Below are 42,215 nucleotides of genomic sequence, written 5' to 3'. Positions count from 1 at the left end.
GCATGGGCGACGTGCTCACGCTCATCGAGAAGGCGGAGCAGGCCGTCACGCAGGAAGACGCGGAGAAGCTGGAACGGAAGCTCCGCGCGAACGAGTTCACCCTCGAGGATTTTCGCGAGCAGCTGCGGACCATTCGCAAGATGGGGCCCCTCGAGCACATCATCGGGCTCATCCCCGGGATGGGCAGCGTGAAGGAGCTGTCGAAGCAGCGCGAGGAGATCGACGACCGGCAGGTCCTGCGCATCGAGGCCATCATCGGGTCGATGACGGCGCAGGAGCGCCGGCGGCACGACATCATCAACGGCAGCCGCCGCAAGCGGATCGCGCGCGGCAGCGGGACGAGCGTCGAGGAGGTCAACCGCCTCCTGAAGCAGTTCGTGCAGATGAAGAAGATGCTCAAGATGATGGGCGGCCTGACGGGTCTGGGCAAGAAGGGGCGGCCGAACATGAAGGCGCTCCGATCGATGATGAAGTAACAGGTGTAGCCGCCGGCCTTCAGGCCGGCGGAAGAAGAGGACGAGAATGTTGGTCATTCGCATGCGTCGGGCCGGATCCAAGAAGCGGCCCTTCTTCCGCGTGGTCGTCACCGAGAAGACGAGCCCGCGCGACGGCAGCTTCGTGGAGGTGCTCGGCGACTACAACCCGCGCACGAGGCCCGAGCGGCTGAACATCAACCGCGAGCGGCTCGAGTACTGGCTGAAGCAGGGCGCGAAGGCGTCCGACAGCCTGCGCACGCTGGTGGCGCGGATCCCCGCGCAGCCGGCCGCGGCGGCGACGGAACAGGCGGCGTCATGAGCCGCGCGCGCGACGTCGTCGAGGTCGTCGCGCGGGCGCTTGCCGATCACCCGGGCGACGTGAAGGTGACCGAGACGGATCACCGCGGTCAGCTCCTCGTGGAGCTGTTCATGGCGCCGGGGGATCTCGGGCGCGTCATCGGGCGGCAGGGACGCACGGCGGCGGCCATTCGCGCGCTCGCCGCGGCCGCGGCGGAACTGGAGGACCGGCGCGTGAATGTCGAGTTCAGAGACTGACTTTCGGTCGTTGGTCCTTGTCGGGCGCGTCGCGCGCGCCCACGGGAACAAGGGCCAGGTGATCGTCAATCCGGACACCGATTTTCCGGAGGAACGGTTCCAGCCGGGACGGACCGTCTTCGTGTCCGGCGCGGCCGGCGCGCCGAAACCGCTCGCCATCAGGAGCGTGCGGTTTCACCAGGGACGGCCCGTGCTCGGGTTCGAAGGGGTGGCGACGATGGACGACGCCGAGGCGCTGGCGGGCGCCGAGTTGCGCGTGCCCGAGTCCGAGCTGGTGGCGCTCCCTGAAGGGGCGTTCTATCGCCACCACCTGGTCGGGTGCGAGGTGAAGACCGCCGAAGGCAGGGTGGTGGGCACGGTGAAGGCGGTGGAAGGGCCCACCGAGCGCAGCACCCTGGTGGTGGACACGCGCCGCGGCGAGGTGCTCATTCCGCTGGCGAGCGAAATCTGCGTGTCGGTCGAGCCGGAGCGGCGCACGATCGTCATCGCGCCGCCCGAGGGGCTGATCGAACTGAACGAGAGCCGCCGCCCTTAAGGGCATGACATTCGAGATCGTCACGATTTTCCCGGCGATGGTGGAGGCATCCCTGCGCGAGGGGGTCCTCGGCCGGGCGATCGAGCGCGGGCTCTTCGACGTGCGCATCCACGACCTGCGGGCGTTCACGGACGACAAGCACCACGTCGTGGACGATGTCGCCTACGGGGGAGGGCCGGGCATGGTGATGAAGCCCGAGCCGTTCTTCCGCGCCGTCGACACGATTGCCGCCAGCCGCGGCCGGCCGTCAGCCGTCATCCTGACGACGCCCGACGGCCGGCCGTTCGACCACGCGGCGGCCGAGAGGCTGGCCGCGCTGCCGCACGTGGTGATCCTGTGCGGCCGGTACGAAGGGGTGGACGACCGGGTCCGGCAGCAGCTGGCCACCGAGGAAGTCTCGATCGGCGATTACGTGCTGACCGGCGGGGAGCTGCCGGCGCTGGTGATCGTGGATGCCGTCGCGCGGCTGCTGCCCGGCGTCGTCGGCGACGAAGAATCGGTCGCGCGCGATTCGTTAGCGCGCGGCCTGCTGGATTATCCGCAGTTCACGCGCCCCGCGAACTTCCGGGGCGCGGAGGTGCCGCCCGTGCTGCTCTCCGGCCACCACGCCGAGATCGAGCGGTGGCGGCGGCGCGAGGCGCTGCGGCGGACGCTCGAAACGCGCCCGGAACTGCTCGAGCGGGCGGCGCTCACCGGCGACGATCGCCGACTGCTGGACGAACTTAAAGAGGAGCACGAACAATGAACCTGATGGACAGCCTCGAGAAGCAGCAGCTTGTCGAGCGCCCGGCAATGCGTCCCGGCGACACCGTGCGCGTGCACGTGAAAGTGCGCGAGGGGGACAAGGAGCGGATCCAGATCTTCGAGGGGATGATCATCGGCCAGCATCGCGGCGGCCCGCGCGCGACCTTCACGGTCCGCAAGGTGTCGTTCGGCCAGGGCGTCGAGCGCATCTTCCCGCTGCACTCGCCTATCGTGGACAAGATCGAGGTCGTGCGGTCGGCGAAGGTCCGTCGCGCGAAGCTGTACTTCCTGCGCGAGCTGAAGGGCAAGGCCGCGCGGATGACGGAGAAGAAGAAGGTCAGCTGAGTCCCGTTTCCATCGATGGTCCGGCATCGTGCGTTCAGGACGCTCGAGAACACCTTGCGGCGGCAGGGGTTCGCGCGCGTTGCCGGCGTCGACGAGGCGGGCCGCGGCTGCCTGGCCGGGCCCGTCGTCGCCGCCGCGGTCATCCTCGATCCCGATCGCTACATCCCCCGCATCACCGACTCGAAGACGGTGACCGCCGCCGAACGCGCCGGGCTGTACGCGAAGATCGTGCGCGGTGCGGCAGGCTGGGGCGTCTGGTTCGTCGACCCTGCCGAGATCGACGAGGTCAATATCCACCAGGCATCGCTGCGCGCCATGCGGCGTGCCGTGATGAGCATCGTCCCGCTGCCCGACATGGTGCTGGTCGACGCGTTCCGCATCCCCCGCCTGTTCATGGCGCAGCGTCCCGTGGCGCACGGCGACGCGAGATGTACGGCGATCGCCGCGGCCTCGATCGTCGCGAAGGTCAGCCGCGACCGTTTCATGCTGGAGCTGCACGCGCAGGATCCGCGGTACGGATTCGACCGTCACAAAGGGTACGCGACCAGGGATCACCTCGAAGCGGTCGCGCGGCACGGGTACTCGGACGTCCACCGTCGCTCGTTCCGGCCCCCTACGATGTTTGATAGGATGGGATAAATCATTCCCGCGCAGAACATTCGGGGAGTCCGTGTGCCCTTCGACCGCGAAGAATCGCTGAAGAAAGCCGAGAAGCTTCTTCGTCAGGGGCGGCTCGATGCCGCCATCGCGGAGTACGTCCGCGTGGTCGAGGAGTTCCCGAAGGACTGGAACACCATCAACGCCCTCGGGGATCTGTTCGTCCGCGCGGGCCAGCTCGAGAACGCGGCGCGGCAGTACGCGCGAATCGCGGATCACTTCAGCCGCGAGGGCTTCTACTCGAAGGCGGCGGCGCTCTACAAGAAGATCCTCAAGATTCATCCGGATGACGAGGCGGTACAGCTCCAGCTCGCCGAGATCTCGGCGAGGCAGGGGCTGATCGCCGACGCGAAGGCGCAGTTTGCCGCCGTGGCGGAGCGCCGCCGGTTCCGGGGCGATCGCCAGGGGGCCGACGAGATCGTGGTCCGCCTCGGCTCGCTCGACCCGGCCGACATCGACGCACGCCTGCACGCCGCGCGCGTGCTTGCAGAGGGGGGCAGCACAGCGCTGGCGGCCGAGCGCTACCGCGCCATTTCAGCGGACCTGTTCGAGAAGGACCGTGAGGCCGACGCCCTGGCCGCGCTCCGCCAGGCGGTGCGACTCGATCCGGCTGACCGTGAAGGGCGGTCGCAGCTCGCGCGCGCCTGCCTGGACCGCGGCGACCTCGCCGGTGTGCGCGAAGTCCTGGATGCCGAGACGGCGGGGCAGGACTCCGGCCTCCTCATGACCCTCGCGGAGGTCGAGCTGCGCGAAGGGGACCTTGCCGCCGCGGCGCCGATTGTCGGCCGGATTCTCGAACTCGATTCGTCGAAGGTGAACGACGTGGTCGAGCTCGGCTGGACGCTCTGCCAGTCGAAGCCCGAGGCCGCGCTCGTCTGCATCGACACCGCGGCAGCCGTCGCGGTGGACCATGGCGACCACCAGACGGCCGCGTCGCTGCTCCAGGAGTACGTCGCGCGCGCGGCGCTGCAGATTCCTGCGTTGCTCAAGCTGGTCGAAGTCTGCGTGGCTGGCGGGCTCGAGGCGACGATGTACGAGACGCAGGAGCAGCTGTGCGACGCGTACCTCGCCGCGGGGCAGGGCGCGGAGGCCCGGCTCATGGCCGAGGACCTGGTCGCGCGCGAGCCGTGGGAGAGTGCCCACATCCAGCGCTTCCGCCAGGCGCTGACGATGTTGAAGGTCTCCGATCCGGACAGCGTCATCGCGGAACGGCTGAACGGCCAGGTGCCGTTCCAGGCCACCGACCACTTTCCCCTCGCCGATCTCGGTCCCGTGATGCCGATGCCGCGTGAGGAAGCGCCGGCGCCAGCGCCTCTCGCGGCAACGCCGCCGCCGGCGGAGACGTCGAACGTGCAGACGAAGGCCGCCGCCGAGAACGCGGAAAAAGACGTGGACCTCGAGGCGCTGCACCAGCTGCTTCGCGAACTCGACGCGGCGGAGGCGCCTTCCTCGGCCATTGAGGTCGATCTGACGGGCGCCCTGCTTTCACTCGACGCCTCGGAGCCATCCGCTCCCGCCCCCAAATCCCTGGACGAGGCGTTCGCGCGGGCACGCGACACGATGGCGAGGCAGCCTGGGGCGGAAGAAGCGGCCGAACAGCTGAAGCTCGGAAAGACCTGCATCGAGATGGGTATGTTCGACGAAGCGGTCAGGGCGCTCTCGCAAGCGGCGCGATCGCCGCGGCATCGCTTCGAAGCCTCGACGGCGCTTGGCAGGCTGCACCGGCAGCGCGGCGAGATCGCGCAGGCGCTCGAATGGATGGAGCGCGCGGCGGAGGCGCCGGCGCCGTCCGCCGAGGACGGGCGTTCGCTGCTCTACGACCTCGGCGTGACCCTCGAGGAGCACGGCGAGAACGCCCGGGCGCTCGCCGTATTCCTGGAGCTGCTCGCCGACGCCGGAAGTTTCCGTGACGCCAAAGCGCGCGTGGACCGGCTGTCGCGCGTGGAGAGCGGAAGCTGACCGGCAACCTGTTCACGCGGCTGATCATCGTCGCCTACCTGGTCGAAATGGGCGTCGTGCTCACCGTGGCGCCGTGGACCACGTTCTGGGAACGCAACTACTTCGTGGGCGCGTGGCCCCTGCTGCGCAACGTGCTGCTCAGCCCGTGGCTCCGCGGGGCCATTTCGGCGATCGGCGTCGTCAGCGCCGGCGCGGGTTTGATCGACCTGTTTGAGATCGTGATGAAGCCCCGCTCCCAGCGGCCGGAGTCGGCCGGCAGCGCGGGCTGACGCCGGTGCCACTCGAGCGCGCGCGCGGGCTCGTGTGCGTGATCACCGACCGCCACCGGCTGCGACCCGGCCGGCCGCTGGACGCGCAGCTCCGCGCGATAGCCGGCCAGGCGCGGGCGGCTGCCGCCGCCGGTGCGGATCTATTCCAAATCCGGGAACGCGACCTGCCGGATCGCGCCCTCCTGACCCTTGTCGAAGACGTCGTGTCGGCCGTGCAGGGATCGGCGACGCGCGTGCTGGTGAACGACCGCCTCGACGTCGCGCTGGCCGCCGGCACGCACGGCGTCCAGTTGAAGGCAGGGAGCATGCCTGCCGAAGCGGCGCGATCGCTTGCGCCCGTCGATTTCTTGATTGGATGCTCGACGCATGCGCCGGAGGAAATCGAGCGTGCCTCGCGCGGCGGCGCGGACTTTATCATCTTCGGAGCCGTGTATCCGACCTCGTCCAAGCCTCCGGGCCACCGGTGGGCCGGCGAGCAGGGGCTGGCGGACGCGTCGAGACACAGCCACGTTCCCGTCCTGGCGATCGGAGGCATCGACGCGACACGCGTTCGCGACATCGCCCCCTTCGCCGCGGGGGTGGCCGCCGTACGGTGGTTTGCCACGACCGATACCCTCCGGCTCGCCGAATCGGTGCGGCAGGTGCGATCGGCGTTTGACAGCGTGAAACCGCTCATCTAAATTGAACGCATCGATGGCAGATTTCGGCGCGCAGCTCCGCGAAGCGCGAGAGCGCAAGGGGATTTCCCTCCGGCAGATCGCAGCCTCCACCAAGATCTCGGTCGTTGCGCTCGAGGGGCTCGAGCGCAACGACGTCTCGAAGCTTCCCGGCGGAATTTTCAGCCGGGCCTTCGTCCGGTCGTACGCGATCGAAGTGGGCCTCGATCCCGACGAGACCGTCAAGCAGTTCCTGGAGCGCTTCGGAGGCGAGCTGCCGCCGGCCGTCCCCTTCCCTCCGTCGGCAGGCGCGCGCCCGGTCGTGCCGCCGCGATCCGCGCCCGCGCCGATCAGCCGCCCGGCCCCGGCCGTGCCAAGGCCCGTGCCGGCGCCGCCCGACGCCGGCGGGATCAACGACGAAGTCGACTTTGAGAGCAAGCAGCGAATGGCCGGCGTAGTGCTGAAGCTGGTGCTCGTGAGCCTGCCTATTGCGGCCGCGATCATCTATTTCGGCTCTCGAAGCCCGATGCCGGCGGGAGATGCGTCCGGCCGGCCCGCGTCGGCTGCCGCTGCCCCCTCTGAAACGGCGGCCACTGCCGTGGAGGAGGCCGCTGGCCGTCCTGAGGGGACGGCCGCGGCGCCGCCGCCATCGGAAGCCGCACAAGCCTCGCCGCCATCGGAAGCCGCGCCGCCGTCTTCGCCAGGCGTGCCGGCGCCCACGCCCGTCGGCGAGCAGGATCCCGAAGCCATTACGCTCGAAATTCTGCCGACGTCGGACTGCTGGGCGAAGCTGACCGTGGATGGAGAGGTCGTGCTGTCACGCCTGATCCCCGCAGGGGGACGTGAGTCTCACCGGTTCCGCCAAACCGCGCTGCTGCAAGTGGGGGACGCCGCGGCCTGCGCCATCGCGCTGAATGGCCGCATGGCAAAGCCGCTCGGCCGTGGCCAGCAGGTCCGCGAAATCAACCTGACGCGCGAGAACTATCGGAGCTACCTCCCGTAGCCCCCGCGGGCCGACCATGGATCCCGGCCTCAGGACCCCGCTCATCGATTTCTTCCGGCGCGGCGAAGTGGCGCGCGACGCGCGGCTGCTCGCCGCGCAGGGCGCGCTGGCCACGCGACCGCTCGAGCAGCTGGCCCTGCTCGTCCTCCTGCACGACGATGCCGACCGTGACGTCGCGGCGGCGGCGCGCGAAACGATCGCGGCCTTGCCGGCCGAACCGGTCAGCGCGTTTCTTGGACGCTCGGATGTGCCGGACGAGATCCGGCAGTTCTTTACCACGCGCGGCATCGCCGCCGGGCCTGCGGTCTCCGTGCCGTCAGAGGAGCCCCTCGTCCAGACACCAGACGACGATCTCCCCGAGTTGCCGGCGCCGGGCGAGGGAGAGGACGATCGGGTTTCCACCGCGCTGCTGTCGACCTTGCCCGTGCTGGACCGGCTGAAACTGGCGACCAAAGGCACGCGCGAGCAGCGCGCGGTGCTGATTCGCGACTCGAACAAGCTCGTGTCGATCGCCGTGCTCAGCAGCCCGAAGGTCAACGAAAGTGAAATCGAGGCGTTCGCGCGGATGGGGAACGTCTCCGAGGAGGTGCTCCGGATCATTGCCAGCAACCGGAGCTGGACAAAGAACTACGGCGTGATCGTCGCGCTCGTCAGGAACTCGAAGACACCCCCCGCGCTGTCGATGAATTTCATCCAGCGGCTCAATGAGCGGGACCTCAAGGCGCTCGGCACGGATCGCAACGTGCCTGAAAGTCTGCGCGTGGCCGCGCGGAAGTTCCTCGTCAAGAGCGCGAAGCGGTGAGCAGGGGCAGGCACAGGGCACCCTACCGCATCTTCTTTTGCGCCGCCCACTCCGAGCGCATCTGCGACAGGCCGTCCATGTACACGGCGGCCTTGTCGCGTTCTTCCTCGGTCTCCATCGTCTTCAGCAGCTCGATCGCCCGCGCGAGATCGCGCTTGATCGTCGCCTTCGTGGTGCTGTAGTAGATTTTCCGGATCTCGGCGAGTGTCGTCATGGTCGGGGGCGGCTGCGCCGCAGGGACGCGCGGAACGCGTCGAGCGGCATGGTATTGAGAACGTCGCTCCGGCGCAACCAGGCGCGCCTCGCGACGGTCACGCCCCAGCGCATCCATCCGAGCGCCGACGGCGCGTGCGCGTCGGTGCTGATGACCAGCCGGGCGCCCCGCTCGCGGGCGAGGCGCGCGTTCACGTCATTGAGATCCAGCCGATCGATCTGGCAGTTGATCTCGAGCGCCACGCCGAGCCGGGCTGCCTCGGTCACGACCTGCTCCAGCCGGAAGGGGTATCCCTCGCGGCGGAGCAGGAGACGCCCCGTGGGATGCCCGAGCGCGTCGACCCAGGGGCAGGAAAGCGCCCGCAGGAGCCGTTCGGTCATTTCCGATTCCCCCTGGCCGAACCCGGAGTGCGCCGAGGCGACCACGTAATCGAGCTGCGCGAGACAGTCGTCGGAGAGATCCAGGCGCCCGTCCGGCAGGATGTCGCACTCGATGCCGGCGAGCACCGTCAGGCCGTCCACGCGGCCGTTCAGTGCGCGCACCCGGGCGGCGTGCTCGAGCGCGGCACGCTCGTCCAGCCCATTGGCCATCGCCAGCGCCTTGCTGTGCTCGGTGATCGCGATGTATTCGCGACCGAGCTCCCGGGCGGCGCGCGCCATCGACCCGGCGTCGGCGCGCCCATCGGTGCGTGTCGTGTGCATGTGCAGGTCACCACGGATGTCCGCAAGCTCGATCAACTCGGGAAGCGCCCGCGCTTCGGCGGCCGCGATCTCACCGCGATTCTCGCGCAGCTCGGGGGGCACCCACGCCAGGCCCAGCGCCTCGTAGATCTCCTCTTCCGCGGCGCCCGCGACGCGCATGCCGGTGGCCAGATCGAACAGCCCGTACTCGTTCAGCTTGAGACCGCGCTGGATCGCGCGATCCCGCAGGGCGATGTTGTGTGCCTTCGATCCCGTGAAGTACTGCATCGCGGCGCCCGCGCTCTCCCGCGGAACGGCGCGCAGATCGGCCTGGAAGCCGCCGCGAAGCAGCACGCTGGACTTCGTCTCGCCGCGCCCGAGCACCCGCTCCACGAGCGCGTGCCTGGCGAAGACGTCCATCAGCGTGGCATCTGCGCCCGCGGCGAGGATGTCGAGGTCGCCGCAGGTCTCGCAGCCTCGCCGGAGGCTGCCGACCGGCAGAATCGTGGCGTCCGGCGCACCCGTCCGGAGCGCGGCGACGAGCACCGCCGCCACGTCGTGCGCTTCTGCGGTGAGCCGTCTCCCTTGCGCCTGCTTCCGCTCCGCGATCGACTTGAGCATGAGCGCTTCCTTCTTCGCACCCATGCCCTTGATCGCCCGCAGCCGCCCCGCGCGGGCGGCCGACTCCAGGTCGTCGAGCGTGCGGATATTCAGCTCGCGGTAGAGCAGCGCCACGGTCTTGGGCCCGACGCCCTGGAGCTTGAGGATGTCGAGGATGGATGGCGGAAACTCGGCGAGGAGGTCGCGGTGGTAGGCCAGGGCGCCGGTCTCGACGAGCTCGGCCAGCTTCCCGGCGAGGTCCCTGCCGATTCCGGGCAGCCGCCGGCGGTTGTCTTCAGACAGGTTGGCGACGCTTTCGGGGCAGTCGGCGACGGTGTCGGCCGCGCCGCGGTACGCCCGCACCTTGAAGGGGTTCTCTCCCTTGATTTCGAGGAGGTCGGCGATTTCGCGGAAGATGCGGGCGATCGAGAAGTTATCCATAAGTGGGACTGTCCCACTTATTCTCCGGCGGCGACCGGCTCGGTGCGCTCGACCTGCAGCCCCTGCGTCTCGACCCGGTACTCGAGCAGCCTCGCGCCGTGGCCGCCGAGCGCCTCGCGCACGGCCGATGTCCGCGACGGGTCGGCACACGCCACGAGACAGCCGCCACCACCGGCGCCGCAGATCTTTGTGCCGATCGCGCCCGCCACGCGCGCCGCCGCCATCATGCGATCGATCTCCGGCGTGCTCACCCCCGGGGCGAGGCGCTTGCGGTTCTCCCACTCCTCGGCGATCTGCCGGCCGACCTCACTCCACTGACCGCGCTCGAGCGCGGCGCGCATCGCCACTGCAATGTCACGAATCTGCTCGAACCGGTCGAAGATGTCGCGATCCCCCTCGATGTGCCGCTTGAAGACCTCCCAGTTATTAATCCCCGAATTGCGCGACGCCCCGGTGTAGGCGAGGACGACGTGCGCCTCGAGGTCGGCGGGATTGACGGCGAGCGGCACGCGCCGCACGCCGCGCTCGCCGAGCTCCACGGCCGAGATGCCCCCATAGTACGCAGGCCTGTAGTCCTGCGCGCCCGTCGGGACGTCGATCGCCTGCGCCTCGATGTTCATGGCGATCTGGAGGAGGTCTTCGGGAGCGATGTCGGCATCCGACCAGGCCGCGAGCGCGCCGCACACCGCCACGTTCAGCGCCGACGACCCGGCGATTCCGGCGCCGACCGGCGACTCGCACACGGTGTGCACGCGCAGTCCTTCGGCGCGGAAGAAATGGAGGAGCCGGCCGAGCAGCTTCAGCTCGTGGTTCCCACGCAGCTCCGACCAATGCTCCACTTCGACCGTGCGCCCGGTGTCGGCCGACTCGATCACGATGCGTCCGCCAGGCTCGGGCGTCAGGGTGCAGTGAGCCCGAAGGCTGATCGCGGCGTTCAGCGTCTGCGCGCTCTCGTGGAACAGGTACAGCGGCCAGATGTCCATCGTGCCGCCGGCGAGATCAATGCGGGTGGGAGCGGAGGAAACGATGCGCACACGCGCATTATAATGGCCACCTGACCATGTCATTGCGCGACCTTCGCCGACACGTGGGGCAGCTGGCCATCCTGGGCTTCGGCGGACACGAGATCCCCGCCGGCCTGAGGGCCATCGCGCGCGACTTCGACCTGGGCGGCGTCATCTTCTTCGCGCGCAACGTCGCGGAGCCCGCCCAGGTGCGGGAGATGTCGCGCGAGGCGCGCGCGTTGCAACGGGAACTGCCGCTCTGGATCAGCGTGGACCAGGAAGGGGGGCGCGTGGCGCGGTTGAAGGACCCGTTCACGGTGTGGCCCCCGATGATCACGCTGGGGCGCGCCCCCGGGGCGCACGGCGAACAGCTCGCGCGGCGGTTCGCGCGGGCGCTGGCCGCCGAGCTCAAGGCGGTCGGCATCAACCTGGATTACGCCCCGGTGCTCGACATCCACACGAACCCCACCAACCCGGTGATCGGCGACCGCGCGCTCGGCGAGCGCGCCGGGCAGGTTGCCTCGCTCGGGCGAGTCATTATCGAGACGCTGCAGGACGAGGGGCTCGCGGCGTGCGGCAAGCACTTCCCGGGCCACGGCGATACCAGCACCGACTCGCACCACGAGTTGCCCGTCGTCGAGCACCCGCCGGAGCGGCTGCGCGAGGTCGAGCTGGTGCCCTTCCGCGCGGCGATCGAGGCGCGCGTGGCGTCGATCATGACCGCGCACGTCCTGATTCCGGCCCTCGACGAGGAGCGCCCCGCGACGCTGTCGCGGGCCGTCGTCGACGGGATGCTGAAGAAGGAACTGGGCTACGACGGCCTTGTCATCAGCGACGACCTCGAGATGAAGGCGATCAGCGCGCGCTACTCGCCGGGCGAGGCGGCCGCGGCGGCCATTGCGGCCGGCTGCGACGCGTTCCTCGTCTGCGGGCCGGACCCGGAAAGGCACGTGCAGGCAATCGAGGGGATCATCCGCGCCGTCGAGACGGAGCGCCTCCCGCTGGCGCGTGTCGAGGACGCGCTTGCGCGCCAGCGACGGGTGAAAGAACGGTTCCTGGCCCGAACGGTCGCGCCGGGCGACGACGCGCGGCTCGGGGACGTGCTCGGCCGCGGCGAGCACCGGGCGATCGCCGAAGAGATGGCGCGGTTCGCGTGATCCTCAAGCCCCGCGCGTTGCGGCCGGGAGACCGGGTGGCGCTGGTCGCGCCCGCGAGCCCCTTCGACCGCGCCGAATTCGAGCGGGGCGTCGCGGAACTCCGCGCGCTCGGCTTCGATCCCGTGTACGACGATCGCGTGTTCCAGCGGCGCGCCTACCTTGCCGGCGAGCCCGCGCTGCGCGCCGCCGCCTTCCTCGACGCGTGGCAGGACGACCGCATCGCCGCCCTCATCGCCGTGCGCGGCGGCTACGGCAGCGTCCACCTGCTGCCGCTGCTGCCGCCGGAGGTCATTCGCGCCCATCCCAAACTGTTTGTCGGCTACAGCGACACCACGGCGCTGCTGACGTTTCTCACGCAGAGATGCGGCATCGTCGCGATTCACGGCCCGATGATCGAAGGGCGGTTCGCCAGCGGCGTCGAGGGGTACGACCGCGAGTCGTTCCTGGCCTGCGTCTCGCGTCCCGAGCCGATGGGCGAAGTGGCAGCCTCGCTGCACCCGGTTCGCGACGGGGAAGCGGCCGGGCCGCTGACGGGCGGGACGTTGACGCAGATCGTCGCGTCGCTCGGGACGCCGTATGCGTTCGATCCGCCGGAAGGCTGCGTGTTGTTTCTTGAAGATGTCGCCGAGCGTCCGTACCGCATCGACCGCATGGTGACGCAGTTGAAGCTCGCCGGAATCCTCGACCGCGCCCGCGCCGTGATCTGGGGGGAGATGGTGCGGTGCCACGAGCCGTCAGGCGCGCCGGCAGCGCTCGACGTCGTCTGCGAGCTGTTCGAGCGTTTCGCCGGCCCCGTCGTCTTCGGGCTGCCATCGGGACATTCGACCGGCCCGTGCCTGACGCTGCCATTCGGCGTGCGGGCGCGGGTGACCGCCGGCCCGCGCACGACGGTGGCGATCGAAGACGCGGCGGTCACCGCGTGAGCGGCTGCCGCGTGCACCTGATCGGCGTCTGCGGCACCGCGATGGGCACCCTCGCCGCGATGCTGCGGCAAAAGGGGTTCGACGTCCGCGGCTCCGATCAGAACGTGTACCCGCCGATGAGCGACTTCCTGGAGGCGCAGGGCATCACGCTGCTCCAGGGCTACGACCCGAAGCACATCGGCTCGGACCTCGACCTGGTGGTGATCGGCAACGCGATCTCGCGCGGGAACCCCGAGCTGGAGGAGGTGCTGGATCGCAAGATCCGGTACTGTTCGCTCCCGGAAGCGATTCGCGATCACTTTCTCTGGGGCGCGCGGTCGATCGTCGTCGCCGGCACGCACGGAAAGACCACGACGACCTCTCTTGCGGGCTGGGTCCTGACCCACGCCGGCGCCGATCCGAGCGTGCTCATCGGCGGCATCGCGGAGAACTTCGACTCGAGCTACCGCCTTGGCGGGGGGCGCGACTTCGTGATCGAAGGCGACGAGTACGACAGCGCGTTCTTCGACAAGACGGCGAAGTTCCTGAAGTACCTGCCGGACATCGCCGTCGTGAACAACATCGAGTACGACCACGCCGATATCTATCCCGACCTCGAGTCGATCCGGCTCGCGTTCCGGCGCTTCGTCACGCTCGTGCCACGAAAGGGGCTGCTGTTGCTCGGCGCGGACGATCGCGAGGCCCTGGCGCTGCGAGTCACCGCAAAATGCCGCGTCGAAACGTTCGGCTTCGCGGGCGGCGCGGACTGGCAGGCGCACGACGTGAAGGCGCACCCGGGCGGCATGCGGTTCGCCGTGCGGCGCGGCGGCTCGCCATTCGGGCTCTTCGAGGTGCCGCTGCTCGGCGAGCACAACGTGCGAAACGCCCTGGCGGCCGTGGCGGTCGGTCACGCGACCGGGCTGGGCGCCACCGCGTTGATCGAAGGGCTCAAAGCGTTCAAAGGCGTGCGCCGCCGGCTGCAGCTGCGCGGGATCGCACGTGACGTGGCCGTGTACGACGACTTCGCGCACCATCCGACCGCGATCGCGGAGACCCTGGCCGGTGTGCGCTCGGCCTTCCCGGACCGGCGCATCTGGGCGATTTTCGAGCCGCGTTCAGCCACCTCGTGCCGCCGAATCTTCCAGAAAGACTTCGCCACCGCCTTTGACGCCGCCGGCGAGACGGTGATCGCGGCCGTCTTCCGATCGACCCTGCCGGAGGCCGAGCGGCTGTCAGGGGACGAGCTCGTCCTGGAAATGCAGCGGGCCGGCCGCAAGGCACGCCACATTCACAGCGTGGATCAGATTGTCTCCACGGTGTCGGCCGAAGCGCGGCCTGGAGATCTCGTCATCATCATGTCGAATGGCGGGTTCGACAACATTCACCAGCGGCTCCTCGCCTCGCTCGGCCCATGATGGACGCTCGCGGCACACCCGTCCTGCCCGTCGGCGACTCCGCGCTGCTGCTGCGAATCGGAAACGAGATCGATCCCGACCTCAACGAGCGCGCGCTCCACATCGCGCGGGAACTGGCCGCCGCCAGCCTGCGTGGCCTGCGCGACATCGTTGTCGGCTACGCGTCGGTCACGGTGTACTTCGATCCGCTCGCCGTCGAGCCCGCCGGCGTGGCGGAGGCGCTTCGCAGCCACGCCGCCCGGCCGCTGCCGCGTCGCGCCACTCCGCAGCGACAGGTGAAGATTCCGGCGGCCTACGGCGGCGCCGCCGGGCCGGATCTTGCCGACGTGGCCGCGTTCGCCCGGTGCTCGGAAGATGACGTGATCGCTCTCCACCTGTCGCGCGAGTACCGCGTGTTCATGGTCGGCTTCCTGCCGGGATTTCCCTACATGGGGATCGTTGATGAACGCATTGCGATGCCGCGGCGCGATACGCCACGGCTCGCGGTGCCGGCCGGCTCGATCGGCGTCGCAGGGCAGCAGACCGGCATCTATCCCGTGCAGAGTCCGGGCGGCTGGCGGCTGATCGGGCGGACCGACGAGGCGATGTTCGACCTGGACCGCTCCTCACCCTCGCTCCTCCGGGCCGGCGATCTCGTCAGGTTCGTGCGCGCATGAGCCTCACCGTCGTGCGCGCCGGCCTGCTGACCACGATCCAGGACGGTGGACGATGGGGGATGCAGGAGCAGGGGGTGCCGGTTTCGGGCGCCATGGATCCGTTCGCGATGCGTCTGGCAAACCTGCTCGTGGGAAATCGCGCGGAGGAAGCCGCGCTGGAGGTGACACTCCTCGGGCCGGAGCTGCGGTTCGATGGCGACGCGGATCTCGTGGTGGGCGGTGCGGATCTGTCGGCCGTCATTGAAGCGGGAGGCGGCGCGATCGGCATCCGTCGCTGGATTCCCGTGCGCGTGCCCGCGGGGGCGTCGCTGCGCTTCGGCGAGCGCCGTTCGGGCGCGCGCGCCTACGTCGCCATTCGCGGCGGCCTCGACGTGCCGGCCGTCCTGGGCAGTCGCGCGGCGTCCGTGCAGGCGCGGTTGCCCGGGCTCGCCGGACGCGCGCTCCGCGCCGGGGACGTGCTGCCCATCGCGAATCGCGCCATCAGGGAGCCACGGCGTTCGCCCCGTCACGGGCTCGAGGACGTCGCGATCGATTCGATTCCCGCTGCCGCTCGATTTATCTGGGGTCCCGACGCGAACCTGTTTCCGGCGGACGAAGTGGCCCGATTTCTCCGCGCGACCTACCGGGTCTCCACTGCATCGAACCGCATGGGGTATCGGCTCGATGGACCCGTTCTGCACGCCGAGGGAAGCGGCCGGCTTCTGTCCGAGGCCACACCGATCGGCAGCCTCCAGGTGCCTCCGTCCGGCGAGCCCATTCTGCTGATGGCAGACCGGCAGACGAGCGGCGGCTACGCGCGGATCGGCACGGTGATCTCCGCCGACATCCGGATCGCGGGGCAGCTCGCGCCCGGCGACGCGATCCGCTTCATGCCCTGCGAGCTGGACGAGGCGATCCGCGCGCTGCGCGAGCAGGAGAGCGCTCTCGCGGACCTCGGAGCCTCGAGATGAGCGACGCCGTCGCGGAATCGATCGCGTCGATCGTGGGGGCGGATCGCGTGGCCCGCCAGGCCCCGCTCGCGCCCATGACGACCTTCAAAGTGGGCGGGCCGGCGGACTGGCTCGTCGAAACACGCAGCCCCGGCGAATTGCGCGACGTTCTCGCGCTCGCGCGTCGCGAGGGGCTGCCGGTGACGGTCATCGGCGGCGGCTCGAACCTCCTGGTCGCCGACCGCGGGATCCGCGGGATTGTCATCCGGCCGCGTGGAGGCGAGGTCCACTGCGTCGCCGACAACCGGATCCGCGCCGACGCGGCGCTCACGATCAACGGCCTGGTGCGGTGGACGATCTCGCATTCGCTCGCCGGGCTCGAGTTGTGGGCCGGTACGCCGGGCACCGTCGGCGGCGCTGTTTATGGGAACGCGCACTTCAGAGGGCGGTTGATGGGGGATCTCGTGCTGCGCACGGCGGTGATCTCCATCGACGGCCGGCTGGCGGAGCTCGACAGGGCGGAGATGGAGTTCGCGTACGACAGGAGCCGGCTGCAGCGCACGCGCGAGATCCTGATCTGGGCGGAGTTCGCCGTGTCGCCCGGCGGCCCCGCCGCGCTGCGCGAGACCGCGCGGCAGTCGCTGGCATACCGGAAACGCACGCAGCCGCTGGATCTTCCGAGCGCGGGCTGCATCTTCCAGAATCCCGATCCTGCCGTCGACCGCGTGCCGGACGGCATCCCGCACTCGGCGGGCGCGCTCATCGACCGCGCCGGCCTCAAAGGGCGCCGCGTGGGTGGCGCGCAGGTATCGGACACCCACGGCAATTTCATCGTCAACGACCATCACGCGACGGCCGCTGAGATCAGGCGGCTTGTGGAAGAATGCAAGGACGGCGTGCGCCGCGCGTTCGGCGTGGAGCTCAGGGAAGAGATCGTGTCTCTCGGCGAGTTTTGACCATGAACTCATCACACCAGCCCGTCGCGTCGCTCCGAATCGTGGGTGGCCGGGAGCTGTCCGGCCGTATCACGGTTGAAGGCAACAAGAACGCCGCGCTGCCGCTGATGGCGGCGTGTCTGCTCACCGGCGAGGAATGCGTGCTCGAGAACGTCCCGCGCATCCGGGATGTCGAGGTGCTCGCGCGACTCCTCGAAGGGCTCGGCGCACAGGTGGCCGGGCTCGGCACGCCAACGCTTCGCATCCGCTGCGAGCGGGTCGCGACCGCCAGCCCCGCGCCCGACCTCGTGGGCAAGCTGCGAGGCTCAGTGTTGCTCCTGGGCCCGCTGCTCGCGCGCCGCGGGTTCGCGCATCTTTCACAACCGGGCGGCGACTTTCCCGCGCGGCGTACGCTGACGACCCATCTGCAGGCCCTCGTCGCGCTCGGCGCGACGCAGCGGGACGAGCCCGGCACCGTCCTCGAGGTCCCGAACGGCCTCGCCGGCGCTTCGATGTACCTGGACGAGGCCTCGGTGACCGGTACGGAAACCGCGCTGCTGGCGGCGGCCGCTGCCAAGGGACGGACCGTCATCCGCCACGCCGCCTCCGAGCCGCACGTCGTCGAGCTCTGCGAGTTCCTGGCGCGGATGGGGGCGCACGTGTCGGGCGCCGGCACGTCCACCATTGTGGTCGAGGGGGGCCGCCTCCGCGGCGCGACGCACCGCCTGCGCGGCGACTACATCGAGGCCGGAAGCTGGAGCGTCGTGGCGGCGATTACCGGCGGCGCGGTGGAAGTGCACGGCGTCAGCGCGGAGGACATGGAGCCGATCGTCGCCGTGCTGCGCGCAATGGGCCTGCCTTGCCGGCTCGAGGAGAACTGGTTCGCGACCGAGCGGGCGCCGCGGCTGGTGGCAGTCAAGCGGATCACCACCGGGCTGTGGCCTGGCTTCCCGAGCGACATGGTGAGCCTCGTGACCGTGCTCGCAACGCAGGCGGAGGGGCGGACCCTCGTGCACGACTGGATGTACGAGCTGCGTTTGTTCGCGCTGGAGCAGCTCAGCGCGATGCGCGCCGACTTGTTCCTGTGCGATCCGCATCGGATGATCGTGACCGGGCCCACCAGGCTGCGCGGGCGCGCGCTCGACAGCCGCGACATCCGTTCGGGCATGGCGCTCATCGCCGCCGCGCTCGCCGCTGACGGGGAGAGCACGCTCGCGCCGCTCGAGACGGTGGAGCGGGGTTACGCGCGGCTGGTGGAGCGCCTGAAGGCGCTGGGCGCGCAGGTCGAGGAGATACGCGCGTAGGAGGCTGACATAAGTGTGACAGTCACACTTTCCGAAGCGCCGGCCCAGGAAAGTGTGACTGTCACACTTATGCCCCTCCGAGAGCTACCGCGGGATCGGCTTCTTCGGCTCCGGCGGTTTGATCGGCTGCGGCTTGGTCGGATCCGGCACCGGCGCGGGCTGCTGCGCTGCGGGCTCCTCGCCGGGAGGCACGATCGACGCGGGCAGGTCGATCACCGGCAGTCCGAGGTCGCGTCCGACCTTGAAGGGCCGGAGGTCGCTCTCGTTCAGGTCCAGCACCCGGACGATGTGCGGTGTCAGCGTGAGGATGATGTCTGTTTCCTGTGTCTCGCGCCGGTTGTGCGCGAACAGGCGCCCGATCACCGGGATGTCGCTCAGGCCCGGGATGCCGGACAGCACCGTGCGCTCGTCATCGCGGATCAGGCCGGCAAGCATGTTGGTCTCGCCGTCGCGAAGACGGATGGTCGTCGAGATCGAGCGGTTGCCGAACGTCGGCAGCCCCGCGAACCCCGTGCCCGAGATGCTGCTCACGTCCACCTTCACGGTGAGCGAGACCTCGTCGTCGTGGTGCGTGCGAGGCATGATGTCCAGGCCGACGCCAACGTTCTCGTACACGAAGGACGTGATGGGCTGCTGGTTCACGCCGCCCGTCGCGATCGGCGCGAAGGTGGTGACGGGCACCGGCACGCGCTCGCCGAAGCGCGCCTGCGCGGCGATCCCTTCCGACGTGCGGAGCCTGGGGCTGGCCAGCGTCCGTGTGCTCGCGTCGGTCTTCAGCAGGCGATAGTACAGCGCCGGCACGTTGGACACGAGGACGTCGGCCTGCGTGAGGTTGCGCAGGTCACGCAGCGACAGCCCTTCGCGGTTCACATCTGCGGTTCCCGCAACCCCGGCGGAGCCTGGCGACGCGACCTGCAGGCCATACTCCTTCAGGCGCGTGCGATCGACCTCGAGAAGCTCCACGTCGATGACCACTTCCGGCCGCGCCTTGTCGATGGCCCCGAGGACCCGGGCGGCCGCCGCGATGCGCTCCGGCGTGTCCTTGATCGTCAGGGCATTGGTGGCGTTGATCGGCGCGATCTTCCGCGCGTCGACGACGATCCGGAGCAGGTCGATGACTTCCTTCAGCTCGGCATTGCTGACGTAGAAGGTGCGGACGATCTCCTCCTCGTACTCACGCCGCTTGGCCGGCGTGTCGGGAATCACCGTCACGGTCCGCGGGGCGGTCACGCGATAGAAATTGCGCGTGCTCGCGGCAACCGAGGCGAGCGCGTCTTCGAGCGTGCTGTTCCGCAGGTCGATCGAGAGCGACGCGTCGCGAAACGCCGGGTCGAACACGAGGTTGAGGCCGGCGAACTTCGCGATGGCGGTGAAGATCACCCGCGCCGACGCTTCGCTGAACACGAGCGAGGCAGGAAGTTTCGTATCGCCGGGAAGGTCGAGCCCGGGCGGCGGCAGGTCGCGCGTGCGCTCGATGAGCGTTTCAAGCTCGGTTTTGCCTTCGCGATCAACGGCCACGCGCGCCCGGGCCTGCGTGCGGGCGGACCTCAGCTCGCGCTCGATCTCGCCGTCGGTCGGATTCAGCTCGGATGCGATCTGGAACTCGAGCAGCGCCTGCTCGGTGCGACCCGCGGCCGCCAGTCGGCGTCCACGCGTGTAGTGTTGCTGCGCGGCGAGCAACCGCGTGCGCTCGAGGCCGGCGCGCGCCTCCTTGTCGTCGGGCCGGGCGCGCACGACCTTCGTGTATTCGACGACCGCGCGGTCGTAATCCTGGAGCCGCTCGGCCCGCCGGCCGGCCTTCAGCGCCGTCGGCGCGCAGGCCGGGCCCGCCGCCGCCACGAGCGCCAGCGACACGGCGAACGCGGCGATGCGGCTACCGGCGCTCTGGCGTGTTGTCACTTCTCACCACTTCCGTGCCGGGCGGGATCTTGAAGACGAACGTCTTATCGGCCAGACCGGTGTTTTCCTTGATCTCCGAGAACGTGAACGTCGAACGCCCCCCCTGCTTGTCGGCCGCAGACAGCACGCGAATCTGGTAACTGGCGGGATCGACCGCGAGAAACAGCACGTCGTAGTCGCGCTCGGTCTGTCTGGGCGACAGCTTCAGGACTGACGTGCCGGGGGGAGCACCCGCAAGTTCCCCATGGGCAACAGCGAAGTCGCGCACCAGGTTGCCCTTGCCGGTCAGAAACAACGCTGCGGTGGTCGCCTGATCGCTGGCCGGCACAGGACTGATATAGACCTGCCGATCCGCCGGAATGTACGAGTAAATCTGCGACCCATCGGCCACAAACAGTTTCTTTTCCGGATGCGTGTATTCCCACCGCATGCGTCCCGGCTTCTTGATCTGCAGGGTGCCACGCTCGGTGACCATCTTGCGCAGGACGCCCCCCTCGTAGGCGTGCACGAACCGCGCTGAGAAATCCCGAATCGTGTCGTAGCGCTGTTGCACGGACCTTGCGAGTTCGGCCGGCGGGGCCGGCAGAGAGGTCTGCGCCGGCAGCGACACGCTGACCGCGGCTGTGGCGAGAATTGCCGTAAGAACCAATAAACGCATGAAGATAAGGCTATCTTAGCACCGGAATGCGATAGCGGGGCTGGACCGCGAAGGAGCCGCCTTCGTAGGCGAGCGACGCCAGTCCTCCGCCAGCATCGAAGATTCCCAGCGTGGCGCCCCGCTCGAGCGTCAGCGCGTGACGCCCGTTGACCACGACGTGGCCGAAACCGGCCCTGCGCATCGTGTCGAACCGGACCCAGGCCTCGATCCTCACGACCAGCCGGCCGAAGGGAAGCCGTGCGCTCACGCGGAACGGCCGGTCAGCCGCCGCGCGCAGCAGCGGGGGAGAACCGGCCACTCCGGCGAGTACCACGTACCGGGCGCGGGGCAGCTGGTCCGCGCCGAGCGCGCGCGCCACTCGGTCCACACGCCCTCGATCGAAGACGAATCCCGTCAGCGGCGTGATGAGTGACAGCAGGTACGGCGTGCCTGCCGCGGGCGGCGGCACGCTCGCGAGCGTCGACGCGGGCGCTCGGGGGTCCGGTTCAATGGCGAAGTGCGATCCGTACACCGCTCTCACCTTCGCCGCCGCCGGTGCCGTCAGCACGATGTCGCGCCCCAGGGCGTGATTGCGCGAGACGAATTCCGGGAAATGCCAGAGCACCGCGGCGCTCAGCGTCCTGGGCAGCTCGGGACGGTCGATCGCCAGCTCGTAGCCAATCGCGTTCTGGTTCTGCCAGTTCAGATCCGCCACGTAAACCGACCGTTGCGGATCCAGTCCGGACAGGGCGGCGTCGACGAACGTCTCCGCACGCCGGTCGCCACTGCGATCGACCGCCGGCCACGTATCGACGATTCGCCATAGCGGAACGAGCAGTAGAAGAACGATCGCAATGCTGCGGACGCCGGCGCGCAGCCGCCAGGCCATTTCAGCGAGTACCGCCGCACCGCAGGCGGCAAACATCGCGGCGACCTGATGCGAGGGGAGCAGGAACACGTGGGTGTCACCCACGTTGTAGAGGAACGCGAAGATGAACGTGGCGCTCCACGCGAGGAGCAGCGCGGCGCACCAGACCCGCGAGGCGCGCCACAACGCGACGACTCCTGCCGCGGCAACGGCGAGGCCGGCGAGGCCGAACTGCTGCCGCAGGTCCCACCAGTACATGTCCAGGCGCTGTCCCCACTGATTCAACGGCGCCGCGCCGACCAGCGTCCCGCGCCAGTCCGTCTTCGTCACGTCGAACCAGAAGGTGGGGACGAGCTCCCAGGCGCTCGCGCGCGGCGCCGTCATCGCCCAGAGACCGTGGAAGTTCCACGCGTACTGCAGCGCGCCCGCGGAGGCAATGAGTGCGGCGAGCGCGATCCCCCGGATCGAGAACGGATTCGGCGCCGCACGACGCCGCCCGTGCCAGAGGAGCCACGCAAGGGCGGGTGCGAAGAGGATCATGCTGAGGTGGTTGCCGAAGCTCAGCGCGTAAATCCCGTAGAGCCACGCAAGAGATGCGGCCGTCGGGCTTCGCCACCACCGGAGGGCCGCGATGAAGGTCAGCGCAATGAACAGCGCCTCGAGTGTGTACACCTCGGCGATGACCGCCTGCGACCAGAACGTGTACGACGCGGCCAGCATCAGCGCGCCCCACAGCGCCGCCGTCCTGCTGCGCGTCAACGCCCACGCCAGCCACGCGAACGCGCCGGCCGACAGGGCGCCGAACACGGCCGACATGACATTCATCGCGTGGGCCGGGCTGCCGCCGAGCGCGGCGACGAACAGCTTGCCAAGCGCGAAGTAGAGCGGGTACGCGTGCCGCGGAACGACAAGCGGGAGCGTGACGACCGTCTGGAACGACGCCGTGTCGCCGAGGTCCAGGCCGGGCAGGAGCGTCCCGCCGTACATCAGTGCGGCCGCCGCGGCGACGAAGACCGCGACAACCACAGGTGTACTTCTTGCCGCATCCTGCCTGGTATGTCGCTGGAGGTCAGCCATGCGCAAATCCAGGTGAAAGGTCAGGGCCTGATCCGGGCGCGCTTCGATCGAAGCCGCCGCAGCACCTCGCCGAGCGGGCGCGTGTTCAGGACGTGCGACGCCGTGGCCCGGCCGCGCCGCGCGGTGCCCACCCCGAGCTGCATCTGCCGATCGAGCAGCCGCGCGTGGTGGCAGTCGCTGTCCACCGAAAGGACGACACCGGCGTCGATCGCGCGACGGACGAGCGATCCATCCAGATCGAGATGGCTGGGCGCGCCATCCACCTCGAGCAGCGTGCCCGTGCGCACGGCGATGTCGAACAGCGCATCGAAGTCGAGATCGTACCCATCGTACCGGCCCACCAGGCGGTTGGCCGGATGCGTCAGCGCCGATACGAGCGGATGTTCGGCGGCCGATCGATAGCGCCTGAGCAGCCGGTCAGGACCGTGGCCGGCGCGATCGTGCAGTGACGCCAACACGACGTCAAGGCGCGCGAGCACGGCGTCCGGGAAATCGAGCCGGCCGTCAGGCAGGATGTCCACCTCGGCCCCTTTGAGGATTCGCATCGCGGGATAACGCTCCTGCAGGCGATCGATCTCGTCCCCCTGCCGGGCCAGGTCGTCCGCCGTCACCGTGCGCGACGCCCCGGCGCTCTGGGAGTGGTCGGTGATCGCGATGTACTCGTAGCCGAGCGGTGCGCAGGCTGCCACCATCGCCTCGAGGGTGTCGCGCCCGTCGCTGAACGTGGTGTGCATGTGGAGATCGCCGCGGATGTCCCGACGCTCGAGCAGGGCAGGCAGCGTACCCTGCGCCGCGTCCTCCAGTTCGTCCGTCCCCTGGCGCAGTTCGGCGGGCACGTAGGCGAGACCCAGCTGCGCGTACACGGCATCTTCAGTCGGCGCCTCGGAAACCCCGCGCGCCGAAACGAGCCCGCTGCCGGTCAGGCGGACATCGACGGCGTCAGCCCGCTGCTGCAATCTGGCGACGTGCTCGCGCGAGCCGGTGTGGAAGAGGAGCGCGGCACCGTACTGCTCGGGCGCCGCGGTCTTGACGCTCACTTCGTGCGACCCGGACAGCACCGTCAGGCCGGCGGGCCCGTGAAACCGCACCGAGGCGAACTGCGGTACCGCATCGAGCGCCTGGAACAGGTTCTCGGCTTCGCGGGTGGCCGCAACGATTCGCAGATCCCGGACGGTGGGCTCGATTCGCCGAAGGCTTCCCGCCACGCTCGCGCTCGACACCGCCGGAAGCGTTTGCAGGATGCCGAGCAGCGGCTCGACCGCCTCGAACGCCCTCCCGAGCGTCAGGCGCACATCGTCTCCGGTCGCATCGAGCGCCCGGCGCGCCCGCGCCGCCACCTCCTCGGGTACGCCGTGGTGCGCAACGACGTGCCCTTCGAGCGCGAGCGCAAGGTCGCCGGTGGTGAGGATGCCCAGTTGCCGGTGGAGGACGACCAGATCCGCGGGAGCGAGAAGCCCCGTCTGCAGCAAGCGCTGAAAGTCGCGCGGCAGCTCCCGCTCGGCGGCGCAGAGCAGCCCCTCCCCGCGCCCTTGCTCGATCTCTTCGGCCCGTAACCGGGACCGCGCGTCGAGCCTGTCGGCGGCAGCGGGATCTCTCGCGACGCGGCGCAGTGCTGCCGCGTCGGAGGTGTCGCCGTGCAGTTCCAGGAGATCGGCGAGCCGCAGGAAGAAGCCGGTCACCCTTGACGGACGACGGTCACGGCTTCGACCCGGTCGCCGGCGTGGCAGGGCCCTCAGCCGCCGCGGGGGCGGCAGATTCGGGGGCTGCGGCCACAGCGGCGCCCGCTGCGGGCGGCGCAGGCCTGGCCGCGGCGGCGGCCGGCTTGGCCGCGGACGCCGACGGCTGCGGTGCGCTCTTCGTGTCGACCGGCAGCTTCGCGTTCACCCATTCTGCGATGCCGCCCCCGAGCACAAACGCGCGGAGGCCGCGGCGCAACAGCGCCGCGCCGGCTTCCGCGCTGACCATGTTGGCGGGATCCGAGTCGAACAGCACGATATCGCGATCGCGCGGCAGGGACGCCGTCGCGATCGCGTCCGGCGCGACGCGCTGCGCGCCGGGCAGCGTCACCGTGCTGTGCTCGTAGGGATACTTCAGTCGAACGTCAACGATCAGCGGATGCGAGGAGGAGTCAGGGCTGTCGAGCCGGGCCTTCAGCTCCTCGCGTGAGATGCGAGGCACTGCCATCCCGTCATTCTATCGCAACCGATTCCGGCGACCCTTCAGGGCAGGGTCAGTGGGTAGTGGGTCAGTTTCAGGCCCACGAGCCGAAACTAGACTCCCGTGGGTGCCGCGCTATGGACCAGATGTCCCGACACCCCCGTATCTCCAGCGGATCAGAAAGCGATTACCGCTCAAGCAGAAAGTTCAGTATCCTGGGAGCATGACGACTTGTCTGGCCCTGATCTGTGACCAGTCACGTACGATTTTCGGCGCCGCGGACACCCAGTTCAGCTTGGACTATACCACCAGCAATACCGCAGAGAAGATCCAACTCCTCGATCAACGATGGTACGTCCTCTATGCAGGAAACGTCTCACCGTGTGAGCAAGCGCTTCTGTCGCTCCAAGATCAATTTGCCGAACATCCTCACACCATCGCGCAGGTTCGAGCAGCCCTGATTGTTGCGTGCCAATCTTGGCCGTGCCAAATGGACGAGGATCGGTATTTGCTCGTGGCAGGCTTCGATCACCGACGCCGGCCTCATCTGCTCGTCGCGTACGATGCGGTTGGCTATCCTGTGCCCAGCATTACCTCTCACGGGAGACGGGGCGTTGCAGCGATTGGTTCCGGAGCCGCCGCCGCCGAACAGTATCTCGCGCATTACCGCTGCAATCGACGTACTCCGCGCATCGAGGGAGCGTATCTCGCCTGCGCAGCAAAATTCTTCTCAGAGCCCGCCACTGGCGTAGGGGTGGAAACTCATGTCATTGGGTTGCGGTATGACGATATCGCTCAGTTACCCCTTGAAGTAATCGACGGTTTCCGGACGGTGTACGAGCAACAGGGAAAATTGCCAGCGTTCCCGACAGCGCCTGTGGGGGAGATTGGCAAGAAGTACCAATATTTTGGTTGACATAGGTTGACCGCTCAAGTATAAATGTCAATATGAATCGGCTGCCGGTAGGGCGACAAGTCGCCGTGATCGCCGCGTTGACCGAAGGCAGCAGCATTCGGTCTACCGTCCGCATGACGGGTGTGGCGAAGAACACGATCACCAAGCTACTCAGCGATTTGGGACCAGCTTGTGCGCAGCACTTGGATCGCACACTGCGTGGCCTGGCCTGTCGCCGCGTCCAGATCGATGAGATTTGGTCCTTCTGCTATGCGAAGCAGAAGAACGTCCCGGAGCATCTGAAAGGGCTATGGGGCTTCGGGGACGTCTGGACGTGGGTCGCGCTCGACGCTGACACCAAATTGGTATTAGCGCACCGCGTGGGACCGCGACATCCAGTAATCGCTTATCAGTTCATGCGCGACGTGGCAGCTCGGCTAACGACGCGTGTGCAACTCACGACGGACGGCCTTGTCTGGTACCTCGATGTGGTCGAGCAGGCATTTGGCAGCGAAATCGACTATGGGATGCTAGAGAAGCGGTACGGTCGGGGACCAGCTCCGGATGCAAGCGCGGCTGTACGGTACAGCCCCGCGACGATTACCGCCGCCACTCGGCGCGTCATTCAGGGTCAGCCCGACAGGCGGTACATCTCCACCAGCTACGTTGAACGCCAGAACCTCACAATGCGGATGGCGATGCGACGGTTCACCAGACTGACCAATGGCTTCTCGAAGAAAGTGCAGAACCATGCGGCCATGGTCGCGATCTTCTATTTGCACTACAACTTCTGCCGCATCCATCAGACACTGCGCGTGACGCCCGCGATCGCGGCGGGGGTGACCGATCACGTGTGGGAGTTGAATGAACTAATCGGGGTAATGGGGACTCGTCAACAGGCCGCGTAGGTGCTAGGCTTTTCCCCAATGACGCAGGAAGAACGAGCGGTCGAGCAAATGCGTGCCGTAGAGCGGTACAAAGACCTGACACAGCATGTGGCACTGCTACAGGCACGATTGACTCGCATCGGGCGAGAGCAAACTGTCCTTGGGGGTGCGCTTCAGGGCCTGCACCTTGGGTACCAAATCAGCATTCAGGCGTCAACGATCACGATTGAGAACTTGAATCCTGCGCTCGCGACTGGTGCTGATGTGTCGGTATCACGCGACAGCTTCGATATGGAAAGTCTTGCGCGCACGCTAAGCGAGCTTGCGACATTGGAAGGTGAGCACCGGCGACTGCGGGAACTGCTAGATGCGGCGGGCCTACTCCATCTCGGATGAAGTTAGCGCTGTAGCCAGTTCAGGAGCCGCGATCCTCCACCTGTGTAGAACACGTACCCCAGACCAACGACTCCGCCGAGAAAAAGCACGAAGACGAGAAGCGCTGTGAATAGACGGAAACGCTCGTTCTCTCGGCCTGCTGCGATCAGCCCCTCACTGATGAGATTGCCCAGCGCCACGCCGCTGGCGATCGTAAGAATCGCGGCTAACATAGCCGTCTTAGCGTTTCTTCCATCGTGCCGCAGCCCCTGCCTGCGCGATCTGTTTACGCTTGCGCGCTGTCAGCGCCGCTGCCCGAGCGGGTCCGCCCTTCGCGCCGCCTCGCCGCCCGAGCGCCACAGCCGCCGGATCCTTTCCAGCATCCGGGTCCGCCGGTTTGGGAATCTGGCCAGTGGACTCCTGCACGATTTGCAGAGCGCGCTGCGACAAGTCGCGGGGGCGCTTGGGGCGGCTCACTTCGGTGCCTCGACTTCCAGCACAATCTTGAAGCCGGTCCCATTTCCACGGCGCAGCGCCGTGAGGGCGTGGGCAAAGTCTGTGGCAGTCGATTCAAGGGTTTGGTGCCACGGATGCTGACATTCTCCGCAAACAGTCGGAATGCGATCGGCCCGTTCAGGAGAGCGGCTCACGCGCGCGCCACATTGACGGCAGACAAAGGAAATGCTTTTCAGGTCGGTCAATTCGATCAGTAGTCGCGTCTCCAAGGTCACGCTCCGGAGCGTAACACGGCGGTCAAGCGAGGAGAGCCGAAAATTGAAACTGACCCACTACCGGGTCAGTGATGTCTGGCGGGCGCAAGCTCGCGATTGTGCGTCGCCACGTGGTCGTGCGCCAGATGCGGCTGGAGCGGATGCACGACATCCCAACCCTGCGAGCGGCGGCCGCAGTTGGCGCACCGCAAAAACATCGCGCCCGACTCACAGCAGATGCTGTAGTCGTGCCCGACAAGATAGCAACTGATCCAGTGCCACATCGCCGTTCTCCTGGTCCGCGCCCGTTTGCGAGTGTCCCACCCTGAGGCAATCGGGATGCCACACAGGCGTATGCACTCCGATTGTGCAAATGCGGGCCAATCAACGAAGGTTCGCGGTTTTGGGCGGTTCCGGGCGGGTGGCGGGCGAGACTGTGCAGAGAAGGAACTGGACAGCCTCTTACAAAAATGTCCTCGCAGGTCGGGGGCCTGAACTCGGGCTACACTGGGGCCATGCCCATCTTCGAGTATGTCTGCCGCGACTGCGGCCGGGCCTTCGAGGCCCTCGTCAACGGCTCGAATGGCTCGCGCGCCGCGCAGTGCCCAGGCTGCCACAGCGAGGCCCTCGAGAAACAGTTGTCGGTTTTCGCCGTGTCGACGGCAACCCCCAGGCGCGACGGTCCGATGCCCCCTTCGGGCGGCTGCGGCCGGTGCGGTGACCCGCACGGTCCGTGCTCGATGAACTGACGATGCACCGGGACGATCTCGAGGCGCTCAAAGCCGCGTTGCGTGGCCTGAAGACCACCGCCGCCAGGCTTCAGCAGGTGGAATCTGCCGTCGACCGCGCGACCGACGCAGACCCTCCGGCAGACCTCATTCGCGCCGCGACGGCGCACGCGATCGCGGCCAGCGCCCTCGCCGGGCTGCTGCACCGGGTGTTCACGCCGGGCGGCGCGCCGACGGGGGACGCCGCCGAGCTCACGGACTCGTCGGGCGAAAGCGCGACGTAGCGGCTGAGCCGCCAGCCTTCCCGCTTTGGCTGAGGCTTGAGCGGCGGTCCGCGCCTGTTGAGCCTCGCAACACCCCGTCGCGCCCGTTGACTTTCAATACGTCATTTCGTTACATTCCTAAATAACGCCGCGTACGGCCTCCCGTACTCCACTCCAAACGTCAGCGACCCGCGCGCCTTTACCACCACGCCACCCTGGTGCCCGGCCACGGTCAGGCCGTTCGAAGTCAACACCTCCCGTCTGCCTCTCCGTCGAAAAGGAGCAACGATGATGAAAGGGCCGATCACCAGGAAAGAGTTCCTTGCCAGCACGACCAGGACCGTCGCCGCGGTTTCTGCAGGCGTCGTCGCCGGACACGTGATTTCCGCCAGCGGCGGCCAGTCGCGGCAGGCGGGCATCACCAACGCGGCGCTGGCACCGTGGCCGTGGCCGTACAGCCGGCTGGATCGCGAAGACGTCCGCAAGCGGGCCCACAAGGCCTACTACGATGGCGGATGCGCGTACGGTGCATTCCATGCGTTGATCTCGGCGCTGGTGGATGCCGTCGGCGAACCCTACACGCGCATCCCGACGCAGATGATGTATTTCGGCGGCGGAGGCGCCGCCGGCTGGGGCACGCTGTGCGGCGCGCTCAACGGATCGGCGGTCGCGATCAGCATCGCCGTCGACCGGGCCAACGCCAACGTGATCATCGGCGAGTTGATGGGGTGGTATACCCAGGTTCAGTTCCCCAGCAACATCAGCAACGACTACGCGACCCAACACGTGTTCCTGATCAACAAGAATGACAAGCCGTTGATGCAGACCGTTGCCGGCTCCACCCTGTGCCATGCGTCCGTCAGCAATTGGTGCACCGAGGCCGGCGTCAAGGCGTCGGCACCGGAGCGCTCGGAGCGGTGCGCGCGGCTGACGGGGGACACTGCCGCCCACGCGGTCGATCTGCTGAACGACTACTTCAGCGGCCGGTTCCGGGCGACGTTCGTCGCGCCCGAATCGGTGGTGGGCTGCATGAGCTGCCACTCGTCGGTGATCGGCAACGTGCAGGCGACCGTGAAGATGGACTGCCAGCAGTGCCACAAGGACAACTGGGATCACCTGTACTGAGGGGGACCGCAGTGGATGGGTCGGGGGTTGACGGGGCCTGGATGGCCCGCCGAGCCGAAGCTCGCGCGTGACACGCAAGCGAGCGAAAGCTGGTGGACGGCAGGAGGCTCGAACTCCCGACCTCCGCGTTGCGACGCTGAGCGCAAGCGGCAGTAACAGAATGAGGCAGCACGCCTTACAGGTTCGCGCGTGAGGCGTGTGCTCCTTGCAGGAAACACCCAAATTCAGCGGGGTTCCGCTAGGGCTCGCCGCTGAAGCGGGCGGCGCAATCCACGCGGAACGCGGGTGCTCAAACGCGGGAGACCAGATCCCTGCCGAGTACGGCGTAACGTGCTCGGCGCTTCGCCAGGGCGGGCACGGGAGTTCCTGGGAGTACACGCAGGGGTCGGAGCGCAGCCATCGACGCGCGTCGTGACGGATGCCACGGCGGCTCATGGCGTACTTCACCGCGCCGGAGCTTTCCAGCCAAGAGGGCGCTCGCGTGTCGCATCAGCCGAACCAGACGGAGGTCTGTATCCAGGAACGCCCTGTCCTTCTCCTTGGGGGTGGCCTCGCTTTGCGTACCTTTCGTCAGCCAAACACCTACAAGACCACTTTCTCTTTGTGAGCCTCATAACGTGTGTGTAGACTGGGCAACCGCTACGAAGTCTACGTAGTGATCAACGAAAAGCGCGCCGAGACCTTCTGGCGTTCGTTGTGGGGGATGTTCGTGACGCCCGCGCACGCCGATGATGCCTTCAGCGGTGATGGGGGGTATCTCGTCTGGTCCGAGTGGGACGACTTTAACGACGACGCCTGGACCGGCTTCCTTTTCGTTGACGACGGGACTGGCCGAACGTGGTCGATCGACAACCAGTGGGGTGCGGTCGATGTGGAGCGTCCGGTGTATTGGACGCGGGGAGAACTTCGCACTCGCGACGGATTCCGCAAAGACGCCAGGGCAGGCCAGGCCACGGGAGGCGGCGGCTGTTACTGTTACACGAGCTATCCCGCTGCACGTTGTATTCTCGAACAAGGTTTTTGGTCTTCGCGAGACTTTTGCGCTGGCGCGGTGGCCGGTTGTCGTGCGCGTGGACCATGGATATCGCCCAGCTACTGGCAGTGTGTGGGATCGACGTGCGGCACCGCCGCAGCCGTATGGATAATTCGATGGGCACGCGAGACGACCTATAATTGTCGTCAAGGGAACAATTGCCACCATCCTCGCGGTGTCGGTCGGGGCGCTGATCGTCCATCGCTGGAGAAGGCGCAAGTAGCTTGAAGGACAAAGGTCGCGGGTTCAAATCCCGCCCCCGCAACCAATCTTCTGCAAAACGCGCCAGCGCAGACTGGCGCGATTTACCTTTCAGCGACCTTCCGGCTAGACAATATGGAATGACCGGCCCGCTATCGTAACGTCGTAGTGCTGCGAGCATCCGTGGGGCGCACTACCTCGAAGCGGCGGCGGCCGACAAGACGACCCTCCGACAAGCGCGACGGGGAAATCGTGACGGTGCTGAATCGGTTTTTCGGCGGCGTGCTGCTGCACGAGTTGACCGCCCACCGGATCGAACAGAGCGGAAGCGTTCAGCGCTGGAGAGCTTCGACCGGATGTTCCTGGCGGCGACAAGTGGACACACAACGGACACACGGCAAGCCGACGCCGACGAGCTGTGGTCGGAAATCGCCGAACTGCTGCGGGAAATTGGTGGACGGCAGGAGGCTCGAACTCCCGACCTCCGCGTTGCGAACGCGGCGCTCTCCCAACTGAGCTAGCCGCCCACTCCCACCTGCGACGTGCCACGTGCGGCGTGCGACGTGTCACGAACCGCCAATCGTAGCACGGCCGCGCGCGCCCTCGCAACCGCGGCCGCACCTCGCTGCTATACTCGACAGGATGCCTGAACACAAACTGCACCGCCTGGGTGTGCTCACCGGAGGTGGCGACGCGCCCGGCTTGAACGCCGTCATCCGCGCCGTCGTCAAGGCCGCGTCGAACTGCAGTTGCCAGGTGCTCGGTCTCGAGGACAGCTTCGACGGCCTCCTCGAGCCGGACCGCCACCGCGTGCTCACGCCGAAGGACGTCACCGGCATCCTGCGCCTCGGCGGGACGATTCTCGGGACAAAAAACACCGGCAACCCGTTCGCGTATCCACGGAACACGTCAGGCGGCGTCGCCGACTACTCCGACCGCGTCGTGGAGATCTTCCACACACTCGGGCTCGACTCGCTCATCGTGATCGGCGGCGACGGCACGCTGTCGATCGGCTACGAGTTCCAGAAGAAGGGGATCCCCGTCGTCGGGGTGCCGAAGACGATCGACAACGACATCGTCGAAACGACCAATACGTTCGGGTTCTCGACGGCCGTCGATTTCGCCACCGATGCGCTGGATCGGCTGCACACGACGGCGGAGGCGCATCACCGGGTCATGTGCGTCGAGGTGATGGGGCGTTATGCCGGATGGATCGCGCTGCACGCCGGCATCGCCGGCGGCGCCGACGTGGTCCTCATCCCGGAGATTCCATACGACCTGCACAAGGTGGCGAACTATATTCGCGCGCGCGAGCAGTGGGGTGCCCGCTTCCACATCGTGGTCGTCGCCGAGGGAGCGAAGCCGAAGGGAGGCAGCGTTTCGGTCATCGAGGAAAGCCGGCCGGGCGTGGTCGAGCGGCTCGGCGGCGCCGCGCACCACGTGGCCGGCCAGCTCGAGGAGCTGACGGGCAAGGAAACGAGGGCGGTCGTCCTCGGCCACCTGCAGCGCGGCGGATCGCCCAGCAGCTTCGATCGCGTGCTGGCGACGCGCTTCGGCGCGAAGGCGGTGGAGATGGTGATGCAGGAAGAGTACGGCCGGATGGTCGCCTTCCACCCGCCGAACATCGTCTCGGTGCCGCTCGAAACGATCGTGGGGCGCACGAAGAACGTCCCGGTGGACTCCGACGTCGTCCGCACGGCGCGTTCGGTGGGGATCTCACTCGGCGACTGACGAACCTGTCCTCGTGCCTGGAGCCTCGTGCCTGGCGCCCGCCTAGCCGAGCACGTCCAGGTACTTCAGCGCACCGCCGGTATTGAACACGACGACCGTGTCGGTGGGACGGACGCGCCCCTGGTCGATCAGCACCTTGAGCGCGTGCAGGGCGGCGCCCCCTTCCGGCGCGGCGCTGATTCCTTCCAGGGCGCCCATTTCCTTCATCGCCAACACCATGTCCTCGTCTGACACCGCGATAGCGGCCCCGCCGCTTTCGCGCACGGCGCGGAGGACGAGGAAGTCGCCAATCGCCTTGGGCACTCGCAAGCCATCGGCAATCGTGGAGGCGTGCTGCCACGGTTCCGCCTTGTCCGCGCCCTGGTGGAAGGCGCGGACGATCGGCGCGCAATTGGCCGCCTGGACCGAAACCATCTTCGGCCGCTTCGCACCGCGCGGCATGAAGCCGATGCGTTCCATTTCGTCGAACGCCTTCCACATGCCCACCATCCCGGTGCCGCCGCCGGTGGGATAGATGATCCAATCGGGGTATCGCCACCCGAGCTGCTCGGCGATCTCGTACCCCATCGTCTTCTTGCCCTCGATGCGGTACGGCTCCTTCAGCGTCGACACGTCGTACCAGCCCAGCGGCCCACCCTTCTCAGCAGCGACGCGGCCGGCGTCCGTGATCAGCCCGTCCACCAGCTCCACCTGCGCGCCGTACAGCTCGCACTCGCGGCGGAACGGCACCTTGACGTCGCGCGGCATGAACACGCGCGCCTCGACGCCGCAGCGCGCCGCGTACGCGGCCATCGCATTGCCGGCATTGCCGGCGGTCGGGATCGACAGCGTCCTCGCGCCCAGGCGGAACGCCCGCGTGACGGCCGCGGCAAGACCCCGCGCCTTGAACGAGTTGGTCGGGTTCAGCGATTCGTCTTTGATGTAGAGCGGCGACACGCCAACCGCGCGCCCGAGCCGATCGGCCCGGAGGAGCGGCGTCCAGCCCTCGCCGAGCGTGACCGGCTCTTCGCCGTCGAAGAGCGGCATCACCTCGCGGTACCGCCACATGTTCGGCACGCGCCCGGCGAGCGACTCCCGCGGCCACGCGCCGGCCAGAGCGTCGAGGTCGTAGCGCGCGAGCAGGGGAGCGCCACACGCGCAGAGATGATGGATCTGCCGCGGATCGCGCGACGGCGCGCCGCAGGGGACGGAGCAGTCGAGGTGGGTGAAATGAGACATGTCAGGCACGGGGCACCAGGCAAAAGGCACGAGGGCTTCCTTGAGCCTCGTGCCTGATGACTCGTGCCTATTTTCCCAGCAGATCCGCGTCCTTCTTCTTCTGCAGCTCGTCGATCCCGGCGATGCGCTGGTCGGTGATCTTCTGCACCTCGTCGATCGCGCGGCGCTCGTCGTCCTCCGAGATCTTGTGGTCCTTGAGGAGCTTCTTCAGGCGGTCGTTGGCGTCCCGCCGCACCTGCCGGATGCCGTTGCGCGCCTCCTCGGAGTACTTGTGCACCAGCTTGGAGAGCTCCTTGCGGCGCTCCTCGGTGAGCGGCGGAATCGGCACGCGAACCACCTTGCCGTCGTTGGCCGGGTTCAAGCCCAGGTTGGCGTTGCGGATCGCCTTTTCAATCGCGCCCATCTGGTGAGGATCGAACGGCGTCACGACGATCATCGTCGGTTCGGGGACCGAGAGCGTCGCGACCTGGTTGAGCGGCATGTTCGTGCCGTAGGCCTCGACCTGCACCGGGTCGAGCAGGTTCACCGACGCGCGGCCGGTCCGCACGCCCGCCAGCTCGCGCCGCGTGTGCTCGATGACGGCGTCCATCCGCTTCTTGACTTCCGCGTACAGGCCTTTGACGTCGTTCACATCCATGATGCACTCCGAAAGATCAGGCGGTGACCGTTGTCCCGACGGGTTCGCCCATGATGACGCGCCGCATGTTGCCCGGCGTGCGCAGGTTGAACACGACGATGGGCAGCTTGTTGTCCATGCACAGCGAGATGGCCGTCGCGTCCATCACTTTCAGGCCGCGCTCGAGCACCTGCAGGTACGAGATCCGGTCGTACTTCTCCGCGCTTGCGTCCGTCATCGGGTCGGCGGTGTAGATCCCCTCGACCTTGGTCGCCTTGAGCAGGACGTCCGCCTTCATTTCCATCGCCCGCAGCGACGCGGCCGTGTCCGTCGTGAAGTACGGATTGCCGGTCCCCGCGGCAAAGATGACGACGCGCCCCTTTTCGAGGTGCCGGACCGCGCGGCGCCGGATGAACGGCTCGGCGACGGCACGCATCTCGATGGCCGAGGCGACGCGGGTCAGCACGCCCTGGTGCTCCAGCGCGTCCTGCAGCGCCAGCGCGTTGATGACCGTGGCCAGCATGCCCATGTAGTCGCCGGTGGCCCGGTCCATCCCTTTGGCGCTGGCTGCCAGCCCGCGAAACAGGTTGCCGCCGCCAATGACGATGGCCGTCTGCACGCCAAGCTGCTGGATCTCGCTGATTTCGTGGGCGATCTGCGTGGTCACCGCCGGGTCGATCCCGAACGGGGCATCGCCCATGAGGGCTTCGCCGGAGAGTTTGAGGAGGATACGTTTGTAGGCAGGGGAGGACGACATCAACCGCACATTATATTTGGTGACCTCGTGATTTGGTGATCTGGTGATTTGGCCCTCGCCCACCACATCACCAAATCACGAGACCACCAGATTCGAGCGCGGAGCGTCGTCAGGCGCGCTCGCCGACCTTGAAGCGCGCGAAGCGCGCCACCGCGATGTTCTCGCCGAGCTTCCCGATGACCGCCTTGATCATGTCGGCGACCTTCAGCTTCGGATCGCGGATCGACGGCTGGTCGAGCAGGCAGACCTGCTCGTAGTAGCTATTCAGCTTCCCCTCGACGATCTTATCGATCACGTTGGCGGGCTTGCCCGAGGCCGCCATCTGCTCGCGGTAGATCGCCTTCTCGCGCTCCAGCGTCTCGGCGGGCACGTCGTCGCGGCCGACGAACAGCGGTGAGGCGGCCGCGATCTGCAGGCCGAGCTCCTTGACGAGCGTTTGGAAGTCGGGGGTCCGCGCCACGAAGTCGGACTCGCAGTTCACTTCGACCAGGACGCCGACCTTGCCCCCCTGGTGGATGTAGGCGTGCACGATCCCCTCGTTGGTCGAGCGGCCGCTCTTCTTGGCCGCCTGCGCGAGCCCGCGCTTGCGGAGGACGTCCACCGCCTTCTCCATGTCCCCGCCCGTCTCCGCCAGCGCCGCCTTGCAGTCCATCATGCCGGCGCCCGTGCGCTCGCGAAGCTGCCTCACCAAATCCGCCGTAATTGCCGTTGCTGCCATTGCTCCGATTCTCCGTACGTAAAAAGGGGTCGGGAGCCTTTTTCGGCTCTCGACCCCAACGAAAAAGGCTCCCGACCCCTTTTTACACTGAGGCCGGCTGCTCGGGCCGCGTGGCACGCGGCGAGCGCGCCTGGCGGCGCGCCTGCTCGGCCTCGTTCTCGGCCTGGTCTTCCGCCTGCTGCGCCTCGCGGACGCCGCGGCCAGCCAGCACGGCTTCCGCCACGCGCGAGGTGAACAGCCGGATGGCGCGCAGCGCGTCGTCGTTGCCCGGGATGACGAAGTCCACTTCGTCCGGATCGCAGTTGGTGTCCACGACGCCGATGACCGGGATCTTCAGCTTCCGCGCCTCGTCGACCGCGATCTTTTCCTTGCGGGTGTCCACCACGAAGATCGCGTCCGGCAGCCGGTTCATGTGGCGGATGCCGTCCAGGTTCTTCTGCAGCTTCTTCTTTTCCTTCTCGATGCCGGCGATTTCCTTCTTCGACAGCGTGTCGTACCGGCCGTCGGTGGCCATCGCCTCGAGCTCGCGAAGCCGCGCGAGCGAGCGCTGGATCGTCGTGAAGTTGGTCAGGAGGCCGCCCAGCCAGCGCTGGTTCACGTAGAACATGCCGCAGCGCTGCGCCTCTTCCGAGATGGCGTCCTGCGCCTGCCGCTTGGTCCCCACGAACAGGATGGTCTTGCCCTCGGAGGCGAGCTGCGTGACGAACGACTCGGCATCGCGAAACGCCTTCGCGGTCTTCGCGAGGTCCAGGATGTAGATGCCGTTCCGTTCACCGAAGATGAACGGCTTCATCTTCGGATTCCAGCGTTTCGTCTGATGCCCGAAGTGGACGCCCGCTTCGAGCAGTTCCTTCACAGCGATCGCGGTCAAGCTCCCTCCATTACCGTTTGCTGAACTGGAAGCGCTTGCGCGCCCCCTTCTGTCCGTATTTCTTGCGCTCCTTCATGCGCGCGTCGCGCGTGAGGAAGCCCGCCTGCTTCAAGCGGCTGCGCAGTTCGAGGTTGTATTCCACGAGCGCGCGCGCGATACCGAGCCTGAGCGCCCCGGCCTGGCCGGCGACGCCCCCGCCACTGAGCGTGGCGAGCACATCGAACTTATCGGCCGTCTCGGTGACGAGCAGCGGCTGGCGAATCTGGCTGCGCAGCGCCTCGGTGGGGAAGGCCCCCTCGAAGGTGCCTTCGTTGATGGTGATGCTGCCCTTGCCGGGCCTCAGGAACACGCGGGCGGTGGATGTCTTCCGGCGACCCGTCCCGTAGTACTGAATCACTGCCACGTTACGCAACCTCGAGCTTCGCGGGTTTCTGGGCCACGTGCGGATGCTTGTCGTCCTTGTAGACCTTCAGCTTGCGCCCCATGGCGTTGCCAAGCTTGGTCTTGGGCAGCATCCCCTTGACGGCCTCTTCGACCAGGCGCACCGGGTCCTTCTGCCGGACGTCCTTCGCGCGCTCCTCGCGCAACCCGCCCTCATACCCGCTGTGATAGCGGTAAAGCTTTTGTTCTTCCTTGCGGCCCGTCAGTTTGATCTTCGCCGCGTTGACGATGATGACGTGATCGCCGAAGTCAAGAAACGGCGTGTATGCCGGCTTGTGCTTGCCCATCAGCAGGCGGACGGCGGCCGTGGCTACGCGCCCCAGCACCTTGCCTTCCGCGTCGATCACGTGCCACCGCTTGTCTACGCTAGCGGCGGCGGGGACAACCGTTCGCATGAGTTCCCTTCCAGCCTGATTCAAAGGACGGCAAACCGAAAGGATACAGGGAATTGGAGGCAAAGTCAACGCAGAGGGGTCCCGCGGCGCGCATTCATGCGCCACTGACACTTTCGTGATTCGATCTCGATTTTGGAGTACGCCAAAGCCCGACCACCGATTGACCGATATCAGAAATTGCGCAAGTGCGTGCGGAAATGACCAAAAGCGAGTGCCGGACACGGTGGCACCCTGCTTGCCCGTTCCGGACGGGCGGGACTGGTCCACCGGGTCGTCGCATTATTGAAACACCCGCGGTGGAGTGGTAGCATAACCGCCATCCGTACAACAAGTTCCGGACAGTTTCCAGGGATACGACTGTGCTGCTCAAGCGCGCCAAGTCTCTCGTCGGGCTCGACATTGGCTCGAGCGCCGTCAAGGCGGTCGAGCTCAAGGCGTCGGGCAAGGGCTACAAGGTGGTCGGCTACGGCGTCGAGCCGATCCCGCCCGACAGCATCGTCGATGGCGCGATCATCGACGGCAGCGCCGTCGCCGACGCGATCCGGCGATTGTTCACCGGGCGCAAGATCAAGACGAAGGACGTCGCGGCCTCGCTCTCCGGCAACGCCGTCATCGTCAAGAAGATCACGCTGCCCCAGATGACCGAGGCGGAGCTCGCCGAGTCCATCTACTGGGAGGCCGAGCAGTACATCCCGTTCGACATCCAGGACGTCAACCTGGACTACAAGATCCTCGAAAGCGGCGGCGAGAAGGGGACGATGGACGTCCTGCTCGTGGCCGCGAAGAAGGAGAAGATCGCGGACGACACCGGCGTCATCGCCCAGGCGGGGCGGGCGGCAGTGGCGGTGGATGTCGACGCGTTTGCGCTGCAGAACGCGTATCAGACCAATTACGGCGTCGAGCCGGGCCAGGTGGTGGTGCTGCTGAACGTGGGCGCGAGCGCCACGAACATCAACATCATCTCCGGCGAGCAGTCGGTGTTCACGCGCGACATTTCGATCGGCGGGAACGCCTACACCGAGGCGCTGCAGAAGGAGCTGAACCTCCCGTTCGAGGCCGCTGATGCGCTCAAGCGCGGGCAGGCGATGGACGGGGCGCAGTACGAGGAAGCGCGGCCGGTGCTGCGCGCGGTGAGCGAGAACGTCATGCTGGAGATCCAGAAGACGTTCGACTTCTTCAAGGCGACGACCTCCAACGACAAGATCGATCGGATCGTGGTCAGCGGCGGCGGCTCGCGCGTCGAGGCCTTTTTCGAGCAGCTGCGCGAGCGGTTCGATGCGCCGATCGAGGCCTTCGATCCCTTCCGGAACATCGCGTTCGACGCGCGGAAGTTCGGCGACGCGTCCGAGGCGGCACCGACCGCGGTCGTCGCCGTCGGCCTCGCCCTGCGGCGGGTCGGCGATCGCTTCATCAACCTGCTCGCGGTCGAACGCGAGCGGACGAAGCGGCGGCCGTCGGCAGGCCTGCAGCCCGCGCAGAAGGTGGCGATCGCGGCCACGCTGATTCTCGTGCTGACGGTGCTCGGCCTGGGCTGGCGCTACTGGTCCGTCAGCCAGCAGCTCGCCCGGCTCGATTCCGAGATCGAGGCGGCCGAAGCCGAGACGCGGCGGCTGCGCCTCGTGCTGAGCGACGTGCAGAAGTTCGAGACGCGCCGGGCGCAGCTTCAGGAGCGCGTCGCGCTGATCGAGGAGTTGCGCAAGGGGCAGAGCGGGCCGGTACACCTGCTCGATTCCCTCAGCCGCGCGCTGCCGGATCGGCTCTGGCTGACGCAGCTCACGCAGGCCGGCGATCCGAAGACCGGCCGCATGGACGTGACGATGCAGGGGGTGAGCACGTCGCTGACGTCGCTCTCGGATCTGGTGGGGAACCTGGAGAGCTCCGGGGCCTTTTTGCGGCCGGTGGAAATTCTCCAGAGCGCGGTGGAAACGCAGCCCCAGGGCGGAGACCTGGTGCGGTTCACGGTGAAGGCGACATTCCAGGCGTCCGGCGGGCCGGCCGTGGCGCCCGCGGCGGCCCCTCCAGCCGCCGCGCGCCGCTAAAGAAACAGCGGTCCGGCACCGATATTTCGCAGGGAAACCCATGCAGCAGCTTTCGCTCAGCCGGCTTCCGTGGTGGGGCCAGATCCTCGCCTTCGTGCTGCTGGCGCTCGGCGGCGTGTACGCCGTGGAGACCTATTACATCGCCGGGATGGCGACCGAGGTTCAGGAGAAAGACGTGCGCCTCGGCCAGCTGCGCACCGACATTGCGCGCGGTCTCGCGACCGCGCGCCGCCTGCCGGAGTTCCGTGCGTATGTCACGGACCTCGAGCGGCGCCTCGACGCGCTGAAGGCCGTGCTGCCCGAGCAGAAGGACGTCGGCGATCTGCTGCGCCGCATCCAGACGCTCGCCACGCAGTCCAATCTGACGATTCGCGTGTTCGCGCCGCAGGCGATCGCCGTGCGCCAGCTGCATGCGGAGTGGCCGATCGGGCTGCGCATCGACGGCACGTACCACAACCTCGGGATGTTCTTTGATCGCATCAGCAAGTTCCCGCGGATCATCAACGTCTCGAACCTCCGGATCACGGCGCGCGAGCGGCCCGATCCGACGAACACGATCTCCGCCGAGTGCACGGCGACGACCTTCGTGCTGCTCGAGCGGCCGGCCCCGAACGCGACTCCGGGCGCGGTGCCCCCGCGGGCGGGACCCTGACACGTGCGACGTGCGACGTGCGACGTGCGACGTGCGACGTGCGACGTTTGGAAATGACATGGTGAACCCGATGCGCTTTCGCGCTTTTCTCGTCCTGGCAATCGGCGTGACGACGGCGTCAGTCGCCGCCGCCCAGGCGCCGGCCGCGCCGCCGCCCTCGGCCGCCACGACGCCCGCCGCGCAGGTCCCGGCCGCCCCGGCGCCGGAGGTCTACTCCTACAACCCAGAAGGGCGACGCGATCCCTTCGTCAGCCTGCTGCTGCGCGGCGCGGAACTGAACACGAATCGCGAGAACCGGCCGGACGGGCGCGAAGGCGTGATGATCGGCGAGGTCACCGTGCGCGGCATCGTGAAGAACCGCGCCACGTACGTCGCGATGGTCCAGGGCCCCGACAACAAGACCTACATCATTCATCCCGGCGACAAGCTGCTCGACGGCGCGGTCAAGACGATCACGGGCGACGCGGTGATCTTCGCCCAGGACGTGAACGACCCGTTGTCGCTCGTCAAGCAGCGCGAAGTGCGGAAAACGCTGCGCGTGCCGGAGGAGGGAAAGTAATGCGGCTTGCCGGCCTCACGGCCCGTCTGCTCCCCGCGGTGTTCGTGGCCGGGCTCGGCAGCCTGGTTCTCGCCGCGGGCGGCGCGCCGGTGCGCCTCCTCGGCGTGTCGGCGACGGCCGGCGCGAAGAGCCATGCGGTCCTCATCGAAGCGTCCGAACCGGTCGCGTACTCCGTGAGCCGGCCCGACGCGCTCACCGTCCTCGTCGAGATGCGCAACGTGCGCGTCGGCGGGGCCACCAGCGCGGTCGCGGGCTCGCCGCTGGTGCGCTCGGTGGAGTTCGAAGACGCGGTCGCGCTCGACGGGAATCCCGTCGGGCGCGTGCGCGTGTCACTGGCGCAACCGGCGGCGCACAAGGTGCGCAGCGAGCGCAATACCATCCGCGTCGAGCTCCAGGAGCATGCGCTCCGGGCCGGCCGCCCCCGGGTTCCCACGGCGCCCGTGGCGCCGCTCTCGGCCCGCCGGCGCAACGCCCCCGCGGCGGGCGCCGCGACCGTCCTCCAGTCGATCCGGGTCGAACGCGGGCCCGGGCCGATCGCCATCCTGCTCGGCGGCAACGGCCCGCTTCTGCCGGGAAGCGTCACCGAAGCCGAAGATATGCCGCCGCGGGTGGTCGTCGATTTTCCAGGGGTCACCTTCACGGCGCCCGTGCAGACCAGCGTGGGCGGAGCGGTCCGGCGCGTGCGCGTGGGGATGAACCGCCGCACGCCTCCCGTGACGCGGGTGGTCATCGATCTCGAGCAGCGGTCCGCGTATCGCGTGGAGCGGCGCGGCCGCGACCTGGCAATCCTGATCGGCGAAGAGCGCGCCGAGGCGAGCTCCGCGGAGGCGCCTGGGGCGGCGGACACGCCCGCGGCGCCCGAGCCGCCTGCGCCCGCCGCAACGGCGGCCGGCGATGGGCTGCGCGACGCGGACACCGGCGACGTCATCCCGATCCTGTCGGACCTGACGCAGGCGGCGGGGACCGGCTCGGTCGATCCGGTGGCCGCCGTCAGACTGGCGAGTGCCGCCACGCCTGCCACACTGCGCGAGCCCGCGCCGCCGCCGGGCGCCGGCGTCGCCGCGCCGGCGCCCGCCCGGATGCAGCAGCCGGCCGCCACGCCGGCGCCGGCCAGGCCCGACGCGG

Annotated in this window: 48 protein-coding genes and 1 tRNA gene; 30 read left to right on the top strand and 19 right to left on the bottom strand. The window is 67.9% G+C overall.

What is annotated here, in order from left to right; all coding sequences use genetic code 11:
• From HYU53_17165 to HYU53_17110, 12 genes are all read left to right on the top strand, one after another.
• Positions 1–476, top strand: a 476-nt coding sequence (locus tag HYU53_17165; GenBank protein ID MBI2222920.1) for a signal recognition particle protein, incomplete at its 5' end; no start/stop codon positions are given.
• A 46-nt stretch (positions 477–522) separates the two neighbouring features.
• Positions 523–795: a 30S ribosomal protein S16 gene (gene rpsP, locus HYU53_17160; GenBank protein MBI2222919.1), complete on the top strand. Its 273-nt coding sequence runs from the start codon at positions 523–525 to the stop codon at positions 793–795.
• A complete protein-coding gene (locus HYU53_17155) occupies positions 792–1,031 on the top strand; it encodes a KH domain-containing protein (protein ID MBI2222918.1) in 240 nt (79 codons plus the stop codon). Before rpsP ends, HYU53_17155 begins: the two co-directional genes overlap by 4 nt.
• Before the next feature lie 10 nt (positions 1,032–1,041).
• The gene (gene rimM / locus HYU53_17150; protein MBI2222917.1) at positions 1,042–1,566 is read left to right on the top strand and encodes a ribosome maturation factor RimM; all 525 of its coding nucleotides are present in this window, start codon (positions 1,042–1,044) and stop codon (positions 1,564–1,566) included.
• Between the two features lie 4 nt (positions 1,567–1,570).
• Positions 1,571–2,311, top strand: a complete 741-nt coding sequence (gene trmD, locus HYU53_17145; GenBank protein MBI2222916.1) for a tRNA (guanosine(37)-N1)-methyltransferase TrmD — start codon at positions 1,571–1,573, stop codon at positions 2,309–2,311.
• Positions 2,308–2,655 carry a 50S ribosomal protein L19 gene (rplS, locus tag HYU53_17140; protein MBI2222915.1) on the top strand — a complete coding sequence of 116 codons (348 nt, stop codon included), beginning with the start codon at positions 2,308–2,310 and terminating at the stop codon, positions 2,653–2,655. Before trmD ends, rplS begins: the two co-directional genes overlap by 4 nt.
• Positions 2,656–2,670: 15 nt before the next feature.
• The gene (locus HYU53_17135) at positions 2,671–3,294 is read left to right on the top strand and encodes a ribonuclease HII (GenBank protein MBI2222914.1); all 624 of its coding nucleotides are present in this window, start codon (positions 2,671–2,673) and stop codon (positions 3,292–3,294) included.
• 33 nt (positions 3,295–3,327) lie between these two features.
• Entirely contained in the window at positions 3,328–5,271 is a 1,944-nt protein-coding gene (locus HYU53_17130; protein MBI2222913.1) for a tetratricopeptide repeat protein, read from the top strand.
• Positions 5,272–5,318: 47 nt separating this feature from the next.
• Entirely contained in the window at positions 5,319–5,540 is a 222-nt protein-coding gene (locus tag HYU53_17125; protein MBI2222912.1) for a hypothetical protein, read from the top strand.
• Between the two features lie 5 nt (positions 5,541–5,545).
• Positions 5,546–6,220: a thiamine phosphate synthase gene (locus tag HYU53_17120; GenBank protein ID MBI2222911.1), complete on the top strand. Its 675-nt coding sequence runs from the start codon at positions 5,546–5,548 to the stop codon at positions 6,218–6,220.
• 13 nt (positions 6,221–6,233) lie between these two features.
• Entirely contained in the window at positions 6,234–7,199 is a 966-nt protein-coding gene (locus HYU53_17115; protein MBI2222910.1) for a DUF4115 domain-containing protein, read from the top strand.
• 16 nt (positions 7,200–7,215) lie between these two features.
• Positions 7,216–8,001, top strand: coding sequence for a hypothetical protein (locus HYU53_17110; protein ID MBI2222909.1), 786 nt, complete (start codon positions 7,216–7,218; stop codon positions 7,999–8,001).
• Positions 8,002–8,023: 22 nt separating this feature from the next.
• Here HYU53_17110 and HYU53_17105 read toward each other — a convergent pair whose 3' ends face one another.
• From HYU53_17105 to HYU53_17095, 3 genes are read right to left on the bottom strand one after another with little or no spacing between them, the layout of a single operon-like run.
• Positions 8,024–8,215: a hypothetical protein gene (locus HYU53_17105; protein ID MBI2222908.1), complete on the bottom strand. Its 192-nt coding sequence runs from the start codon at positions 8,213–8,215 to the stop codon at positions 8,024–8,026.
• A complete protein-coding gene (polX, locus tag HYU53_17100; protein ID MBI2222907.1) occupies positions 8,212–9,936 on the bottom strand; it encodes a DNA polymerase/3'-5' exonuclease PolX in 1,725 nt (574 codons plus the stop codon). Before polX ends, HYU53_17105 begins: the two co-directional genes overlap by 4 nt.
• 17 nt (positions 9,937–9,953) lie before the next feature.
• Positions 9,954–10,970, bottom strand: a complete 1,017-nt coding sequence (locus HYU53_17095) for a GHMP kinase (GenBank protein ID MBI2222906.1) — start codon at positions 10,968–10,970, stop codon at positions 9,954–9,956.
• Between the two features lie 26 nt (positions 10,971–10,996).
• On the opposite strand from HYU53_17095, the gene nagZ reads away from it, so the two are divergent.
• From nagZ to murA, 7 genes are read left to right on the top strand one after another with little or no spacing between them, the layout of a single operon-like run.
• Entirely contained in the window at positions 10,997–12,097 is a 1,101-nt protein-coding gene (gene nagZ / locus HYU53_17090) for a beta-N-acetylhexosaminidase (GenBank protein ID MBI2222905.1), read from the top strand.
• A complete protein-coding gene (locus HYU53_17085; GenBank protein ID MBI2222904.1) occupies positions 12,094–13,020 on the top strand; it encodes an LD-carboxypeptidase in 927 nt (308 codons plus the stop codon). Before nagZ ends, HYU53_17085 begins: the two co-directional genes overlap by 4 nt.
• The gene (mpl, locus tag HYU53_17080; GenBank protein ID MBI2222903.1) at positions 13,017–14,414 is read left to right on the top strand and encodes a UDP-N-acetylmuramate:L-alanyl-gamma-D-glutamyl-meso-diaminopimelate ligase; all 1,398 of its coding nucleotides are present in this window, start codon (positions 13,017–13,019) and stop codon (positions 14,412–14,414) included. Before HYU53_17085 ends, mpl begins: the two co-directional genes overlap by 4 nt.
• On the top strand, positions 14,411–15,070 hold the full coding sequence (gene pxpB, locus HYU53_17075) for a 5-oxoprolinase subunit PxpB (GenBank protein ID MBI2222902.1): 660 nt from the start codon (positions 14,411–14,413) through the stop codon (positions 15,068–15,070). Before mpl ends, pxpB begins: the two co-directional genes overlap by 4 nt.
• Complete coding sequence (locus HYU53_17070) at positions 15,067–16,020, top strand: biotin-dependent carboxyltransferase family protein (GenBank protein ID MBI2222901.1); 954 nt, start codon at positions 15,067–15,069, stop codon at positions 16,018–16,020. The genes pxpB and HYU53_17070 overlap by 4 nt, the downstream gene beginning before the upstream one ends.
• The gene (murB, locus tag HYU53_17065) at positions 16,017–16,955 is read left to right on the top strand and encodes a UDP-N-acetylmuramate dehydrogenase (protein ID MBI2222900.1); all 939 of its coding nucleotides are present in this window, start codon (positions 16,017–16,019) and stop codon (positions 16,953–16,955) included. The genes HYU53_17070 and murB overlap by 4 nt, the downstream gene beginning before the upstream one ends.
• 2 nt (positions 16,956–16,957) lie before the next feature.
• Positions 16,958–18,238, top strand: a complete 1,281-nt coding sequence (murA, locus tag HYU53_17060) for a UDP-N-acetylglucosamine 1-carboxyvinyltransferase (protein ID MBI2222899.1) — start codon at positions 16,958–16,960, stop codon at positions 18,236–18,238.
• Positions 18,239–18,322: 84 nt separating this feature from the next.
• Here the strand turns inward: murA and HYU53_17055 are convergent, their stop codons facing one another.
• From HYU53_17055 to HYU53_17035, 5 genes are all read right to left on the bottom strand, one after another.
• Complete coding sequence (locus tag HYU53_17055) at positions 18,323–20,137, bottom strand: hypothetical protein (GenBank protein MBI2222898.1); 1,815 nt, start codon at positions 20,135–20,137, stop codon at positions 18,323–18,325.
• Positions 20,112–20,747 carry an outer membrane lipoprotein carrier protein LolA gene (locus HYU53_17050; GenBank protein MBI2222897.1) on the bottom strand — a complete coding sequence of 212 codons (636 nt, stop codon included), beginning with the start codon at positions 20,745–20,747 and terminating at the stop codon, positions 20,112–20,114. Before HYU53_17050 ends, HYU53_17055 begins: the two co-directional genes overlap by 26 nt.
• Before the next feature lie 58 nt (positions 20,748–20,805).
• Entirely contained in the window at positions 20,806–22,668 is a 1,863-nt protein-coding gene (locus tag HYU53_17045) for a DUF2723 domain-containing protein (protein MBI2222896.1), read from the bottom strand.
• A 71-nt stretch (positions 22,669–22,739) separates the two neighbouring features.
• Complete coding sequence (locus HYU53_17040; protein MBI2222895.1) at positions 22,740–24,398, bottom strand: PHP domain-containing protein; 1,659 nt, start codon at positions 24,396–24,398, stop codon at positions 22,740–22,742.
• 16 nt (positions 24,399–24,414) lie between these two features.
• Entirely contained in the window at positions 24,415–24,903 is a 489-nt protein-coding gene (locus HYU53_17035; GenBank protein MBI2222894.1) for a rhodanese-like domain-containing protein, read from the bottom strand.
• A 196-nt stretch (positions 24,904–25,099) separates the two neighbouring features.
• Here HYU53_17035 and HYU53_17030 point away from each other — a divergent pair, with 196 nt between their 5' ends.
• Genes HYU53_17030 through HYU53_17020 form a run of 3 tightly spaced genes read left to right on the top strand, consistent with a single transcriptional unit; the run spans position 25,100 to position 27,054 of the window.
• Positions 25,100–25,792 (top strand): hypothetical protein, encoded by a 693-nt coding sequence (locus tag HYU53_17030; protein ID MBI2222893.1) that lies wholly within the window; start codon positions 25,100–25,102, stop codon positions 25,790–25,792.
• A gap of 32 nt (positions 25,793–25,824) precedes the next feature.
• Entirely contained in the window at positions 25,825–26,679 is an 855-nt protein-coding gene (locus tag HYU53_17025; GenBank protein ID MBI2222892.1) for an IS1 family transposase, read from the top strand.
• Positions 26,680–26,697: 18 nt separating this feature from the next.
• A complete protein-coding gene (locus HYU53_17020; GenBank protein MBI2222891.1) occupies positions 26,698–27,054 on the top strand; it encodes a hypothetical protein in 357 nt (118 codons plus the stop codon).
• A 2-nt stretch (positions 27,055–27,056) separates the two neighbouring features.
• Here HYU53_17020 and HYU53_17015 read toward each other — a convergent pair whose 3' ends face one another.
• The 3 genes from HYU53_17015 to HYU53_17005 form a co-directional block, all read right to left on the bottom strand.
• On the bottom strand, positions 27,057–27,266 hold the full coding sequence (locus HYU53_17015; GenBank protein MBI2222890.1) for a hypothetical protein: 210 nt from the start codon (positions 27,264–27,266) through the stop codon (positions 27,057–27,059).
• A 240-nt stretch (positions 27,267–27,506) separates the two neighbouring features.
• The gene (locus HYU53_17010; GenBank protein ID MBI2222889.1) at positions 27,507–27,758 is read right to left on the bottom strand and encodes a hypothetical protein; all 252 of its coding nucleotides are present in this window, start codon (positions 27,756–27,758) and stop codon (positions 27,507–27,509) included.
• Between the two features lie 71 nt (positions 27,759–27,829).
• The gene (locus HYU53_17005) at positions 27,830–28,027 is read right to left on the bottom strand and encodes a hypothetical protein (GenBank protein MBI2222888.1); all 198 of its coding nucleotides are present in this window, start codon (positions 28,025–28,027) and stop codon (positions 27,830–27,832) included.
• A 231-nt stretch (positions 28,028–28,258) separates the two neighbouring features.
• Here HYU53_17005 and HYU53_17000 point away from each other — a divergent pair, with 231 nt between their 5' ends.
• The 3 genes from HYU53_17000 (at position 28,259) to HYU53_16990 (ending at position 29,859) form a co-directional block, all read left to right on the top strand.
• Positions 28,259–28,492 carry a zinc ribbon domain-containing protein gene (locus HYU53_17000; protein ID MBI2222887.1) on the top strand — a complete coding sequence of 78 codons (234 nt, stop codon included), beginning with the start codon at positions 28,259–28,261 and terminating at the stop codon, positions 28,490–28,492.
• A complete protein-coding gene (locus tag HYU53_16995; protein ID MBI2222886.1) occupies positions 28,477–28,755 on the top strand; it encodes a hypothetical protein in 279 nt (92 codons plus the stop codon). The genes HYU53_17000 and HYU53_16995 overlap by 16 nt, the downstream gene beginning before the upstream one ends.
• A gap of 267 nt (positions 28,756–29,022) precedes the next feature.
• The gene (locus tag HYU53_16990; protein ID MBI2222885.1) at positions 29,023–29,859 is read left to right on the top strand and encodes a C_GCAxxG_C_C family protein; all 837 of its coding nucleotides are present in this window, start codon (positions 29,023–29,025) and stop codon (positions 29,857–29,859) included.
• Between the two features lie 1,685 nt (positions 29,860–31,544).
• Here the strand turns inward: HYU53_16990 and HYU53_16985 are convergent.
• Positions 31,545–31,620 (bottom strand) — tRNA-Ala (locus tag HYU53_16985).
• 115 nt (positions 31,621–31,735) lie between these two features.
• Here HYU53_16985 and HYU53_16980 point away from each other — a divergent pair.
• Positions 31,736–32,824: an ATP-dependent 6-phosphofructokinase gene (locus tag HYU53_16980; protein ID MBI2222884.1), complete on the top strand. Its 1,089-nt coding sequence runs from the start codon at positions 31,736–31,738 to the stop codon at positions 32,822–32,824.
• Between the two features lie 42 nt (positions 32,825–32,866).
• Here HYU53_16980 and HYU53_16975 read toward each other — a convergent pair whose 3' ends face one another.
• The 7 genes from HYU53_16975 to rplM form a co-directional block, all read right to left on the bottom strand.
• The gene (locus HYU53_16975) at positions 32,867–34,042 is read right to left on the bottom strand and encodes a threonine synthase (GenBank protein MBI2222883.1); all 1,176 of its coding nucleotides are present in this window, start codon (positions 34,040–34,042) and stop codon (positions 32,867–32,869) included.
• A gap of 67 nt (positions 34,043–34,109) precedes the next feature.
• Positions 34,110–34,679: a ribosome recycling factor gene (gene frr / locus HYU53_16970; GenBank protein MBI2222882.1), complete on the bottom strand. Its 570-nt coding sequence runs from the start codon at positions 34,677–34,679 to the stop codon at positions 34,110–34,112.
• A gap of 16 nt (positions 34,680–34,695) precedes the next feature.
• Positions 34,696–35,415, bottom strand: a complete 720-nt coding sequence (locus HYU53_16965) for a UMP kinase (GenBank protein MBI2222881.1) — start codon at positions 35,413–35,415, stop codon at positions 34,696–34,698.
• Positions 35,416–35,524: 109 nt separating this feature from the next.
• Positions 35,525–36,133 (bottom strand): translation elongation factor Ts, encoded by a 609-nt coding sequence (gene tsf, locus HYU53_16960; protein MBI2222880.1) that lies wholly within the window; start codon positions 36,131–36,133, stop codon positions 35,525–35,527.
• Positions 36,134–36,215: 82 nt separating this feature from the next.
• Entirely contained in the window at positions 36,216–37,004 is a 789-nt protein-coding gene (rpsB, locus tag HYU53_16955; GenBank protein MBI2222879.1) for a 30S ribosomal protein S2, read from the bottom strand.
• Positions 37,005–37,014: 10 nt separating this feature from the next.
• Entirely contained in the window at positions 37,015–37,407 is a 393-nt protein-coding gene (gene rpsI, locus HYU53_16950) for a 30S ribosomal protein S9 (GenBank protein ID MBI2222878.1), read from the bottom strand.
• A gap of 1 nt (position 37,408) precedes the next feature.
• Positions 37,409–37,840, bottom strand: coding sequence for a 50S ribosomal protein L13 (gene rplM, locus HYU53_16945; protein MBI2222877.1), 432 nt, complete (start codon positions 37,838–37,840; stop codon positions 37,409–37,411).
• A 359-nt stretch (positions 37,841–38,199) separates the two neighbouring features.
• On the opposite strand from rplM, the gene pilM reads away from it, so the two are divergent.
• From pilM to HYU53_16925, 4 genes are all read left to right on the top strand, one after another.
• The gene (gene pilM / locus HYU53_16940; GenBank protein ID MBI2222876.1) at positions 38,200–39,879 is read left to right on the top strand and encodes a type IV pilus assembly protein PilM; all 1,680 of its coding nucleotides are present in this window, start codon (positions 38,200–38,202) and stop codon (positions 39,877–39,879) included.
• Positions 39,880–39,919: 40 nt separating this feature from the next.
• Positions 39,920–40,531, top strand: a complete 612-nt coding sequence (pilO, locus tag HYU53_16935) for a type 4a pilus biogenesis protein PilO (GenBank protein MBI2222875.1) — start codon at positions 39,920–39,922, stop codon at positions 40,529–40,531.
• A gap of 70 nt (positions 40,532–40,601) precedes the next feature.
• The gene (locus HYU53_16930) at positions 40,602–41,090 is read left to right on the top strand and encodes a pilus assembly protein PilP (protein MBI2222874.1); all 489 of its coding nucleotides are present in this window, start codon (positions 40,602–40,604) and stop codon (positions 41,088–41,090) included.
• Positions 41,090–42,215: AMIN domain-containing protein (locus HYU53_16925; GenBank protein MBI2222873.1), on the top strand; the 1,126-nt coding region annotated here is incomplete at its 3' end. The genes HYU53_16930 and HYU53_16925, both read left to right, overlap by 1 nt.

It is taken from the genome of Acidobacteriota bacterium, from assembly GCA_016184105.1.
GTDB lineage: Bacteria > Acidobacteriota > Vicinamibacteria > Vicinamibacterales > 2-12-FULL-66-21 > JACPDI01.
This window is presented reverse-complemented; position numbering and strand designations above follow the sequence as displayed.

Bases quoted from the DNA above. Each gene is read 5' to 3' on its own strand.
- HYU53_17105 (MBI2222908.1), bottom strand. From the start codon at position 8,215: ATGACGACACTCGCCGAGATCCGGAAAATCTACTACAGCACCACGAAG.
- HYU53_17070 (MBI2222901.1), top strand. From the start codon at position 15,067: ATGAGCCTCACCGTCGTGCGCGCCGGCCTGCTGACCACGATCCAGGAC.
- HYU53_16930 (MBI2222874.1), top strand. From the start codon at position 40,602: ATGCGCTTTCGCGCTTTTCTCGTCCTGGCAATCGGCGTGACGACGGCG.
- HYU53_16975 (MBI2222883.1), bottom strand. From the start codon at position 34,042: ATGTCTCATTTCACCCACCTCGACTGCTCCGTCCCCTGCGGCGCGCCG.
- HYU53_17110 (MBI2222909.1), top strand. From the start codon at position 7,216: ATGGATCCCGGCCTCAGGACCCCGCTCATCGATTTCTTCCGGCGCGGC.
- HYU53_17025 (MBI2222892.1), top strand. From the start codon at position 25,825: ATGAATCGGCTGCCGGTAGGGCGACAAGTCGCCGTGATCGCCGCGTTG.
- HYU53_17115 (MBI2222910.1), top strand. From the start codon at position 6,234: ATGGCAGATTTCGGCGCGCAGCTCCGCGAAGCGCGAGAGCGCAAGGGG.
- murB (MBI2222900.1), top strand. From the start codon at position 16,017: ATGAGCGACGCCGTCGCGGAATCGATCGCGTCGATCGTGGGGGCGGAT.
- HYU53_17020 (MBI2222891.1), top strand. From the start codon at position 26,698: ATGACGCAGGAAGAACGAGCGGTCGAGCAAATGCGTGCCGTAGAGCGG.
- HYU53_17155 (MBI2222918.1), top strand. From the start codon at position 792: ATGAGCCGCGCGCGCGACGTCGTCGAGGTCGTCGCGCGGGCGCTTGCC.
- HYU53_17000 (MBI2222887.1), top strand. From the start codon at position 28,259: ATGCCCATCTTCGAGTATGTCTGCCGCGACTGCGGCCGGGCCTTCGAG.
- HYU53_17135 (MBI2222914.1), top strand. From the start codon at position 2,671: ATGGTCCGGCATCGTGCGTTCAGGACGCTCGAGAACACCTTGCGGCGG.
- murA (MBI2222899.1), top strand. From the start codon at position 16,958: ATGAACTCATCACACCAGCCCGTCGCGTCGCTCCGAATCGTGGGTGGC.
- HYU53_16965 (MBI2222881.1), bottom strand. From the start codon at position 35,415: ATGTCGTCCTCCCCTGCCTACAAACGTATCCTCCTCAAACTCTCCGGC.
- tsf (MBI2222880.1), bottom strand. From the start codon at position 36,133: ATGGCAGCAACGGCAATTACGGCGGATTTGGTGAGGCAGCTTCGCGAG.
- HYU53_16980 (MBI2222884.1), top strand. From the start codon at position 31,736: ATGCCTGAACACAAACTGCACCGCCTGGGTGTGCTCACCGGAGGTGGC.
- rplM (MBI2222877.1), bottom strand. From the start codon at position 37,840: ATGCGAACGGTTGTCCCCGCCGCCGCTAGCGTAGACAAGCGGTGGCAC.
- trmD (MBI2222916.1), top strand. From the start codon at position 1,571: ATGACATTCGAGATCGTCACGATTTTCCCGGCGATGGTGGAGGCATCC.
- HYU53_17015 (MBI2222890.1), bottom strand. From the start codon at position 27,266: ATGTTAGCCGCGATTCTTACGATCGCCAGCGGCGTGGCGCTGGGCAAT.
- frr (MBI2222882.1), bottom strand. From the start codon at position 34,679: ATGGATGTGAACGACGTCAAAGGCCTGTACGCGGAAGTCAAGAAGCGG.
- rpsP (MBI2222919.1), top strand. From the start codon at position 523: ATGTTGGTCATTCGCATGCGTCGGGCCGGATCCAAGAAGCGGCCCTTC.
- polX (MBI2222907.1), bottom strand. From the start codon at position 9,936: ATGGATAACTTCTCGATCGCCCGCATCTTCCGCGAAATCGCCGACCTC.
- nagZ (MBI2222905.1), top strand. From the start codon at position 10,997: ATGTCATTGCGCGACCTTCGCCGACACGTGGGGCAGCTGGCCATCCTG.
- HYU53_17035 (MBI2222894.1), bottom strand. From the start codon at position 24,903: ATGGCAGTGCCTCGCATCTCACGCGAGGAGCTGAAGGCCCGGCTCGAC.
- HYU53_16990 (MBI2222885.1), top strand. From the start codon at position 29,023: ATGATGAAAGGGCCGATCACCAGGAAAGAGTTCCTTGCCAGCACGACC.
- pilO (MBI2222875.1), top strand. From the start codon at position 39,920: ATGCAGCAGCTTTCGCTCAGCCGGCTTCCGTGGTGGGGCCAGATCCTC.
- HYU53_17005 (MBI2222888.1), bottom strand. From the start codon at position 28,027: ATGTGGCACTGGATCAGTTGCTATCTTGTCGGGCACGACTACAGCATC.
- HYU53_17030 (MBI2222893.1), top strand. From the start codon at position 25,100: ATGACGACTTGTCTGGCCCTGATCTGTGACCAGTCACGTACGATTTTC.
- rplS (MBI2222915.1), top strand. From the start codon at position 2,308: ATGAACCTGATGGACAGCCTCGAGAAGCAGCAGCTTGTCGAGCGCCCG.
- HYU53_17125 (MBI2222912.1), top strand. From the start codon at position 5,319: ATGGGCGTCGTGCTCACCGTGGCGCCGTGGACCACGTTCTGGGAACGC.
- pxpB (MBI2222902.1), top strand. From the start codon at position 14,411: ATGATGGACGCTCGCGGCACACCCGTCCTGCCCGTCGGCGACTCCGCG.